65 protein-coding genes, 1 tRNA gene and 1 pseudogene (1 of these 67 running past the window's edge) are annotated in these 53,660 nt (G+C 64.8%); 34 read left to right on the top strand and 33 right to left on the bottom strand.

Annotated elements, in window-relative coordinates; translation table 11 throughout:
* Positions 1-127: 127 nt before the first annotated feature.
* From ABZ293_RS19875 to ABZ293_RS19845, 7 genes are all read right to left on the bottom strand, one after another.
* The gene (locus tag ABZ293_RS19875) at positions 128-670 is read right to left on the bottom strand and encodes an Rv3235 family protein (protein WP_355182524.1); all 543 of its coding nucleotides are present in this window, start codon (positions 668-670) and stop codon (positions 128-130) included.
* Between the two features lie 168 nt (positions 671-838).
* Positions 839-1,624, bottom strand: a complete 786-nt coding sequence (locus ABZ293_RS19870; RefSeq protein ID WP_355182522.1) for a maleylpyruvate isomerase N-terminal domain-containing protein — start codon at positions 1,622-1,624, stop codon at positions 839-841.
* A 64-nt stretch (positions 1,625-1,688) separates the two neighbouring features.
* Positions 1,689-2,885: an ROK family protein gene (locus ABZ293_RS19865; protein WP_355182520.1), complete on the bottom strand. Its 1,197-nt coding sequence runs from the start codon at positions 2,883-2,885 to the stop codon at positions 1,689-1,691.
* 27 nt (positions 2,886-2,912) lie between these two features.
* Entirely contained in the window at positions 2,913-4,175 is a 1,263-nt protein-coding gene (locus tag ABZ293_RS19860) for an ABC transporter permease (RefSeq protein WP_355182518.1), read from the bottom strand.
* A complete protein-coding gene (locus ABZ293_RS19855) occupies positions 4,172-4,942 on the bottom strand; it encodes an ATP-binding cassette domain-containing protein (RefSeq protein WP_355182516.1) in 771 nt (256 codons plus the stop codon). The genes ABZ293_RS19860 and ABZ293_RS19855 overlap by 4 nt, the downstream gene beginning before the upstream one ends.
* Before the next feature lie 135 nt (positions 4,943-5,077).
* Positions 5,078-6,163 (bottom strand): substrate-binding domain-containing protein, encoded by a 1,086-nt coding sequence (locus tag ABZ293_RS19850; RefSeq protein WP_355182514.1) that lies wholly within the window; start codon positions 6,161-6,163, stop codon positions 5,078-5,080.
* Positions 6,164-6,843: 680 nt separating this feature from the next.
* The gene (locus ABZ293_RS19845; protein WP_355182512.1) at positions 6,844-7,302 is read right to left on the bottom strand and encodes a MarR family transcriptional regulator; all 459 of its coding nucleotides are present in this window, start codon (positions 7,300-7,302) and stop codon (positions 6,844-6,846) included.
* Positions 7,303-7,365: 63 nt separating this feature from the next.
* On the opposite strand from ABZ293_RS19845, the gene ABZ293_RS19840 reads away from it, so the two are divergent.
* Both ABZ293_RS19840 and ABZ293_RS19835 read left to right on the top strand, forming a co-directional pair.
* Complete coding sequence (locus ABZ293_RS19840; protein ID WP_355182510.1) at positions 7,366-7,734, top strand: VOC family protein; 369 nt, start codon at positions 7,366-7,368, stop codon at positions 7,732-7,734.
* A 186-nt stretch (positions 7,735-7,920) separates the two neighbouring features.
* Complete coding sequence (locus ABZ293_RS19835; protein ID WP_355182508.1) at positions 7,921-8,172, top strand: hypothetical protein; 252 nt, start codon at positions 7,921-7,923, stop codon at positions 8,170-8,172.
* Positions 8,173-8,271: 99 nt separating this feature from the next.
* On the opposite strand, the gene ABZ293_RS19830 is transcribed toward ABZ293_RS19835, so the two are convergent.
* The gene (locus ABZ293_RS19830; protein ID WP_355182506.1) at positions 8,272-9,102 is read right to left on the bottom strand and encodes a hypothetical protein; all 831 of its coding nucleotides are present in this window, start codon (positions 9,100-9,102) and stop codon (positions 8,272-8,274) included.
* Between the two features lie 567 nt (positions 9,103-9,669).
* Between ABZ293_RS19830 and ABZ293_RS19825 the strand changes: the two genes are divergently transcribed.
* Positions 9,670-10,245, top strand: a complete 576-nt coding sequence (locus tag ABZ293_RS19825) for a DUF3558 domain-containing protein (protein ID WP_355182504.1) — start codon at positions 9,670-9,672, stop codon at positions 10,243-10,245.
* A gap of 35 nt (positions 10,246-10,280) precedes the next feature.
* Positions 10,281-10,751 carry a hypothetical protein gene (locus tag ABZ293_RS19820; RefSeq protein WP_355182503.1) on the top strand — a complete coding sequence of 157 codons (471 nt, stop codon included), beginning with the start codon at positions 10,281-10,283 and terminating at the stop codon, positions 10,749-10,751.
* A 185-nt stretch (positions 10,752-10,936) separates the two neighbouring features.
* Here the strand turns inward: ABZ293_RS19820 and ABZ293_RS19815 are convergent, their stop codons facing one another.
* Both ABZ293_RS19815 and ABZ293_RS19810 read right to left on the bottom strand, forming a co-directional pair.
* A complete protein-coding gene (locus ABZ293_RS19815; protein WP_355182502.1) occupies positions 10,937-11,131 on the bottom strand; it encodes a DUF397 domain-containing protein in 195 nt (64 codons plus the stop codon).
* On the bottom strand, positions 11,128-12,012 hold the full coding sequence (locus ABZ293_RS19810) for a Scr1 family TA system antitoxin-like transcriptional regulator (RefSeq protein WP_355182500.1): 885 nt from the start codon (positions 12,010-12,012) through the stop codon (positions 11,128-11,130). The genes ABZ293_RS19815 and ABZ293_RS19810 overlap by 4 nt, the downstream gene beginning before the upstream one ends.
* 219 nt (positions 12,013-12,231) lie before the next feature.
* On the opposite strand from ABZ293_RS19810, the gene ABZ293_RS19805 reads away from it, so the two are divergent.
* The 7 genes from ABZ293_RS19805 to ABZ293_RS19775 all read left to right on the top strand — a co-directional run bounded on the left by ABZ293_RS19805 (position 12,232) and on the right by ABZ293_RS19775 (position 17,057).
* Entirely contained in the window at positions 12,232-12,615 is a 384-nt protein-coding gene (locus ABZ293_RS19805) for a hypothetical protein (protein ID WP_355182498.1), read from the top strand.
* On the top strand, positions 12,615-12,953 hold the full coding sequence (locus ABZ293_RS19800; protein WP_355182496.1) for a hypothetical protein: 339 nt from the start codon (positions 12,615-12,617) through the stop codon (positions 12,951-12,953). Before ABZ293_RS19805 ends, ABZ293_RS19800 begins: the two co-directional genes overlap by 1 nt.
* Positions 12,954-12,959: 6 nt before the next feature.
* Complete coding sequence (locus ABZ293_RS19795) at positions 12,960-13,295, top strand: hypothetical protein (protein ID WP_355182494.1); 336 nt, start codon at positions 12,960-12,962, stop codon at positions 13,293-13,295.
* 65 nt (positions 13,296-13,360) lie between these two features.
* Positions 13,361-14,053, top strand: a complete 693-nt coding sequence (locus ABZ293_RS19790) for an ESX secretion-associated protein EspG (protein WP_355182492.1) — start codon at positions 13,361-13,363, stop codon at positions 14,051-14,053.
* Positions 14,054-14,777: 724 nt separating this feature from the next.
* Positions 14,778-15,227, top strand: coding sequence for a hypothetical protein (locus ABZ293_RS19785; protein WP_355182491.1), 450 nt, complete (start codon positions 14,778-14,780; stop codon positions 15,225-15,227).
* Positions 15,228-15,281: 54 nt separating this feature from the next.
* Complete coding sequence (locus ABZ293_RS19780) at positions 15,282-15,437, top strand: hypothetical protein (RefSeq protein ID WP_355182489.1); 156 nt, start codon at positions 15,282-15,284, stop codon at positions 15,435-15,437.
* Between the two features lie 834 nt (positions 15,438-16,271).
* Positions 16,272-17,057, top strand: a complete 786-nt coding sequence (locus ABZ293_RS19775; RefSeq protein ID WP_355182487.1) for a hypothetical protein — start codon at positions 16,272-16,274, stop codon at positions 17,055-17,057.
* On the opposite strand, the gene ABZ293_RS19770 is transcribed toward ABZ293_RS19775, so the two are convergent.
* Positions 17,041-17,571 (bottom strand): CGNR zinc finger domain-containing protein, encoded by a 531-nt coding sequence (locus ABZ293_RS19770; protein WP_355182485.1) that lies wholly within the window; start codon positions 17,569-17,571, stop codon positions 17,041-17,043. The two genes, ABZ293_RS19775 and ABZ293_RS19770, sit on opposite strands and share 17 nt — an antisense overlap.
* A gap of 531 nt (positions 17,572-18,102) precedes the next feature.
* Here ABZ293_RS19770 and ABZ293_RS19765 point away from each other — a divergent pair.
* Positions 18,103-18,855: an SDR family oxidoreductase gene (locus ABZ293_RS19765; RefSeq protein WP_355182483.1), complete on the top strand. Its 753-nt coding sequence runs from the start codon at positions 18,103-18,105 to the stop codon at positions 18,853-18,855.
* Positions 18,856-19,093: 238 nt separating this feature from the next.
* Here the strand turns inward: ABZ293_RS19765 and ABZ293_RS19760 are convergent, their stop codons facing one another.
* Complete coding sequence (locus ABZ293_RS19760; RefSeq protein WP_355182481.1) at positions 19,094-20,383, bottom strand: sensor domain-containing diguanylate cyclase; 1,290 nt, start codon at positions 20,381-20,383, stop codon at positions 19,094-19,096.
* 24 nt (positions 20,384-20,407) lie between these two features.
* Positions 20,408-21,217, bottom strand: coding sequence for an SAM-dependent methyltransferase (locus tag ABZ293_RS19755; RefSeq protein ID WP_355182479.1), 810 nt, complete (start codon positions 21,215-21,217; stop codon positions 20,408-20,410).
* A gap of 496 nt (positions 21,218-21,713) precedes the next feature.
* Here ABZ293_RS19755 and ABZ293_RS19750 point away from each other — a divergent pair, with 496 nt between their 5' ends.
* From ABZ293_RS19750 to ABZ293_RS19735, 4 genes and pseudogenes are all read left to right on the top strand, one after another.
* Entirely contained in the window at positions 21,714-22,595 is an 882-nt protein-coding gene (locus ABZ293_RS19750) for a cation diffusion facilitator family transporter (RefSeq protein ID WP_355182698.1), read from the top strand.
* 51 nt (positions 22,596-22,646) lie between these two features.
* Positions 22,647-23,699 carry a MerR family transcriptional regulator gene (locus tag ABZ293_RS19745; protein WP_355182477.1) on the top strand — a complete coding sequence of 351 codons (1,053 nt, stop codon included), beginning with the start codon at positions 22,647-22,649 and terminating at the stop codon, positions 23,697-23,699.
* Positions 23,696-24,208: a hypothetical protein gene (locus ABZ293_RS19740; protein WP_355182475.1), complete on the top strand. Its 513-nt coding sequence runs from the start codon at positions 23,696-23,698 to the stop codon at positions 24,206-24,208. The genes ABZ293_RS19745 and ABZ293_RS19740 overlap by 4 nt, the downstream gene beginning before the upstream one ends.
* 39 nt (positions 24,209-24,247) lie before the next feature.
* Positions 24,248-24,337, top strand: a pseudogene (locus tag ABZ293_RS19735) (hypothetical protein); the annotation flags it as partial.
* Positions 24,338-24,395: 58 nt separating this feature from the next.
* On the opposite strand, the gene ABZ293_RS19730 reads toward ABZ293_RS19735, so the two are convergent.
* Positions 24,396-24,626, bottom strand: a complete 231-nt coding sequence (locus tag ABZ293_RS19730) for a hypothetical protein (protein ID WP_355182473.1) — start codon at positions 24,624-24,626, stop codon at positions 24,396-24,398.
* A gap of 102 nt (positions 24,627-24,728) precedes the next feature.
* Positions 24,729-25,643: a sigma-70 family RNA polymerase sigma factor gene (locus tag ABZ293_RS19725; RefSeq protein ID WP_355182472.1), complete on the bottom strand. Its 915-nt coding sequence runs from the start codon at positions 25,641-25,643 to the stop codon at positions 24,729-24,731.
* A gap of 87 nt (positions 25,644-25,730) precedes the next feature.
* On the opposite strand from ABZ293_RS19725, the gene ABZ293_RS19720 reads away from it, so the two are divergent.
* From ABZ293_RS19720 to ABZ293_RS19710, 3 genes are all read left to right on the top strand, one after another.
* Positions 25,731-27,512 (top strand): MFS transporter, encoded by a 1,782-nt coding sequence (locus ABZ293_RS19720; RefSeq protein WP_355182470.1) that lies wholly within the window; start codon positions 25,731-25,733, stop codon positions 27,510-27,512.
* A gap of 139 nt (positions 27,513-27,651) precedes the next feature.
* Positions 27,652-28,293 carry a TetR/AcrR family transcriptional regulator gene (locus ABZ293_RS19715; RefSeq protein ID WP_355182468.1) on the top strand — a complete coding sequence of 214 codons (642 nt, stop codon included), beginning with the start codon at positions 27,652-27,654 and terminating at the stop codon, positions 28,291-28,293.
* A 163-nt stretch (positions 28,294-28,456) separates the two neighbouring features.
* The gene (locus ABZ293_RS19710) at positions 28,457-29,122 is read left to right on the top strand and encodes a peroxiredoxin-like family protein (RefSeq protein WP_355182466.1); all 666 of its coding nucleotides are present in this window, start codon (positions 28,457-28,459) and stop codon (positions 29,120-29,122) included.
* Between the two features lie 71 nt (positions 29,123-29,193).
* Here ABZ293_RS19710 and infA read toward each other — a convergent pair whose 3' ends face one another.
* The 6 genes from infA to ABZ293_RS19680 form a co-directional block, all read right to left on the bottom strand.
* The gene (gene infA / locus ABZ293_RS19705; RefSeq protein ID WP_355182464.1) at positions 29,194-29,418 is read right to left on the bottom strand and encodes a translation initiation factor IF-1; all 225 of its coding nucleotides are present in this window, start codon (positions 29,416-29,418) and stop codon (positions 29,194-29,196) included.
* Entirely contained in the window at positions 29,415-30,212 is a 798-nt protein-coding gene (locus tag ABZ293_RS19700) for a GNAT family N-acetyltransferase (RefSeq protein ID WP_355182462.1), read from the bottom strand. Before ABZ293_RS19700 ends, infA begins: the two co-directional genes overlap by 4 nt.
* A 205-nt stretch (positions 30,213-30,417) precedes the next feature.
* Complete coding sequence (locus ABZ293_RS19695; RefSeq protein WP_355182460.1) at positions 30,418-30,780, bottom strand: hypothetical protein; 363 nt, start codon at positions 30,778-30,780, stop codon at positions 30,418-30,420.
* Positions 30,781-30,969: 189 nt separating this feature from the next.
* The gene (locus ABZ293_RS19690; RefSeq protein ID WP_355182458.1) at positions 30,970-31,338 is read right to left on the bottom strand and encodes a hypothetical protein; all 369 of its coding nucleotides are present in this window, start codon (positions 31,336-31,338) and stop codon (positions 30,970-30,972) included.
* Positions 31,339-31,346: 8 nt separating this feature from the next.
* Complete coding sequence (locus ABZ293_RS19685; RefSeq protein WP_355182456.1) at positions 31,347-32,336, bottom strand: hypothetical protein; 990 nt, start codon at positions 32,334-32,336, stop codon at positions 31,347-31,349.
* 414 nt (positions 32,337-32,750) lie between these two features.
* Entirely contained in the window at positions 32,751-33,371 is a 621-nt protein-coding gene (locus ABZ293_RS19680; RefSeq protein ID WP_355182454.1) for a helix-turn-helix domain-containing protein, read from the bottom strand.
* Between the two features lie 169 nt (positions 33,372-33,540).
* Here ABZ293_RS19680 and ABZ293_RS19675 point away from each other — a divergent pair, with 169 nt between their 5' ends.
* Both ABZ293_RS19675 and ABZ293_RS19670 read left to right on the top strand, forming a co-directional pair.
* A complete protein-coding gene (locus ABZ293_RS19675; protein WP_355182452.1) occupies positions 33,541-34,248 on the top strand; it encodes an SDR family oxidoreductase in 708 nt (235 codons plus the stop codon).
* Between the two features lie 46 nt (positions 34,249-34,294).
* Positions 34,295-35,464 (top strand): serine hydrolase domain-containing protein, encoded by a 1,170-nt coding sequence (locus tag ABZ293_RS19670; RefSeq protein WP_355182451.1) that lies wholly within the window; start codon positions 34,295-34,297, stop codon positions 35,462-35,464.
* Positions 35,465-35,668: 204 nt separating this feature from the next.
* Here the strand turns inward: ABZ293_RS19670 and ABZ293_RS19665 are convergent.
* Positions 35,669-35,742: transfer RNA gene (locus tag ABZ293_RS19665), tRNA-Met, on the bottom strand.
* A 100-nt stretch (positions 35,743-35,842) separates the two neighbouring features.
* Here ABZ293_RS19665 and ABZ293_RS19660 point away from each other — a divergent pair.
* A complete protein-coding gene (locus ABZ293_RS19660) occupies positions 35,843-36,256 on the top strand; it encodes a VOC family protein (RefSeq protein ID WP_355182449.1) in 414 nt (137 codons plus the stop codon).
* Position 36,257: 1 nt separating this feature from the next.
* Here ABZ293_RS19660 and ABZ293_RS19655 read toward each other — a convergent pair whose 3' ends face one another.
* A complete protein-coding gene (locus ABZ293_RS19655; protein WP_355182447.1) occupies positions 36,258-36,998 on the bottom strand; it encodes a hypothetical protein in 741 nt (246 codons plus the stop codon).
* 34 nt (positions 36,999-37,032) lie between these two features.
* A complete protein-coding gene (locus ABZ293_RS19650; protein WP_355182445.1) occupies positions 37,033-37,521 on the bottom strand; it encodes a MarR family transcriptional regulator in 489 nt (162 codons plus the stop codon).
* An 80-nt stretch (positions 37,522-37,601) separates the two neighbouring features.
* Here ABZ293_RS19650 and ABZ293_RS19645 point away from each other — a divergent pair, with 80 nt between their 5' ends.
* The gene (locus tag ABZ293_RS19645; RefSeq protein WP_355182443.1) at positions 37,602-38,819 is read left to right on the top strand and encodes an FAD-dependent monooxygenase; all 1,218 of its coding nucleotides are present in this window, start codon (positions 37,602-37,604) and stop codon (positions 38,817-38,819) included.
* Here ABZ293_RS19645 and ABZ293_RS19640 read toward each other — a convergent pair.
* Positions 38,809-40,347, bottom strand: coding sequence for an NAD(P)/FAD-dependent oxidoreductase (locus ABZ293_RS19640; RefSeq protein WP_355182696.1), 1,539 nt, complete (start codon positions 40,345-40,347; stop codon positions 38,809-38,811). The genes ABZ293_RS19645 and ABZ293_RS19640 overlap by 11 nt on opposite strands.
* 96 nt (positions 40,348-40,443) lie before the next feature.
* On the opposite strand from ABZ293_RS19640, the gene ABZ293_RS19635 reads away from it, so the two are divergent.
* Complete coding sequence (locus tag ABZ293_RS19635) at positions 40,444-41,481, top strand: AraC family transcriptional regulator (RefSeq protein WP_355182441.1); 1,038 nt, start codon at positions 40,444-40,446, stop codon at positions 41,479-41,481.
* On the opposite strand, the gene bla is transcribed toward ABZ293_RS19635, so the two are convergent.
* Both bla and ABZ293_RS19625 read right to left on the bottom strand, forming a co-directional pair.
* The gene (bla, locus tag ABZ293_RS19630; RefSeq protein WP_355182439.1) at positions 41,465-42,394 is read right to left on the bottom strand and encodes a class A beta-lactamase; all 930 of its coding nucleotides are present in this window, start codon (positions 42,392-42,394) and stop codon (positions 41,465-41,467) included. The genes ABZ293_RS19635 and bla overlap by 17 nt on opposite strands.
* A 160-nt stretch (positions 42,395-42,554) precedes the next feature.
* A complete protein-coding gene (locus tag ABZ293_RS19625) occupies positions 42,555-42,677 on the bottom strand; it encodes a hypothetical protein (protein ID WP_355182437.1) in 123 nt (40 codons plus the stop codon).
* 197 nt (positions 42,678-42,874) lie between these two features.
* Between ABZ293_RS19625 and ABZ293_RS19620 the strand changes: the two genes are divergently transcribed.
* The 8 genes from ABZ293_RS19620 (at position 42,875) to ABZ293_RS19585 (ending at position 49,575) form a co-directional block, all read left to right on the top strand.
* Positions 42,875-43,432: a sigma-70 family RNA polymerase sigma factor gene (locus ABZ293_RS19620; RefSeq protein ID WP_355182435.1), complete on the top strand. Its 558-nt coding sequence runs from the start codon at positions 42,875-42,877 to the stop codon at positions 43,430-43,432.
* On the top strand, positions 43,429-44,115 hold the full coding sequence (locus ABZ293_RS19615; protein ID WP_355182433.1) for a Rieske (2Fe-2S) protein: 687 nt from the start codon (positions 43,429-43,431) through the stop codon (positions 44,113-44,115). The genes ABZ293_RS19620 and ABZ293_RS19615 overlap by 4 nt, the downstream gene beginning before the upstream one ends.
* 76 nt (positions 44,116-44,191) lie before the next feature.
* A complete protein-coding gene (locus ABZ293_RS19610) occupies positions 44,192-44,671 on the top strand; it encodes a cupredoxin family copper-binding protein (RefSeq protein ID WP_355182432.1) in 480 nt (159 codons plus the stop codon).
* On the top strand, positions 44,668-45,618 hold the full coding sequence (locus ABZ293_RS19605) for a metallophosphoesterase (RefSeq protein ID WP_355182430.1): 951 nt from the start codon (positions 44,668-44,670) through the stop codon (positions 45,616-45,618). The genes ABZ293_RS19610 and ABZ293_RS19605 overlap by 4 nt, the downstream gene beginning before the upstream one ends.
* A gap of 160 nt (positions 45,619-45,778) precedes the next feature.
* Positions 45,779-46,483, top strand: coding sequence for a flavodoxin family protein (locus tag ABZ293_RS19600; protein WP_355182428.1), 705 nt, complete (start codon positions 45,779-45,781; stop codon positions 46,481-46,483).
* A gap of 144 nt (positions 46,484-46,627) precedes the next feature.
* The gene (locus tag ABZ293_RS19595; protein ID WP_354955007.1) at positions 46,628-47,149 is read left to right on the top strand and encodes a YdcF family protein; all 522 of its coding nucleotides are present in this window, start codon (positions 46,628-46,630) and stop codon (positions 47,147-47,149) included.
* A gap of 103 nt (positions 47,150-47,252) precedes the next feature.
* Positions 47,253-48,845 carry a GMC family oxidoreductase gene (locus tag ABZ293_RS19590; protein ID WP_355182427.1) on the top strand — a complete coding sequence of 531 codons (1,593 nt, stop codon included), beginning with the start codon at positions 47,253-47,255 and terminating at the stop codon, positions 48,843-48,845.
* A gap of 10 nt (positions 48,846-48,855) precedes the next feature.
* Positions 48,856-49,575 (top strand): VIT family protein, encoded by a 720-nt coding sequence (locus ABZ293_RS19585; RefSeq protein WP_355182425.1) that lies wholly within the window; start codon positions 48,856-48,858, stop codon positions 49,573-49,575.
* A gap of 32 nt (positions 49,576-49,607) precedes the next feature.
* On the opposite strand, the gene ABZ293_RS19580 is transcribed toward ABZ293_RS19585, so the two are convergent.
* The 4 genes from ABZ293_RS19580 to ABZ293_RS19565 form a co-directional block, all read right to left on the bottom strand.
* Positions 49,608-49,757 carry a hypothetical protein gene (locus tag ABZ293_RS19580; RefSeq protein WP_355182706.1) on the bottom strand — a complete coding sequence of 50 codons (150 nt, stop codon included), beginning with the start codon at positions 49,755-49,757 and terminating at the stop codon, positions 49,608-49,610.
* A 19-nt stretch (positions 49,758-49,776) separates the two neighbouring features.
* On the bottom strand, positions 49,777-50,238 hold the full coding sequence (locus tag ABZ293_RS19575) for a hypothetical protein (RefSeq protein WP_355182423.1): 462 nt from the start codon (positions 50,236-50,238) through the stop codon (positions 49,777-49,779).
* Between the two features lie 160 nt (positions 50,239-50,398).
* Positions 50,399-50,770: a cation:proton antiporter gene (locus ABZ293_RS19570; protein ID WP_355182694.1), complete on the bottom strand. Its 372-nt coding sequence runs from the start codon at positions 50,768-50,770 to the stop codon at positions 50,399-50,401.
* Positions 50,771-50,797: 27 nt separating this feature from the next.
* Entirely contained in the window at positions 50,798-51,823 is a 1,026-nt protein-coding gene (locus tag ABZ293_RS19565; protein WP_355182421.1) for a DUF418 domain-containing protein, read from the bottom strand.
* Between the two features lie 117 nt (positions 51,824-51,940).
* Between ABZ293_RS19565 and ABZ293_RS19560 the strand changes: the two genes are divergently transcribed.
* Entirely contained in the window at positions 51,941-52,405 is a 465-nt protein-coding gene (locus ABZ293_RS19560; RefSeq protein WP_355182419.1) for a MarR family transcriptional regulator, read from the top strand.
* Positions 52,402-52,773, top strand: a complete 372-nt coding sequence (locus ABZ293_RS19555) for a DUF5313 family protein (RefSeq protein ID WP_355182417.1) — start codon at positions 52,402-52,404, stop codon at positions 52,771-52,773. The genes ABZ293_RS19560 and ABZ293_RS19555 overlap by 4 nt, the downstream gene beginning before the upstream one ends.
* 4 nt (positions 52,774-52,777) lie before the next feature.
* Here ABZ293_RS19555 and ABZ293_RS19550 read toward each other — a convergent pair whose 3' ends face one another.
* Positions 52,778-53,290 carry a hypothetical protein gene (locus ABZ293_RS19550; RefSeq protein WP_355182415.1) on the bottom strand — a complete coding sequence of 171 codons (513 nt, stop codon included), beginning with the start codon at positions 53,288-53,290 and terminating at the stop codon, positions 52,778-52,780.
* Positions 53,291-53,414: 124 nt separating this feature from the next.
* Positions 53,415-53,660, bottom strand: the 3' end of a protein-coding gene (locus tag ABZ293_RS19545; RefSeq protein WP_355182413.1) for a cytochrome P450. The gene runs 978 nt beyond the window's last position; only the last 246 of its 1,224 coding nucleotides appear in the window; its start codon lies beyond the right edge, outside the window — the gene reads right to left on this strand; its stop codon occupies positions 53,415-53,417.

Here is a 53,660-nt window from a genome sequence, read left to right as displayed (position 1 = left end):
TTGATGACCACGCCGATCGGCGATCGTACAGCGCATCGACCTTCCGGCCTGGACCAGGTCTGGTGCGGACCGAGGTCCGCACCCTGCGACCAGAGAACCTCAGCACGCCCGAAATCTGCTCTCGGATTCACCGCACTCGGAACACGGTCAGTCGCCAGCCGGTCGAGCGGGTGTGGGCGATGCGAGCGGCAATGGCGAAGTGTCGGCGGCCGCGGTCGTAGGCGGCGAAGACCTCGGCGGTCGAGGCGTCGACCATCATCAGACTCGCCCGGTGCAGCACCGCGGCGCCCAGGGTGCGGCCGGGTGCCAGGTCGGCTCGGACCAGGGTTCGCACGGCGGCGACCACCGCGGGCGTGGCCACGCTGGTGAGCTGGGCGACCGGCCGTCGGTGGTCCAGGATCTCGAGCGCCAGCCGCAGCGCCCGTTCGACGAATTGCTGTGCCGCCGAATCGACTTCGACAGCTGGTGGCGGCGTGCAATGCTCGCCGCTGAGCGCGCGCCGCAGCCCCCGCGGGCCGGACCGGCCGGTCTGATCATGCCGCGGGATCGGCGTGCGGCACGGTGCCGCGCGCGGCGGATGTTCGGGTTCAACACGCCCACCCGGCCGGTACGGCAACAGCGGCGGCTCCGTCCTCGGCGCATACGAAAGCCCCGACGGATGTCTCTCCACGTAGCACCCCCAATGAGTTCGAACCACAACCCCCGAGCTCGGACCGCGACAGCATGCCACGGATATCCCCGCAGGTAAACCACCCAAGCGACCGTTCTGGCACCGACAAGCGTCGCTCGAACAAGATCAGGTAGCGAAGGGATCCCGATACCCCGGTGCGAGGCGAGTTCAGACCAAGTCGATCGAGTCGAGGAAGCGTTCGGCGAGTTCCGCGTCACCGGTGACGGCCACACCATGGGATCGCCAGGGCGTTCGAGTTGTCCCCCAGGAAGGGAAATCGATTGCCGCACTGGTGATTTGCGCAGCCATCCTGGTATCGGAACCGGCCACCGCACGCAACCGTCCGTGCCCGATCGGTTCGAGTCGCCAGGTTCCGCCGCCGGGTCCGGTCAGCGTCAACCCGATCGGCCGGTCGAACCAGATCCGATCATTCGCCCCGAAGTTGGCCAATAGAGCCAACATCCACTCCAGTATCGAACTCATACGGTCCGGGTCGGTGGCAGGGATGTCTTTGTCGAGTGCAGGGGCGATGTCGTGGCGCAGGTGCGTGTGGAAGTCGAAGGTCAGCAGCGACGGCAGCAAACGCAGTGGGTGTGCACCGAGTTCGCCGATCGGGAGGCGGATCGATCCGAGCGGCCACGGCTGGGTCGCGCGGGCCGCGGTGGCGATCCGCGAACTCCAGGTCGCCAATTCCCCGACCACCCGATCGATCTCCCAGTCGGCGCGTCGGGCGACGAAATCGTCGTTGAGCCGCTCGATATTTCGCGAGCGCATGACCTTGACCACATCCGGGCCGAAGTTCAGGCGGCACTCCGACCCGAGATGCGCGATCACATCGCGCACCCGCCAGCCCGCGGCTCGGCTCGGCGCCACCCATTCCGCTGGCGTGAGCCGGGCACAGAAGTCCAAAACGGCGTCGCGCTCGCGACGGAACGCGGCGATGTGGTCGGTCATTCCCTGATACTGCCAAGTGATCCGAACCACTGTCACCGATAGGCCGAATCGGCGCGTTGGTCGGTCAGCCGCTGGTGATGCGGACCAGGGTCTGCAAGGGGTCGGTCAGGACATCGGCGAAGGCCAGTTCGGCGGCACCGACGAGGGGAGCGTCATCGGCGAGGGCCGAGGTGCGCAGGCGCACCCGCTCGCGAACGGCGAGCAGCCCGTTCACCGCCAGCCTGCTGCGGACCTGGGCCGCGGAGGCGAGGTAGATCTCGCGCAGCACACCACCGAAGACGACCATGGTGGGGTTGAAGATATTGACCAGATTGGCGACGCCATAGCCGAGCCAATCGCCGATCTGGTGCAACGCATCTCGCGCGGTGGCATCCCCGCGGGCGGCGGCCTCCACGATCGCCTCGATCGCAGCACGACCGGTGAGATCCGTGCGTCCGGCGGCCGCGATCAATGCGAGTTCACCCGCCTCGGCCTCCAGACAGCCGTGCGACCCACAGGTGCAGGCCCGCCCGCCCGGATTGACGATCATATGCCCGACCTCGCCGCCGTAGCCGCCCTCACCGCCGAGCAGCTTGCCGCCCATAATGATTCCGCCGCCGATGCCGACCTCGCCGTGCAGGTAGATCATGTCCGCGACACCGACGCCGACGCCGCGTTCACGCTCGGCAAGCGCGCCGAGATTGGCATTGTTGCCAACGGCCACGCGCAGACCGAGTCGCTCGGACAGCCGCGCGCCGACCGCCACATCGACCCAGCCGATATTCGGCCCGTATCGCACGACGCCGTCCTCCTCGCGCACCATGCCACAGAACGCGACTCCCACACCGACGCAGACGGTCTCGGGTCCGGCCTCGCCGATCATGTTCTCCGCGATGGTGGCCAGCGCGGTGATCACGTCATTCGGATCGAATGTGCCACTGCGACGCGGCGTCTCCCGCCGCGCGAGAATCACCCCGCCCAGCCCGACCCGCGCGACCGCGAGCCGGTCCGCGCCGACATCCAACGCCAACCCGTAGACCCGTTCCGATTCGGGGCGCACCACCAACGATGGCCGCCCCGCCTTGCCCGTCTGCCCAGGCAGTTCCTCGCTCACCAGACCCGCCGCGGCGAGATCGGCCGTCAACGCCAGAATGGTGCTGCGATTGAGCCCCATTCGCTCGGCGAGCACCGCCCGCGATACCGGACCGCTCAGGTGGACATGGCGCAGTAGCACGGCAAGGTTCTGTCGCCGGATCTCGTCCGGGGAAGGTGCAGCTCTCATTTGGGTGAACCTCCTCCCGGTCGTTGATCAACTTCCTGGCAACGCACGCTTGCGCGACAGCGCGTCCACTCCGGCTGCCAACAGCAGCACGAATCCTGTCACAACGAATTTGGTGCCCGCGCTATAGCCCATCAGGCCCATCCCGTTATTGATCACCGCGACCACCGCCGCACCGAGCACCGCGTCCAGCATCCGGCCGCGTCCGCCGAACAGACTGGTGCCGCCGATCACCGCGGCTCCGACAGCGGTCAGCAACACATCGCTGCCGCCGGTATTCGGGTCGACGGAGTTGGCGCGCGAGGCCGCGATCAAGCCGCCCACCGCGGCCATTGTCGAACACAGCACGAATGCGCTGATCTTGATCCGATCGACCGGAATGCCCGCGCGCCGAGCCGCTTCGGTACTGCCGCCGACGGCGTAGATATGTCTACCGAACGAGGTCCGGTTGAGCACGAACGTCCAGAGCAGCAGCAGCGCCACGATCAACGGCACCACGATCGGCATACCTTTGAGCGAGCTGATCGCCGGATTGCGGCTGCGCTCGTCATTGAGGACCAGCACCGCCGCGCCCGCGACAATGGCGACCGCCGCGATCCGCAGCGCGATCACCGGCGCCGTCTCGCCGGTCAGCCCGAGTTTGGTGCGCGCCCGCAGTTTTCGGTATTGGATCGCCGCGAATCCCGCCAGCAGCACCGCGTACATGAGCCAGCCGAGCAGCGGCGGCACATTCTTATTCGCGATCGCGACGATCGTGTCATCGCGAATCGAGATATTGCGCCCATTGTCCATGATCTTGAGCGCGACGCCCTGCAATGCCAGGAACGCCGCCAACGTCACCACGAACGACGGGATTCCGATCTTCACCACGACCGTCCCGATGGTCAGCCCGATCACGACGCCGGTCAGTAGCGAGACGAGAACCGCGGCATACCAGGGCCATCCCTTGTCGGTGAGCAATACCGCGAGCACCGCCGCACAGACACCGCTGGTGAATCCGGCCGACAGATCGATCTCACCGAGCAGCAGCACGAAGATCAACCCCATGGCGATCACCGCGATGGCCGCGCCCTGGGTGAACAGGTTCGCGAAATTGCCCTGCGTCATGAAGACCGGCCGCGCGATCCAGAAGACCACCGTCAGCACCGCCAGCGCGATAATCGACGGCAGCGCACCCATATTGCCGCTGCGCACCCGCCCGACATAGGAGTTGACCAGCTCGGTCACCGGCGAGGACGTGGCCTCGAACTTATCCGTAACCACCGCGGCTGTGCCTATTGTTCGCTCGCTCATGCCTTTACTCCATTTCCGAGACCGAGACTTCCACTGCGGCCAGCGGTGATCAGTTCGACGACCTGTGCGTGCGTCACGTCGGAAGTTCGCACCTGGGCCGCCATTCGGCCGAGATAGAGCGCGGCGACCCGATCGGATACCGCGAAGACGTCATTCATATTGTGCGAGATCAACACCACCGCAAGACCTTTGTCGGCGAGCGTGCGCACCAGCTCGAGCACCTGCTGGGTCTGTGCGACGCCGAGCGCGGCGGTCGGTTCGTCGAGGATTACCACCTTGCTGTTCCACAGCACGGCTTTCGCGATCGCAACCGTCTGCCGCTGCCCGCCCGACAGGCTCGACACCTGCTGGCGCACCGATTTCACGGTGCGAACAGATAGGCCAGCCAGAGTCTTTCCGGCCAACTCCTCCATGCCGTACTCGTCGAGCACGATGCCGTGCTTCTTCTCGCGGCCGAGGAACATGTTCTGCACGATGTCGAGGTTGTCGCACAGCGCGAGGTCCTGATAGACGATCTCGATGCCGAGATCGGCCGCGTCCCGCGGGCTGTGCACATGCACCGGCTTGCCCTCGAACAGGAACTCCCCCGCATCGATGGGATGGGTGCCGCCGATGCATTTGACGAGAGTCGACTTGCCAGCGCCGTTATCGCCGACCAGCGCCGTCACCTCACCCGAGTACGCGGAGAAAGCGACATCGTGCAAGACGTGGACGGGGCCGAAACTCTTTTCGATCCCCCGTAATTCGATGACCGGTGTATCGGGCATAGGTACTGCTCCTGACGTGTGGGGCGGCCCTTCCGCGATCCCCTCATACCAACCGCGGAAGGGCACTCGCCCCGTTGACCATGAAAATGTCGGTCGTTCCCGCGCACCGTCGGGTCCGCGGGAACGACCGGGCTATCAGCGAACCCCGTTATCCGCGCACAGCTTGGCGAATTCGCCGGTGCACAGCTCGGCCTTCGCGACATACCCGTCGGCCACCACGTCGTTCACGTTCTCCTTGTAGATCGCCTTCGGTTCCAGCAGCACCGCGGGCACTTTCGCCTTCGCCTCCGGATCGTCGACGGTGCTGTTCGCCTCGCCCTTCTCCCCCTTGGCCAGTGCGATCGCCAGCTTCGCGCCCGCATCGGCCTCCAGCTTGATGGCCTTGTAGACGGTCATGCACTGATCGCCCGCCAGCACGTTCTGCAGGCCCTGCACGGTGGCGTCCTGGCCGGTCACCGGCACCTGGCCGTTCAGCTTCTGCTTCTTCAGCACCGCGATCGCGGCATTGCCGAGGCCGTCGTTGGCCGCGACCACGCCGCCGAGATTCGGTGTGCCGGTGAGCATCTGCTCGAAGATGGTGCCCGCCGTGGTGTTATCCCACTCCGGCACCGCCTGATCCGGGCCCTTCACGTATTCACCCGCATCGAACTTCGGCTTCAGCACACTGTCGTAGCCGTTCTTGAACAGCGTCGCGTTGTTATCGGTCGGTCCGCCGTTGAGATAGGCGACGACCGGGTTGACCGCCTTCTTGTCGGTGAGGCATTTGGCCAGCCCATCCCCCATCAGCTTGCCGACCTTCACATTGTCGAACGACACATAGAACGGCGCCCCACCGCCGAGAGTCAGTCTGTCGTAATCGATTACGGTCACGCCCTGCGACTTCGCCTTCTGGATCACGGCCTTGCCGGTCCCACTGTCGAGGTTGGTGATCATCAGCACCGTGGCCCCGTTGGTGATCATCTGATCCGCGATGGTCTGGAAGGCGTTCTTATCCCCCTGCGCGTTCTGGATATCCGCCTTGATCCCCGCCGCGTCGAATGCCGCTTGCAGATATTTGCGATCCGCCGTCTCCCACCGCGCGGAGGTCTTGCTGTCCGGCAGGATCACGCCGATCTTGGCGCTCCCGCCACCACCTGCGTCCTTGTTGTTGTCCCCGCAGGCAGTGAGCGAGGTGAGAAGCGCAACCGATACGGCCGCGATGCCGAGGATCCCCTTACGCATGAGGGCGAGCCTTTCGTTGAACCACCACCTGCTAGGTACCAGGTGGTCGAGCCTTGAGCGAATGTTGTTCGATGCAACATATTGCACTGTGACGTGGCGCACAACGGTTTCGCAAAGATATTTGTTGTTTGCGATAACAATCCGGGCACGAGCGATCGGCGAGCTCTCCGGCCGAGCACGCGAGGGCAGGTCCACGCAAGCACCGCGCTACTCCAGAACAGCACCTAAGACACCCCAAAACCCTCGCTGAGCAGCGCAGTTCCGCCCGCCTTTCGCCACCGCTCATGACATCGCGCAGATCAGCAAACTGCCGCATCCGCCGACGGCGCGTTTGCACTACGGTTACCCGCAGGGCATCGCGCAGATCAGCAAACTGCCATATCCGCCGACGGCGCGTTTGCACGACGGTCACCCGCAGGGCATCGCACTCGCCGCTTGCGCGACCGCCGGAACACGGTGCTCCATCGACTGCCCATCCGAACATCTCCCCGCCTCGCCCCCTTGATCACCGACATCGTCCGGATTTCATAGTCGGGCGCCGCACGCCGGCTGGGGACATTGCTGGCTCATCGCAGAAGAGGGTGCAGTCGGGGTCTGCCTGTTTCGAGGTTGCCTGCACGGATTTTCATGCTCGGCCGGACTCCTATCCGGGCGCGGCGAGACGCGCGCCGGGGAACGAGCTATGCACCGTCGTTGCCATCGCGCAGGGAATGGATCATGCTCCGCAGGATCCGGAACGCGTCTGACTGCTCGGTCTCGGTCATGCCGGCCAGCATTCTGACCTCGACGGACCGGACCGCTACGGTCGCCTTCTCGAGGCTCCGTCGGCCGCGAGGCGTGAGCCGCGTGGGCAGCACCTTCCCGACGGGCGCCTCCGCAGGCCTGGTCACGTAACCGTCTCGTTCCAGGGCCTGGAGCAGCACGTTCATCGTCTGCCGTGTCACGAACGCGCCCCGCGCGAGCTCGGAGTTCGACAAGCCCGGTCGTTGCGCCAGCAGCTCGAGGCAGGAGTAGTGCGTCACGCTCATCCCGAGCGGCCGCAGCACCTCCTCCATGGCTGCGCGGAGGACGCTCGACGCCTCTTTCAGCAGGTAGCCCAGTGACGTCTCCAGGTCGACGCCGACACCGTCTTGACTCATGTCAGAATTCTGACATAGATTGACCCGTGTCAGAAGACTGACACGAAGAAAAGGAGCACCATCATGCCCGCCACCGGCCCCGACTTCATCTCACTCCAAGCGCGCGACCTCGCCGCTTCGCAGGCGTTCTACGAGCACTACCTCGGCCTCGTCCGCTCGCCGGCCGGACCTCCACACGCCGTCGTCTTCGAAACGAAGCCGATCGCGTTCGCACTCCGCGACGTCGTTCCCGGCACCGATCTCGCATCCGTCGCTCAGCCCGGCATCGGTGCCGCGATCTGGCTCCACGCCACAGACGTCCAGGCCATTCACGATGCTCTCGTCGCCGACGGTCACACCATCGTCTCCGCACCGATCGACGGCCCCTTCGGTCGGACATTCACCTTCGCCGACCCCGACGGCTACCAGGTCACTCTCCACGACCGCGCCTGATAGGCCGAACGCCACCGGACGATCACCGACCCCCGCAGACCGCGGTTGCGCCAGAGACTCGACCACCAACTACATCGCAGGTCCCTGTTCGAGACACGGCGGCTTCAGGCCGCGACTACACCCCCGTCTGTGAAGAGCCACATTGCTGCCTGGCAGTGTCCGACTGAACGCGACGGAGGAGGGCCCATGTCCAGTGATTCGGGCAGTTCCGCCGCGCTCGAGGTGATTTCGCAGGGGCTCGAGATCCCAGCAGGATTCGTGGCTTCCTGGGCGTACCTGACGCCCGGCGAGCTGCGCTATGGCTATGGCGCTGCTCGCGGTGTCATCTCCCTCGAGCCGAACGCCGACCTGCACAGTGGAGATGGACTTCAAGAGTTGACCGCCGCCGACGACACCTCCGCGGCACGGTGCTCGGCGATGGCGCACAGAAGGTGTTGAATTCGTGCGCCGGTCCCCGCGCCGCTGCTATCGCTGGTTCCGCTCGACTCGTCGCCGATAATCTTGACCGTCATTGCGGCGACGGGTTTGGTCCATGTCTTACCAGCTTTGAATCGCAGCTCGGAGTACTGGCCCTGGGTCGTGGTCGTGCAGTTTCGTCGCGATGGCGAGGCGTAGCAGAGACGCAGCTTGGGTGAATACTGGTTCCGAGGAATTCACGATGTCGAAGCCCGCACGGTCGACTCGGAGCACACCGGGAGGAAGCGCGACGCCGGGTTCTGCCGTCAAACCGCGGAGAACCGAGTCGGCGAGATCTGTGGGCAACCCCCCGGTGAACGGACGCTTCCACAGACGACTCCGGCACTTCGGCTGATCATCACTGTCGAGCATTTCGAACGCTGCCACTCCCACTTCGATCAGTGTGGTCGAGCTGTCCCTAGCTATGAACTCAGCCCCGAGCAGCGCACGTGGCGCGATACCACCGAGGCGGCGCTGCACCTCGACCAAGACACGAACGCCACGATCAATGCCAGGACGATCCCTCGCTGAACTTGTGGAGGTGAGTACATGCGACGCCGAGTACATGGCGTCTTTGTCATCCTCGTCGATGGCAACAATTCCGTGCCCGTCGACATCGATCATCACCCACCACGCGGACGCGGCGGCATCCGGATCCTCGCTCCCCCGGATGGCGGCGACATAGCTCGGCGTCGTCGCGAGCCGGATCCTTCCGCTGCTTGTGTAACCCAAGACCACGCCGACTATGCGTGCGCCAACTTCCGGCCATTCCTCTCGACGAATCGGCCCGTCGGCTACGTAGGAGCCCTCGATCCAGCCTCGTTCACCTGCGTCCGTGGCGATGAGAATCCCATAGTGCGCATAACCGGTCACGACACAATCGATGATCGAGTATCGAGGATGCTGTTCCACGGCGCTGATTATCGTCCGCTCCAAGCTCCGACTACCCGATTACCTATCCAGCATTGCTTGACGAGGCAGACGACCGGCACGCCTCATAGAACGGTGGCCCTGTTCTCGAAAGAATCCAGCTACCAACAGGATTCGTCGAGTATGACCGCCGCGTATGCACCATACCAACGGATTTCGCCGTGACCAGATCACCGGTCTGTGCGCTCTCGTGCATGCCGCCTGGATAGACGCCGACCGTGGTGGGACGAGGCTGTGCCCGCCGATCCCGGGGTTGCTCACTTCGACTGTTGTGGCGTGACGTATCTGCGTCGTACCGGGTGCAGGCGGAACTGGCCTAGGCGCACGGTGTTTCGCAGCCGACGATCAGCCGCGCGATCGCGGCGGTCACACCGTGACTCGAGCAGGTGGCGGCGCACCGAAGGTACGGCCGCCGGGGCCGGGAACTCGCGCGTGCGTCGCTTGTAGGCGGATCAACCGGCCGGTACGGTCGAACCAACTGAACAGGGGGCGGGAGCCGGGCCAGTCCTGATCGATGCCGCCGACACCGTAGGCGACCAGGAGGAATGGATGATCAGCAGGGGGAAGGCACTTCTCAGCGCTGTGTTGGGGGTTGGTGCTGTTGTTCTGCTGTCCGGGTGTGGGTCATCGACTGGCGGAGATGCGAAACCGGTCTCCACCTCCACGAGCGCCGGGCCTTCGCTGGCCGCCGATGTTCCACGCACCTATGACCCCTGCAAAGACGTTCCGCAAGACGTATTGGATTCGGAGAAGCTGCACAACAAGCACACCGTCGACGACAGTGCGAGCGGCGGAGTTCGGTGGGTCGGATGTCAATGGGTGCGGTCAAACGGCTACGGAGTGAGCATCCGCACGACGAATCTCACCATTGACCTTATTCGTAGCCGCAACTTCCCTGAAACTACCGAGTTCACGATCAACGGCCGCCGTGCCATCTCGACACGCCAGTTCGACGGTCCCTACATCAAAGAAGCCTGCACGGTCGATGTCGAAATGAAGGGCGGCAGTCTCGAGTTCAACCTGAATAATCCGCCCTCGAATCGCGACACTGGCAGCATCGACTCGTGCGTGCTCGCCCGGGGATTGGCAGAGAAGGTTGTGCCCAGCCTGCCTGCCACCGCCTGAGCGGTGCTCCACGAACCGAATTGGGAGGGAACCACATGGCAAACGAAGCGCCTCCAGCGACCCCGTTGACGAATCTGATCACCGAGGCCCGTGAGGGCCGGTTGACGATTCGGATGGACCTCGAGAAGTTCGTCTATATCGACCGCGACTGCGAATACTTCAAGGATCAGATCCGAGATATCCAGACAACAATGACCCAGATCGCACAGCAGGATAAGTGGGGCCTGGGTGAGGGTTTCGCCCCGCAGGGCGACCGAGACCTGATCTCCGCCAAGACGATGGTCAAGCGGTGGCGAGAAAAATCCCGAGGCTCGCAAAACAGTGCCTACGAAGTGATGGAGTCGCACTACAAGGTCATCGAAGACTTCCAGACCCTGTTCCGCACCGTCCGTGAACGCATCACCGGCGTCGACACCGAGCAAGCGGCGAAATATCAAGACATGGAAGCGAACCTGCCGCAGCAGCCACCCGCCCAAGCCAAGATCTTCTCCTGGCCAGGACTATAGGATTCCGAGTTCGCACACACCTTCGTCACCGGTCACACATCGACTCTCCACACGACACGCCGGTCCGAAAAACAGAAGCTCTGCGCGAGTCCGGATCTGACCGAGGTTGAGACAGCAGGCGACCCCATCGCGACATTGGGCTCGTCAGGATGGGGTCGCTGTGGTGCTCGGTACTGCCGCAAGGCTCAGGCGTGGCGGTCGAACTCTCCGTCCGCGACGCCCGCAGTGAAGGCATCCCATTCGGCGGGCGTGAAGACCAACGCGCGGCCGGTCGGGTTCTTGCTGTCGCGCATTCCGACCATACCGTGATCGAGGAAGGCGACTTCGACACATTCCCCAGTCTGGGTGCTGTAGCTGCTCTTGAACCACTCGGTGTTCACCGAGGTAACTCCTTCACGATCTTGGACAGGTAAGCGCGGGTCTTGCCCACACTCAGCGTGGACCGCTCTATGTCGGCCCAAGAGTGACGATACCGGGCGACCTGTTCGGGCTTCTCGAAGTACAGGTCGCTCCCGACTCCAGCTTCGATGTACACAACTGGAGGTTCCGGTTCGAGGTCGGCTGTCCCAGCGAATTCGAGGATGATGAACGGGCCTGCCTCAGTGCCGCGATAGATGCCTACATCGAAGGGCACGAGCCGAATGCTGACATTGGACAGCGCGGAAACTTCGATGATGCGGCGCATCTGACCGGCGGCAAGATCGGGCGCACCGAGCGGTCGACGGATCACGCTCTCATCAAGTATCACATCCAACTTCGGCTGGGATTCGGTGAGAACGGCTTGTCGGTCCATCCGGACCTGGACATGGCGTTCAACCTCCTCGGGCGTCAGGTCAGGGCTGGTGCGGAGCAAGGCGCGGGCGTAGTCCTCGGTCTGCAGCAGACCGGGGATTCGGGCGCTCTGGTACATCGCGAGGGAACTGGCAGTTCCCTCGAGGGCGATGTACGTGCTCAGCTTGTCCGTCGAATCAGTGTCACTGAAGGCATGCCACCAACCCCGAGCCGATTCGGCCTCTGCGGCAAGGGTCTTCACGTTCGCCCTGGTCTCAGGTGTCGCTCGGTAGATATCGCAGAGCTTGTCGATGTATATCGGCTTGAGCTTGCACGGCTGCCCCTTGAGCATCTTCGTCACCGTGACGTGATGCAGGTTGACCTGTTCCGCCACGTCTTTGATGTAAAGCCCGGATTCTCGATGCAGCTTGGACAGGATGCGTGCCACCTGACGGCGAGGGACCGATGGGGCGGCAGGCTGTGCGGGCATGCGATGACCTCCTTGGCTTGACCAGCTAAAACTCCCGTTCGCAGGTAGGTTACTCCGTTTTTTCGAAGTGAACTATTTTCCGCATTAAGATTGTGAACTTTCCTCCAAGGGTGTGAGCTGAACATGCGCTTCGAGAGTAGCTACCGAAGGCGCACCAGCCTCGCGGCAAAGCACCGGACGCTCCACCGATCAGCACACCAACCAGGTTCTGGGGGAACCATGACACCCACGCACTCCATCGAGTCCCCGCAGACGATCACTGCGGGCGACAAGCCGAAAGCCATTGGCTTCGTGCGCAATGACGTATCCGGCCTGCATGCCCCTCGCCATGCACTCGATGTGCAGCGGCACGCGAACGCACTCGGCTATCAGTACGTGTACACGATTCGGCCGCCTGCCAATGTCGACGACCCGATCAGGTACGCGCTCGGCATAGCGGCTGGCCTCGAAATACAGGTAATCGTCGTCTTCGACCTCGGTCACGTCGACTGTTGCCCCGCGTTGGTCTGCGATGCCGGATTCGACCTGGAAACCGTTTGCCCGCAAGGCACTTGGGTGCGCTCAGCGCAGCGCGTGCCCGACGTCGAGACGGGGGTGGCGTGATGTACGAAGACGCTCTGCTCAACCCACCGAATATCTGCGACTTCACCGAGGTCGAATTGGCGCACGCGCAGATGCGCCGACACCGGGCATGCCGGATCCAGCGGTGTGCATGGAAGCGGGTCGCGTATTACACGCTCGTGCAGCACGGCCGGATCGCACCACCGCAGTCGAGCCCGCGCGAACGCGCCCGATTGCGCGGCATCGACTTTCCCATCGACGCCATCGACCGCTCCCTCCCCGAGGGCATACCCGAACTCCGCACATTGCACCAAGTGCTCGACGGGCTCGCTCAACTGGTGTTACCGCCGACCTGCCCCGGCAACGGCGTCGAGAAATGAACGGCTATGGGGCCGTGGCAAATAGTGCACAGCGTCCTCGCGGTCGTCGGTGGCGGCGCCTTCGCAATGGTCGGCGTGGCGTGTGTGTGGCCGATCAACCAGCCACGCCGCGACCGGCCCACCGCACGTCGCTGCCGTCTGCGCCCGGTCGAATGGCCGAAGGCGTGGACGTGCGGCCCACCCGAGGAACCGTTCACCCTCGCCGACGCCCACGTCGCGATGCAACTGCATCGCGAGCACGACTGCGACCGCAAGCACGCCGCATTCGATGCGCTGGTCGCGGCCGGACGCATCCACCCCGATTCGGCGCGCCGACACCGACTCTGGGGCAAACCCTGGTGAATGACCATCCGACTCGGCTCGCCAACTGCACTCACATACCAACCCACGATCGATCGGATGACTTGATGGCCGAATGGACTTGGGAGCCAGATGATTTCGCGGCGCTGTGGCTCAACCCCGCGCACGACCGCTTCCCCGATCCGCTTCGCTTCACCAGTCGCTTCGCCTACCGCGACGACTTCGATACCCACCGGGTGACCGTGCGCGAGCGCTACTCCCGCAACGAACTAGCAGAAATCGAACTCGCTCTCGATACCTTGACGACCTCGCTGGTGCGCATCCAAATCTTCGGCGGCACAACGCGACACAAGAGCCCCAACGGCGGCGTCCACATCTACCGCATTGTCGGCGCACATGCCGACCAGCGCGCGATGTCGTTGGCCCAAGCCACCTTCGGCGATGCCAACGGCCCGATCCGCTGCCGAATGTTCCCCACCGATCACCTCCCCGCGCAACTCGTCGGCTGCCTGCCACCCTGCACACCCGGCACCCAATCGCAGCCCGCCCGCCACCCCGACAGCGACACCCCACACGAGCGCTATCAGCGCCTCCTGCGTCAGCCCGCCGACGGCGGCGGATCCGCTCTGCTGTACACCGGCCCCGCCGCCAAACCGAGCAACCCCGTCGCCACCATCCAATGGCACGACATCACCGATGACGGTCGCTACACCGAACTCCACAACCAACCCCACACCATCCACCCCACCACCCCCACCGACCTAGCCGCCCACTTCACCACCTGGATCCTCAGCCTATGAAAAACTACGCAGCTCATCCCCTCTGCCCCCTCCGCGAGCACTGAAATCCCTCACTCCGACCCCTCACTCCCGACCTCCTCCTCGGCAGAGTTCTGGACGGGTGCGTTCGGGTTGGTCAGGCTGCGGTAGGTCCTGTTGTCCTGCACCGACTTCCCGGTTTTCTCGACCCGGAATGGTTTGGCGTTCCGCGGTTTTGCTGGTGCAGTGCTGGGCACGTCGTGTGCCGTACCCCCCTTACCTCCCGCAGCCAGGTGAACAGGCCCACAGCTTCCAGCCCAGTCAACTGGCCATGGTCGCGTTCTCCAGAACCACCCACCACCCCGCATCCGAACTGGACAAATGATCACGTGGAACCTATGGCGGCATCGCCCGAGAAGCCACCGCCACCAGTGCCACCTGATCTTGATCACCATGCACTGATCCAGTGCAAATGTCGAGAAGACCCCTGCACCAGCGCATTCTCGAGTAACTACCGCGGCATGGCTGAGGATGGTCGGCGGTGCCGGACCCGTGGCAGAGTTCTGGACCGGTGATGACAATGCGCTGGTGCGGGTGGACGTTGAGAGCGGCTTGCGCCAGCGCATTCTGGATCGCCCGCGCCAGGGAATCGCCGCGGGGCCTACAGTCCTTCCGTCCGTGGTGATGGCTGAAACGAATATCTGGGTGGGTCCGACACTAGGATCGGTTCGCCTATCTGCAGTATCGACAACATCGAGGAGTTTGTATGCGGCGCATCGTGAGACGAGTTGTTGGGGTGTTTTCGGTGGTGGGGCTGGCGTCGATGCTATTTGCGGGGACCGCGCAGGCAGATGGGGATACGGTGTATTTCTCGTCCGGGTCCACCAACTGCTCGATCGCTGGGGATGGCACTGTTGGGTGTGATTTCGCGAGTCAAGCGCTGGTTCAGTACAGCTTTCTGCCAATCCTCTTGCCCGCGCGGGACATTGTGATCGATCAGCAGTGGTTGCCTGCGCATCCGATGTTCGTTGTCGGAACGCATACCTTGCCGGGTGGTAATCCAGATCTTGCGGACGTCAAGACCGGGGCCGGTACGTGGGGCTCGTATATCGAGTACGCCGGGGCGCGGTGTGAGCAGGGATTTCACGGCAGTTTCAGCTGCAAGTCCAAGGGGCGGACCTGGGGGATCTACGGCGGGGTAATTTCCGCGAGTTGAGGACGCTGCCGGACGCCCCGCTGTCACGATCAGCGGGGCGATCCGCAGCCGATCATGGCGGGTCGGGACCAGGGCGGCGGACGGAAAGCGTTGGACCACTTCGATTTTGCCGATGATGTCGATGTTGAACTCGGCGAGATCCTCGGCGGGGATCCAGTATTCGAGGATCTCGCGGCCGCCCGCCTGTTGAATGTCGCACCGTCGAGGTAGGCGGTTTCGACGGTCAAGCGGGTGACGTAGCCGGAGCCCGACGCGCGTTCCAGTCGCGGGCGATCTTGATGGCATAGTCCTCGAAGAGGACGGGGTAGAAGATCGCCTGGTCGAGCAGACGGAGTGGCCACTCGCGCCAGTCGGAGGCGGCGACCAGCGCCAATCCTTCGGGTCCTGTTGAGCGCTACAGGATTGTGGTCGCACCCATGGTTCCCTCCCCGTTCAGGTCTCGATTCATCCGGCCGCATGTCAAACAAAGCCAGTGCCGCGTCCAGATAGCACCTGCCGTATCGAGCCCCTGGGGTGCGGATTCCGTCGACCGTAGTCGATCGATGGTCGCCAAGGCGTATTCGACCGCCGTATGACTGCGCTCGGCGAGCAGCGGGAGGGGTAGTGCAGCGATCTATCTGGACGGGGGAATAGCTGGGGCGGACTTGTTATCCAGCGCAATATCCTCGAAGCAGGCGGCAGTGAGGAGTGCTGGTGGATAGGTGTCCGATTGGTACGGCGGGGCGATCGCGCTGGCGTGAACATGCGGAGTGGCGTGGGGCGGTGCGCAGGGCTGAACTTACTGGTGGGCAACAGGTTTGGGTCGTCAGTGGATATGACGAGGTGTCTGCGCTACTGGCCGATGCGCGACTGAGTGTGGACAAGCGGCATTCCAGGGGTGGGTATTCGGGATTCCCGCTACCGCCCGCATTGGATCGAAACCTGTTGAATATGGATGGGGCCGAGCACTCGAGGATACGGCGGCTCGCAGCGCCCGCGTTCTCGCGCAGGTCAGCCGAATTGCTTCGGAAAGCGGTCAGCGGAATCAGTGCGGGCACGTTTCGGATGCTGGACGAAAGCGCCAGCGGCACAGTCGATCTGCTCGAAAGAATCTGCGTCCCGGTGCCCGCAATAGTGATCGGCGAACTGCTCGGCGTGCCCGCTGATCGATACGCCGAGTTGCGCGATGCCGCCACGGCGATGGTGACATTCGACGCCTCGTCGAAAGAGTCGGCAACACGACTGGTGGGAGCCGTCACCTGGCTTGCAGAGACATTCACAAACGTGGTGCGGTCCAAGCACAGCGCACCGGGCGATGATCTGATCAGCGGGTGGGTGCGGGCGCGCGACGACGCCGACATACTGTCCGAGGATGAGCTGGTCTCACTGGCCTTTCTGATGATGCTTGCGGGGCTGGATAATGCTGTTCACCTGTGCGGCAACATATTTGCGGCACTGCTCACATCGAAGGATCCGCTCGGCGATTGGTCGACCCGCCGCCGCGAGGTAACGGAAGCCGCGAACCCCCTGCCGTTCGCGATCCGGCGATTCGCGGTCGAGAACATGACGATCGGCGACCACACGATCCCCGAGGGCGACACCGTTCTGCTCTCACTCTTCGGCGCGGATTCGGACCCGGCGCGCGACGGCCGACCGAGCCTGATGTTCGGCCGCGGACCGCACTACTGCCTCGGCGCTCAGGTCACCGATCTAATTGTCGACGCGACGATTCCGGAACTGTTCGTTCGATATCCACACGTTCGACTCGCGGTTCCGGAGTCCGAACTCGAGTACCGATCATCCTGGCGCGCACACGGATTGGTGACCTTGCCGGTCACGCTCGCGCGCTGATCCCACGCCCGGCTCCATCGGACCGGCGGACTCGGTGCTCGGCGACATGTACCCGGTTCGAACAACGCGTCGAGCAGAAGCGACGGCGGCCATTGCGTGAGGTATCCACGAAGACCAGATCGCAGCCCGATCGCGCACAGCGTCCGATGCGGCCGGGATCCTCGCAGAACAGCTCCGCGAGCCCGGCGGCGGTGTATGCCTTGACGCGCTCATCAATGGGCGCATCCGCGCGGGCGTAGTGCAGATGCGGCGCACGGCCGTCATGGGTGGAGATATAGGGCTGGCTGGTCGTCTCGGCCAGCAAAGCATTGAGCTGGTCGACGCCCGGTTCGGTGAAGACCTCGGCGAGCCGGGCGATCCAGCGGCGCAGCTCGGCGGTCTGCCGGGCATCGAGGGTGCCGAGCGGTTTGTATCCGGATTCGGCGAGCAACTGCAGCAGGTCTTGCCGCGGGTCCGCGTTCACCAGGCGCGCGGCGAGTTCGGCCGCCGCACCTCCGTAAGGGTTGAAATGCACTAACTCATTACATCAGGCTGGACGCATGATCACCACCTGCCCGTCTTGCTCCTGGTCCGACCCGACTCTCGTGTCCTCGCACGGCTCCACCAGCTACTTGCGCTGCATATGCGGACAGTGGCTGGTCCGCGAGCACGGGGCGGTGGTGGCGCTCGCCGGGACCAGCACCCTGGCGAACCGCATTTCGTAGAGGCCAGGTCTCTCAAATCGTCGGTCCCGACACGGGCGTGGATGACAGCGCAAGCCAATAGGACGCCACCCTGCACGTGCGGGCGTCGACACCCGGCCGGTGCCAACCGAACGCACCCCCTCGAGACGCAGGACCGTAGACAATGGTCGCAACCGGGAGAAGCAATGACCGAGGAGTGATCGGACTCGAACAGCGCCGTGCGGCAACTGGCGCTACCTGTTTCAGCGCTGTCAACCGAACGAGAGGATTGATATGGACACCATAGATATCCGAACCGAGGACGGGGTTCGCTACGCCACCCTCGACACGCCGCCGCTCAACATGATCGGGCCGGAGGAATCATGACCAGCGCGAGCACGTCGGTACACACCCGCACCCCCGAACTGCTCGGGCAAACCGTCGTAGTGATCGGCGGCAGTGCGGGCATCGGACTCGAAACAGCTCGACGTGCCCGCACCGAGGGCGCCGAGGTCATCCTTACCGGCCGCAATCGCGACCGACTCGAGCACGCCGCGACCGAAGTCGACGCGAAGGACAGCGCTGCCTTCGACGTCAACGACTCGGCCGCCCTGAAAAGCTTCTTTCAGGACCTGCCCGCACCGATCGATCACGTGATGGTCACCGCGGGCGGCCCGCAGTACGGACCGCTGCTCGAAATGGACACGGCCCAGGTGCGCGACATATTGAGCGACCACGTAGTGGTGGCGCTCGAGGTCGCCCGCAATGCCGCGGGCAAGATGCGGCCAGGCGGCACACTGCTGCTCATGGGCGGCACCGGCGCCCGCCACGTCCGTCGAGGCCTGGGCATCGTGTCCGCGGCCACCGCCGCACTGCCCCCATTCACGGCAGCCTTGGCCCTCGAGCTCGCGCCGGTGCGAGTCAACCTCATCGCCGCCGGCTTCGTCGACACCCCCTTGTCGGCAGCGCTGCTCGGAGATCGACTCGATCAGCGCCGCGACGAACTGAGGGCCACGCTCCCCATCGGGCGCGTGGTGGGCCCCGCCGATGTCGCCGCCCTCGCCGTGCACATCATGACCAACACGGCGCTCACCGGCGCGACCTACGACATCGACGGCGGCCAGCAGTTCACCTAAAGCCTTGCTGGTTGACGAAGGTCAGAGTTCGAACCCATCCGCGTCACCGGCCGATCTTCGCCGGTCGAGACCCAAATATTCGAGCAATATCGAGAACATCGCACCTTCCATCGGCAGCTAGCGCCCCGTCAAGATATATCGCTCCGCCACCCACTTCGGCTGCTCATCGAGCGCAGTCATCAGGCGGTTGAATACGGCCTGTGCGACCACCATTCGACTACGTTCGACAGACCCGGCGCTAGCGCGATTCGTGCCGTGGGCGGCGTCCTCCTGCGGCTTTGTTGCGGTACATCGCGGTGTCGACGGCATGCATCATCTCGTCGATATCGGTGGGTCGTTCTTCGGCGAAAACCGTTCCGATGCTGGCACCTACGATCACCGGGCGCCCGGCCACCTGTATCGGGGTCGTGAGCGCATCGAGCAGCAGACCGGAGATGGTGGCCAATTGTTCTGCGCCCGTGCATTTTTCGACGAGGACAATGAATTCGTCGCCGCCGATCCGCGCAACCAACCCACCGGCGGGTTCGACGGATCCACGCAGTCGCTGGGCGACGTCGCGGAGTACCCGGTCCCCTACCGTATGTCCCCACATATCGTTGACCTGCTTGAAACCGTCGAGGTCCAGATAGCAAACACCCACCGGCGGAACGGCACTCGCCAGTCGGCTGAAGAACAGCACGCGATTGGGCAGGCCGGTCAGGCTGTCGTGATTGGCGTCGTGCCACAGCCGATCGGCGAGCTGTTTGCGTTCGGTGACATCGACGGCGACGCCGATCAGGAAGCGAACCCGCCCACCGGTGTCACGGACCGCGGACATGGACAGGTCGATACTGGTGATGGTGCCGTCGCGGCGCAGATGGTCGGTTTCGACGCGGAAGCGGTCGGTCCGACCGCTGAGTAGGTGCTCCAAATTGGCATATGCGTCACCGATATTCGCGGGTCCGAGCAGTTCGGCGACCGATCGCCCCGGCATCATCGCGGCGGGTAGGCCGAGCATATCGGCCATGGCCGCATTCACCTCCAGCACTCGGCCGGTGACGTCCACCGTCCCGATACCAACCGACGCTCCCGCGAAGACCGCTTCGAACCTGGCCTCCGACAACTGCCTTCGCACCTCGGCCTCCTGCGCGGCCGAAAGTGCCGCTGCGAGTGTGGTTTCCTGCTCCCCTAATGCCGCGTTCCGCAGCGCGGAGGTGAAGCCCGCGGCGAACTCGGCAGCGACAACTATCGCACGCTCGCGCACTGCCTCGTACTCGGATTCGGTTCCGGCGGGGCAGATTTCCCGCACCATCTCCCGGCAGATGACCAGCACCGACCGGCTGACGGCCATCGAGTCACGGTAATTCGCCGCGACTAGGACCGCCGCGGCGTGATGGGCGACCTCGACCGCCCGCGTCCCGCGCACCGCCGCGACGAGCACATCGGCCAGATCCGCCAGCAGGCTTTCGATTTGGGTTCGGGTGAGGGTCGGAGCCACGGCGCCATCGAGCGCATCCGCCCATCGCACCGCCAGTTCACGTATCCCCACTCGAACCCCCTGCCACCGCTCCGGTCAGACCTTCAGGCCGACGCCAGCCAGGCCGAGCGAGCGGCCCGGCGTCTCGTGCTGGTCGCGATCGGATTCCGGGCGCCAGGCGGGTAGCTCGACGACGCCGGGTTCGATCAGCTCCCATCCCTGGAACATCGCGGTGATGGCCTCCTTCGAGCGGAAGTGGATGCCGACGCGGGTCACATTGGTCGCATTGTGGCCCAGCCTGTCCGCATCCTCGGGGCGCATTTCCGAGGTCAGATGCGAGATCGCGAGATAGCTTCCGGCGGGCACGACCGCATGCAGCGCGGAAACCTGCTCGACCGGCCGGTCCTCGTCGGAGAGCAGGTGCAGTACCGCGACCAACAGGACCCCGACCGGCTGCTCGAAATCGATGAGGCCGGTCTCGCGGACGCGTGCGAGCAGTTCCTCGGACTCGCGCAGATCCGCTTCGATGGCGGCGGCCTTGTCGTTGCCCTGCAGGATCGCGCGGGCGTGGGCGACGGCGATCGGATCGATATCGGCATACAGTACGCGGATATCCGGATCCAGCGCCTGCGCGACCTCGTGCACATTGCCCGCAGTCGGAATGCCCGACCCGATATCGAGGAATTGGCGCACCCCCTGATCGACCAGGAATCGGACGGTGCGGCGCAGGAAAGCCCGGTTGCTCAGCGCGAGGCGCGGCAGGTCGGGCACCAGCCGCTTACCCGCCTCGGCGGCCTTGCGATCGATATCGAAGTTGTGCGAGCCGCCCAACAGGGCGTCATACATTCGTGCCGGGCTCGCCTGCTGCATATCCACGCCCTCGGGTGCCCACCCAGGCCTGTCCATCGAAACCCCTCTGCGTAACTCGATCTCCCTGCGTTCGGCTCCGCGATGCGCAGTGGCGGCGGTGTCCGAGATCCGCTCGCTGACGCACGCTCACCGATCGGACCGACCCGGCAGTCCAGGCCGACCCACACCGCCTGGATACCGTGGTTATTGATCACGCCAGAGGTGCAGTCCGCATAGTAGTCGGGCCGGTCGGTTCGCATGATCACGAATTCGACACTGTTGATGACGGCGCTCGCGGGTGATCCATATTCATACATGCGCATGAGTGCAAGATAGGCTAGTCTGTCGGACGGTAGCGATTGTGCAGCGGAAGGGGCATTCGACTATGGGCGAACAGTGCGTGTCGCCGAAGCGTTCAACAGCGGTGGTCAGCGAGCCTGAGCACCGGGAGCATGAACACTCCCATGACTCCGGCCATGCGCACTCCGGTCATGCGGACAGCCACGGACACGGCCATGACCACGGCGTCTCGGCCGATTCGAATCCGCGCTGGCTGGCCATCGCGCTCGGCTTGATCGTCGCGTTCATGGTGGCCGAGGTGATCGTCGGCTTGGTAGCGCAGTCGCTCGCGCTGATCTCCGATGCCGCGCACATGCTCACCGACGCCGCATCGATTGTGCTCGCGATGATCGCGATCCGATTGGCTCGACGTCCGGCGCAAGGGCGGTACACCTATGGGTTCAAGCGGGTCGAGATCCTTTCGGCGCAGGCCAATGGGATTACCTTGCTGCTGCTCGCGGCGTGGTTCGTGTACGAGGGCATCAATCGGCTGATCCATCCGCCGGATGTCGAAGGGCCGTTGGTGTTGATCACCGCGTTGGTCGGGATCGTCGTCAATATCGCCGCCGCGTGGAGCATCAGCCGCGCCAACCGGACCAGCCTGAATGTCGAGGGCGCGTTCCAGCACATCCTCAATGACCTCTATGCCTTCATCGGGACCGCCATCGCGGGCGCGGTGGTGTGGCTGGCCGGATTCGCCCGTGCCGATGCGATCGCGGCGCTGGTCGTCGCGGCATTGATGGTCAAGGCGGGCTGGTCACTGGTTCGGGAATCGGGGCGGATCTTCCTGGAGGCCGCGCCCGCGCACCTGAATCCGGACGCCATCGGTGCGCGGATCGTCGCGATTGCGCAGGTGACGGAGGTGCACGACCTGCACGTCTGGCAGATCACCTCCGGACAGCCGTCGCTGTCGGCGCACATCCTCGTCGACGATAAGGCCGACTGCCATGCGGTTCGTTCCACCATCGAGACGGTGCTGCACGACGAATTCGCGTTGGAGCACACGACCTTGCAGGTGGACCATTCGTCGGATCTCGAGGTCTCCGCCGATGACGCGCACTGCGCCGAGTCGCACGGGCCGGTGCACCGGTCCTGATCGCCGGCCACCGTTTGACCTTCGGGTTACCTGAGACTCCATGATGAACCGGTGGCGGGCGATGAGTTGATCACGATCGGCGCGCTGGCGCGGGCCTGCGGGCTTACGGCCAGTGCGCTGCGGTTCTACGACGATTGCGGGTTGCTGGTCCCGGTTCGGGTGGATGGGGCGACCGGATATCGGTATTACCGCGAGGCGCAGGTCGATCGAGGGGTGATGATTCGGCGGCTGCGCGGGATCGGGGTGCCGCTGGAGGCTGTCGCGGAGATTTTGGCCGGAGACGGTGTGCGGGCCGAGCGGTTGCTCGATGCGCATGTGGCCGAGCTTGCCGAGCGGGCGCGGGAGGCCGCAGTCGTTACCCGGATGATCAAGGAGGAGATCCGGGCGGGTGCGGTGTTGTCCGCGGCGGTGCTGGCCGCAGCCATCGAGCAGGTGCGGTCGGCGGCGGCTCTCGATCGCGAAATACCGGTGCTGGCCGGGGTTTTGGTGGAGTCGAGTGCTGATTCGGTCACGTTGACGGCTACCGATCGGTATCGGCTGTCGACTCGGGCGATGGTGCCGGTGCGGCCGAGTGGTGCGGCCTGGTCGGCGGTTGTCGATGCCACCGATTTGGACGGAATCGGCTCCTGGTTGCGGGGATTGGATGAGGTGACCGTGCGGTCGGCGGACGGTGTCCTGGTTCTAACGGGCGGTGGCACCGAGCGCCGGTGCGGAGTCGTTGATGAGGCGTATCCGGATTATCGGGCGATGTTGGCGGGGTTGGCTCCGGTTCGGACTCGGGTCGTCGTTGAGCGTGATGTTCTGCTCGCCGTGCTCGAGGATGGCGGTGCCGCGCCGATTGTCTTCTTCGCCGACGAGTCGGGGCTTTTCGTGAGCCGCAATGGGCCCGAGCGCATAGCGGCAACCGTTACCGGACCTGGCACCGAACTTGCCTTCTCCCCCACGACATTACGGCCCGCATTGGTGAGCGCGATCGGTCCGGAAATCATGCTCGATATCGCCGCGGCCGATGCGCCGGTTGTCGTCCGGTCCGCGAACGACGGTGATCTGACCGCTCTCGTAATGCCCACTGCCATGACGAATTCGAAGGAATACAGCGCATGAATACCACCGGTACAACACAATCGGCGCAGGAGACGATGGCGGCCATTACGCGGGCGGTTGAGCTCGGGCGGTCGGGTTCGCCGGAGGCGGCGCGCAATGCACTGCTCGAGATATGGGCGACAATCGGTCCACAGGGCGATCCGCTGCATCGATGCACACTGGCGCATTACCTCGCCGATCTGTACGACGATGCGGCACAGTCGCTTTGCTGGGATATACGCGCGCTGGACGCCGCGGACAGCCTGACCGATGAGCGGCTGCGACGGCACGATGAGAATCTCGACGTGCGAGGTTTCTACCCGTCGCTGCATTTGAATCTGGCCGACAATTATCGTCGGCTCGGTTCGTTCGATGCGGGTCAGCAGGAGATCGATGCGGCACGAGACTGCCTGGATACGCTCGGCAACGACGGTTACGGGGTCATGATCCGCACTGCGGTAGATGAAGTGGCCGAGGCGATTCGGAATCGGACGACCGCTCGACGCGCGTCTGCTCCGAACGGGCGGTGACCACGACTCGCCCCGCCCACCCTCGTCGCGACCGGACCGCCGGGAGCTGGCAAGACAACGCTGGCACACGCCTTGGCCACGAGAGTGGGGTGGCATTTGTCAACGGCCATGGGTGCCCCGGTGTGCTGAGGCAGCCCCGGTTCAGCAAGACACCGGGGCCTTCTCGCTATACCTCAGCAGCAAATCCTCAGAAGCAGTAGGGGAATTTGCACCTCGACGGATCATTCGGACCGAAGATCGCGGCAATCAGTCCATTGATGACGGCGTCCGCCGCTCCCGATCCGGTGCTGATCGCCACCTCCTGCGCGGTAGCGGGCTGGTCGGCGACGAAATCAGAAGCCGCGACATCGGCAGAAGCCGTCGCAGGCGCACTGATCAGGATGCCAGCTGTGACCGTAAGAAGGACCTTCCGAATCATATTGCTACCTCTCGCTTTTCGGCTAATTACACATCGCAGCGTATCGAGGACATCGCGGGACGCAATCCCCGACTTGTGAGGTCGCGATGAAGTCCCGACCCGCTAGGCTTCGGGCCTCGGCGGCTGCGTTGTATCGGGCACGGTGAGCGAGATGGTGGCGAGGCGTTGGGGGTCGGCGATTATGTCGATGGTGGTGATGTGGTTGTCGGTGATGGTGAAGGCGAGTAGGCAGTCCAGGATTCCATTGGGGGCGACGACCAGTCCGACATGGCCGTCGATGAGGGCGGGGCGGGTGTAGGGGGCGCGGGAGGAGAACATCAGGGCGCTGGTGGTGACGCGGCGCGCACCATGCATACGTACCGGTTGTCCGCTGGGTACGGCGACGCCATCGGCATGCAGTTCGACATTCGGGTCGAGTACGGCGATGAGCGCGTCGAAATCACCGGCGCGGGCCGCCATCAGGAAGGCGTCGACGACGGCGCGCTCATCGGCGACGCTGCGGTCGGCATCGGCAATGGATGTGCCACGGACGCGGCGGCGGGCGCGGGCGGCCAGTTGCGCGGCCGCGGCCGGGGTGCGGCCGAGGATGGGGGCGAGTTCGGCAAAAGGCAGATCGAACAGGTCGTGCAATACGAAGGTCAGCCGCTCGGCGGGGGTCAGGGTGTCGAGCACGACCAGCAGTGCGAGCCCGACCGAGTCGGCCATTACCGCCTCTTGTTCCGGATCGATGGTGTCCGCGGGCACGGCGGGCAGATCGGCCGGTAGCGCGCCGACCGGATCTTCGCGGCGTGCCTTGCGGGCGCGCAATATGTCCAGGCAGATGTGGGCGACCACGGCGGTCAACCAATTGCGCAGGTTGCGCACGCCCATGGTGTCGGCGCGGTCCAGCCGCAGCCATGCCTGCTGGACCGCGTCATCGGCCTCGCTCGCCGACCCGAGCATCCGGTAGGCGACGGCGGTGAGGTGGGCGCGGTGGTCTTCGAAACGCTGCGCGAGCCACTGGGTTTCATCGGTCATCGGCGATATCTCCTTCCCGTCCCGATCCGCCTGTTATGTCGACCGGTCGTGGTCCGTCATATCTATGACGGCCGAAACCGGTGTGACATGACACGCCAGCGGAAACGGATCCACCTCGCATGGGCCGAACAGGAGGGCGAACTGATGCGCAAAATATCCGACATCGAGCCGGACTTCCCGACACAGGTATCGGTCGAACCGACGCCGGATCGGCGGCGCTGGCTCGCATTGGTGGTACTGCTGGTGGCCGGGTTCATGGATCTGCTCGATGTGACGATCGTGAACGTCGCGCTGCCGACGATACAGCGGGATCTGGACGCGCCGTACGCGGATCTGGAGTGGGTGGTGTCGGGCTATCTGCTCGGATTCGCGGCGCTGCTGATCACCGGGGGCCGACTCGGCGATCTGTTCGGCCGCAAAACCATCCTGCTGGTCGGACTGACGCTTTTCACGGTGGCCTCGCTGGCCTGCGGGATCGCCGCGGGCCCGACCTGGCTGATCGCCGCGCGGGTGGTCCAGGGCGCGACGGCCGGGCTGATGATCCCGCAGATTCTGGCCATCATGCAGGTGTCGTTCCCCATCGCCGAGCGCGGCAAGGTGCTCGGCATCTGGGGTGGCGTACTGGGCTCGGCGTCGGTGGCCGGGTTGATCGTGGGCGGAATCCTGGTGCAGGCCGATCTGTTCGGCTGGGCGTGGCGGCCGATCTTCCTGGTCAATGTGCCGGTCGGGATGCTCGCCATTCCGGCGGCGATGATGCTGGTGCGGCAGTCTCGCTCGGCCACCGCGGACCGACTCGACCCGATCGGCACCGTTCTCGCGATCGGCGCCGTGTTGCTGCTGGTGTATCCGCTGACCGAGGGACGCGCCCTGGGCTGGCCGGTCTGGTCATTCGGGCTGATGGCCGCATCCGCGCTGGTCCTCGCGGTATTCGTGATCTTCGAGCGGCATCGGATCGCGACGGTCGGATCACCGCTGGTGGTGTTGGATCTGTTCCGGGCCCGCACCTTCGCCGCTGGCATGGTGGTGTGGCTACTGTTCTGGATCGCGCTCGGCGGCTACTTCCTGGTGTGGACGCTGTATCTGCAAGCCGGGCTGGGCTGGACCCCGCTGCGGGCCGGGCTGAGCGCGTCGCCGTTCGCGGTGGCCGCTGCCGCCGGAGCCGCAACCAGCGTGCAGGTGTTCGTGCCGCGCTACGGGCGGATGGTCATGTTCGCGGGCGCGCTGATCAATGCCGCCGGATTCGGCATGTACCTGTATCTGGCCGCGCACTATGGTTCCGGAATTACCTCGGCGCAGATGTTCGCGCCACTCGCGATCAGCGGATTCGGATTCGGACTCTATGTCGCCCCTGCCGTAGACCTGATCCTGTCGGGAGTATCGGCCCACGATGCCGGATCCGCGTCCGGGCAGCTGTCGACGATCCAACAGGTCGGCATGGCCCTCGGCGTCGCGCTGGCCGGGGTCTGCTTCTTCACCCAACTCGACCAGACCTCCGCCCAGGGCACAACCGCCGCCATACCCGCCCTACAACAGCAACTCACCGACCTCGACATCCCTGCCTCCGCCCAAGAGCAGATCCTCACCCAATTCCGCGCCTGCGTCCACGATCGCTCCGCGGCTACCGACCCCACCGCCATACCCGCCAGCTGCCAGCCCTCAGCCGGACAACCGTCCGCCGAACCGCTCCAACAGGCGCTCACGCGAGCCGGACTACAAGCCAACGCGCACAACATGTCTCACAGCTTCGCCCAAACCCTGTGGTGGGCCATCGGCATATTGGTCGCCGTTGCCGCAGGAGTGTTCGCGCTCCCGAAGCGCCTGTCCGCAGTTGACGATCTTGTGAATGTTCGAAGTCGCGTTCAGGGCTGACTCGGCTCTGATCGAAGGGGATTCGCCCGCAGATCTTTCATAACGATCTCCCTCGACAGAGGAGTTTGGCTTGATTGAGCCAATCAATGTTTTGCCAAAAATGGAATGTCAATTCCAGAAATTGCGCTAGCCTGGGGTTATGAGCAGCACAAAGCCGCGGCGCCTGACACCGAAGGGCGAGCAGACGCGGCAACGGATCGTGGTGGCAGCAGCGCAGTTGATGTTCGAGCGCGGTGTCGCAGCGACGACCGTCGAGGACGTACGCGATGCCGCCGGGGTGAGCAACTCGCAGGTCTACCACTACTTCACCGACAAAAACGCGCTGATCCGCGCGGTGATCGCCTATCAGAGCGACATCGTCGTCGGTGGGCAGGAACCCATGTTCGCCCGCCTGGACACCGTCGACGGCTTCCGGGCCTGGCGCGATTTCCTCGTCGCGCACCAACGGCGGATGCACTGCCGTGGCGGCTGCCCCCTGGGGTCCCTGGGCAGTGAGCTCGCCGAGATCAATCCCATTGCCCGCGCCGATGCCGCCGCCGCGTTCCATCGCTGGGAATCCGGGGTTCGGTCCGGACTGCGATCCATGGCCGAGGCCGGTCGTCTCGACCCCGCCGCCGACCCGGACAAACTCGCCATCACCACCCTGGCCGCCCTGCAGGGGGCGCTGCTGCTGACCCAGCTGCAGCGCGATACCGCGCCGCTGGAAACGGCCCTGGACACGATGATCGACCACATCGCATCCCGCACCCGACCGGCCCCGGACAACGCCCCCGTCTCCTGACCACATTGCCGCCCGGCCACCCAGTGGGAACGCCCATAAATTGGAATTGATATTCCATTTTCTATGCAGTAGTACTGGAGTAGCAAATCCATTTTCACCAGGCACCGGGCCGATCGGATCGGGTGCTTGCCTCCTCGCTTCCACTGCCTGGAAAGGGACGGATGTGACCAGCACAAACCCCACCATCGCTGAGCGCGTCGAGCTCATGCACCAGTCCACGGCCGACCAGATCCCCGGGCCCGCCTTGACCGCCTTCAGCGCAGAGCAGGCCGACCTGGCCAGTCACGGGCTCCCCGAGAGTGTCGCGCAGGCGGGTACTGCGATGCCGGACGCCGACCTCCTCGACGTACACGGCAACCCCACCAGCCTGTACGCGGCCCTTGCTGGGAGGCCCGCGGTCCTCGTCATCTACCGCGGCGCCTGGTGTCCCTACTGCAACCTGGCTCTCCGGGCCTACCAAGAGCAGCTGGTGCCGGCACTGACCGGCCGCGGCATCGGTTTGATCGCGCTGAGCCCGCAGAAACCCGACGGATCGCTGACCATGGCGGAGAAGAACGATCTGACCTTCACCGTGCTGTCCGATCCCGGAAACCGGATCGCCCGAGGACTCGGCGTCCTCACCGCACCCACCGACCAGGTTCGCGAAGCCCAGCGAAGCCTGGGCCTGGACCTGGCCACGCTCAACGCCGACAACGGATACGGCCTGCCGATGCCGACCGTGCTGATCATCGACGCCGACAAAACAATCCGCTGGATCGACGTCCACCCCAACTACGCCACCCGCTCCGAAACCACCGACATCCTCATCGCACTCGACCTTCTCGACTGAGCTTGCTCAGACCCGGGTGAGTGGCAAGTGTCGCCGGGACGACACCTGCCACCCACGTGGGTTGGGACCGGTTACGTCCGGTATCGGAAGAGGATCCGGCCGCGGGCCAGGTCGTACGGGCTGAGCTCCACCAAGACCCGGTCGAAGGGCATGATCTTGATGTAGTTCTTCCGTATCTTCCCGCTGATGTGCGCGAGCACCTTGTGCCCGTTGGCGAGCTCCACCGTGAAGGTTGCGTTGCGCAGGCACTCCAGCACGGTGCCCTCGATCTCGATGCCCTTGCTCGTCTTGGTCATCGGAGCACCAGTTCCAGGTTGCTGCCGACGCGCCGGGCGCCGATGCCGTCGAACAAAGCCGTTGCTGCGGTGTTGGATTCGTTCACCTCGGTGTACGCCGGGCCGCGCCGGTCCCGGTGCAACGTGCCCAGCGCGTGCGCCAGCAGCGCCCGCGCCACGCCGGTGCGTTGCTCCCCGGCCCGGACCGCGATCAAGCCGATGCGCGGCTGCCGGGTCGCCTGTACCACGCGAATCAGCCCGACATAGCGGCCCGATCGCACCGCGACCGCGCATTTGGACGGGTCGACGATGGTGTCGCCGTCCGGGCGGGGCAGCACTTCGGCGGGCATGTTCTGCCAGCCGACGGTCGCCTCGACCTCATCACGGATCGCCCGGTCCAATGCCCGCAGCGGACCCTCCGCCGCGGCCCCCGCGGCCACAATCGTGACCCCCGGCGGCGGTGCGGTGGCGTCGAGTCCGGTGACCGCCGGGTCGGTGGGCACCGAATACTCCCACTCGCGGCGGCCCGACGTGAAGCCCGCCCGCTGCCAGCCCGCGGTCAGGTCGGTTTCGACCTCGTCCACCACGGTGTACAGCGGCCGCGGCAGCTCGGCCCGCAGGGCCGTGGCGAGCTGGTCGAATACGCTGGCGTGCCAGGCGTCGACGCTGACGAAGAGCCGCCCGTCCGGCCGCCGGGCAACGTCACCGCTGCCGACCACCCGGCCGTCCACCGCTGCGTGCCACTGGGTGTCTGCGACCCGCGTGATAATGGCGGCGGGCTCACCTGTTTCGAACGTGAAATGTTGTGAATGCATGGTTGTCGCCTCTCGGGATTGCCGTTGCTCAGGCGCTCCCGGCGACAACTACGACGTTCGCCCAACCGTGACGGCGAGGGGGAGCACCCATTTCGATGCAGCGTTCATGGGTCTCACCTCCTCGCACGATGTCACGGTCCCGACAGAGTACCGACCACACCGGCCCACGGGCCACTTCTTTTTCGGCGACCGATCGGCAAGTGGGCTACCGCGTGCCCAGCTTCGACGCAGCGACGATCAGCGCGATGTTCACCGTGAACAGCACTGCAATGAGAAGCCATTGACGGACGGCGGACCATTTCTGCCGCAACGCGACGACGAAGAGCACCAGTCCGCAGATTCCGCAGATGACGCAGACGGCCACCATGACGGGATATTTAGACATCACGCCGTAAACCAGCAGGATGAAGGAGAACAGAGCCGCGCCTTGGAGCAATTTATCGCGCAGGATGGCCGACGACACCGCGAGCGCGCCCCAGCCCACTTTCCGCGCGAATTCACCGCGCGAGACCGAAGTTCGCTCGTCAGTCTCGTATAACGGGTTGTTCTGTTCGGGTTCTTTTGCCATACCTGACTCCCTCCGCTACTCGGGTCACCGGCGAGCGCCCCGTCCACATAAATTGCTGCACTACCCACTCCGACTCCGCGCCGAGCGCAGTCATATGGCGGTCGAATACGGTCCTGCGCGACCACCATTCGGCTACGTTCGACAGACCCCGGCCCCAGGGCATACGGCAGGAGCTAGCTGGACGCGGCACTAGCTCGTGGACGGCCGTGCGCAGTCGGGGTCGCCTGCCACGGCAGCCCGGATCGCGTCGCGGTTCTCCGTGATCATCTTGTCCAAGTGGCTGGACACCAGGCCCGAGTTCGACGATTTTCCGCTGAAGAGGTTCGGCCAGGTGTCCACGCCGCTCGAAACGAGGCTCGCGGCGGATTGCATATCGGCGCCCAACTCACCGGACTGAGCCTTGGACTGAAGTTCTGCCAGCACCTCGGCCGGTACCTGGTTGTCGGCCTTGAAATGCGCGAGTTGCCGGTCGGCTTCCTCGATTGCTGTTTTGACTTTCTCCAGGGCGGTGGCGATCCGAGCCGTGAAATCAAGAGGGTTGCTGTTTACTGCGGCCATGACAATCCTCAGACCAACTGTGCTTTGGGCAGGGCTTCGCGCGTGAACACGGAGTGCGTCGCGACGATGAAGTCCTTGATGGTCCGGAGCAGTTGAATGAAGACGTTCAGAGCCGAATACGCTTTCCAGACGGTCTTGATGCCGTCCCTCACCGTCTTGATCGTCTTCCACTGGCCCCAAACCGGAATGGCCGCGCTCCCCAGAGCGGCACTGAGCAGCTGGATTACGGTCATGACAACATCGACGATCACCTGCGCGAGCGCGACCGCCTGGGTGACGGAATCCTTGAGATACTGGGCCATCTGACTCGAAGCCGACTTTTGATTCGTCAGCGCCGTGTTCCATCGGGTGAAGTAATCCGCTTCGGCAGCGGATGCCTGGCCCGTCCACGTCTTGTTGATGTTGGTTTCACCGTGTTCGAGATTCTTCCGCACCGCCTCGAGGCACTCTCCGACGTGCTGCCATGCGGACGCCTGCGTAGCTGCCTTGCCAACATCGCCCGCGATGAGGTCGGTGAGTTCCTTCCGGATGTCGGGACCGCCGACCCACGAGATCAGTTCGCAGATCTTGTCGTAGAGGATGCCGAGCGAAATCTCGGGCAGGTGCTGGTTGTCACTCGTGGGCGCAACCAGACTGGCCGACCCGGTCGCGAGGTCATTGAAATCATTGACCGCGATGCCATCGTCATTGATGCTGATACCTTCATCAAGAGCGGCGAGCGACTTCGCGAAGTCCTGGTCGCGGGAGTGATACTCGTTGGCCGCATAGATGAGCGTCAGCCGCGTCTTGTCCATGGCTTCGCCATTGGCCGATAGGATATCTTGGATCTTCGGGAGGATATTTCCATATTCCCCCGTGATTGTCTCCAAAATTTTGCCGAACTCAGAATCGTTGATTTTTTTCTTGACATAATCATTGGCCGTGTTGAAATCGGTGCCCGCACGCCCTACCTGCTCAGCCCAACCCCTCAGGTCGGCAACGTCGACCGAGAACGTCATTCCTTACCCCTCCAATCAGAATTGACATCGCGTCTCCCCGATCACATTTCGACGAGGCGCCACGTCAACGGACTCTAATTGACCGCAGACACACTGTCCACCGCGGCAATACGGTGGGCCTCGCTGGCCGGTGCGGCGGCAGTGAGCCGAAGTTTCGGCGCGCATTTCGAAGAGCCGTTGATGGCGGTCAAGTGCTGCCGCACAACCTCGGCCCAGTCAGCGGCGAGCAGGGTGCCTGCGTCGCAGTAGGCCGAAAAATGGCCCAGGCCAGAGACTCTGAAAATATCTCTGGCCTGGGCCGTTTGTAGACGATCGAGATGCCCTTCTGTCGCCGCGAGCCCTATCCACATGGCGCTCCGAGTACCAGAACAGCGCTTGTGCTGCCAGAACCGTTGGCGTGGTGTCGGCGTGTTTTCAGTGGGGCGGTCGGTCGCGCAATTCGCCGAAGCATTCGTCGAATAGGTCCATGATCTCGCCCTCGCCGTGGTTGTCGACCCACGTCATCGATGCGGCATCCAGGCACGCGAACGCCGTCGCGATCACCGCGCGGGCCCGCATGTCCGCGTGTGAGGCGGCAGTGTCCAAGCGCGCCTTGATTAGTGGCAGCAGGTCCTCCTGGAAGCGCAGGCGCTTTTCCAGCCAGCCCGCGCGTAGGGATGCCGTGTTGTGCAGGAGCCGGAAGCGCTCCAGGGCCTTCTCTCGTGTCCCGTGCAGGCCCTGTACCGCGGCAATGCCTGCGCGAAGGGCCTCCCAGGCACTGGCTTCGGCGGGTTGTGCGGTGATCGTGGTCGTCAGGACCTGGCCGAAGCTGTCCTGGTTGCCGCCGAGAAGGTCTTCTTTGGCGGGGAAGTAGCGGAACAGGGTGCGCTGGGAAACGCCCGCCTCGCGAGCGATCTGGGCGATGGTCGTCTCGTCGTAGCCCTGCTCGGTGAACAGGCGCAAGGCCGTTTCAAGGATCTCCCGGGAGGCCAGCTGCCGGGTTCGATCCCACAACGTGGGCGGGCCACCTGTAGCCGTCTCAGCTTCCTGCTTCATGTCACCATCTTAGCTTGCCGCTGCCAGTATGGCATACATATGACACTTGACAGTTGCTGCCAACAGTGGCGTACGCTGACGATTGTGATCGTCGTGACGGGACCCGTGCTCCACGGCCCGCAGGTACCCGACGACCAGCCCTGTTTCTCGGACGCAAAAGGAACGCAATATGTCCGCACCCGCAGCTTTGATCACCGGTGGAACCAGCGGCATCGGCAAGGCCACCGCTGAATTGCTTCACTCCCGTGGCTACCGCGTCATGGTCACCGGCCTCGACAATCACGTCGACGCCGGACTGCACGATGACGTCGTGGTCGTGCGGGCCGACGCACGATCCCTGCCCGATATCGACCAGGCGATCGACCGGGTACGTCGGGAATTCGGTTCGCTCGACCTGCTGTTCCTCAACGCCGGCATCTCCCGTCCCGGCTCGATCGAGACAATCGACGAAGACGCCTTCGACGCCCTCTTCGACGTCAACGTCAAGGGCAACTTCTTCACACTGCAGAAGGCGCTCCCACTCCTCAACGAGGCGGCCTCGGTCGTGTTCACCGTGGGCGCCGGTGAAGGGCTCGGATCGGCAATGACGGCCGCCAAGGGCGCTCTGATCCCCCTCATGCGGTCCCTCGCGCTCGAACTCGCCGCGCGCCGCATCCGCGTCAATGCCGTCAGCCCGGGCCTGATCAACACCCCCGCTTACAGCAAGATCGGCGTCCCCCAGGAAGTGGTCGAATCCTGGGGTCGGGATGTCCCGCTCGGCCGCGTCGGTGTTCCCGCCGATATCGCCGAGGTCGTGGCCTTCCTCGCCTCGGACGCCGCCGACTACATCACCGGCGACAATCTCACCGTCTCCGGCGGTATCGGCGTGCACGCCTGATGGCTGCTCGCACGCTCTGAACGAACAAATCAGGAAGTTGAAGATCATGCTGGATGATGTGGCCGAACTGGGGTTCGACGCGGAACGCCTGGAGCGGGTCGGCGATACGCTTCGCGCTCAGATCGATTCGGGTTATGTTCACGGCGCGGCAATGCGCGTCAGTCGGCGCGGGCGAATAGTCGTCGACTTTTCGGGCGGTTTCGCGGACAAGGCGGCAAACCGAAACCTCGAGCCGGATTCCGTCTTCGTGACGATGTCGGTCGCGAAGCCGTTCACAGCGGTGCTGGTCCTCGGCCTCGTCGAGCGAGGTCTGCTGCGCTTGCACAGTCCCGTCGCCGAGGTACTTCCCGAATTCGGGAAGTACGGCAAGGAGACGATCACGCTGTTTCATCTGCTGACACATACGGGCGGCATGATGTCAGGGGCTCCCAATGTCGCTCCCGAGATCCTCGGTGACATCGAGAAATTGGTTGCTTTCATCGGCGATATGCCTGCCGAATGTCTGCCGGGCGAAAGGGTCAGCTATTCCATGCTGGTCGCCCACTCGGTCATCGCGGCGATGTGTCTGCGAGTGGCGGGCGGCGGGCGAAGCTATGCGCAAATGCTGCGCGAGGATGTGTTCGAACCGCTCGGAATGGCGGACACCAGTCTCGGTATGCGTGAGGACCTGGCCGCGCGAGTATGTCCGGTCAGAGGCGCGCAGACGGTGTCGTACGACGCCTTCTCTTCCGCGGTTGTCGAATCGCTGGTGGAAGACGTCATCCTCGTTCCCGGTGCGGAATTCCCGTCCGCAGGCTGCCTGACGACCATCGATGATCTCCATCGTTTCGCCGAGATGCTCAGACGCGGTGGGGAGATCGACGGTGTGCGCCTGCTGTCGCCAGCCATGCTCGCGTTGGCTGCGCGCAACTGGATCGGCGACAAACCGAATCTGGTCTGGGATCCCATCCTCAGTGCGAGAGGTTGGAGCCGATTTCCCGATCACATCGGCCTGGGCTTCAGGGTTCGCGGCACCGGTCTCGGTCCCGGACCGTTCGGCGCCCTGAACTCACCGGGAACATTCGGCCATATGGGGGCCGGCTCGACCGGCGTTTGGATCGACCCCGAATATGAGCTGTCGTATGCCCTACTGACCACCGGTTTACTCGAGGAGAGCCACCACCTCGAACGCACGGCCTTGCTGTCGGACCTAGTGGTGAGCGCACTGGCCGACTGAGCCGACCCTCGGCACGACCGGCATCTTTTTGCTGGGCGGTTGGTGATCGAAGCCGATTTCGCCGCCAGCTACATACTGGGACGCCGCGAAACCCCTGCGACGGCACCGCATCCATGAAACTGAGTCAGCCAATGATGCCGAATGTGATGCCAAACCAACGCGAAAACGGCCCGAAACCTGATGATTTCGGGCCGTTTCCCCTAGTAGCGGGGACAGGATTTGAACCTGCGACCTCTGGGTTATGAGCCCAGCGAGCTACCGAGCTGCTCCACCCCGCGTCGGCACAGGCAACGCTACCCCATGGTGGTGGTTGTTACCTAAACGCCTGGTGAGAAGGGATAACCGGCGGGTAGGCGGGGCGGGTGCGAGCATGGGGGCATGCCTATTGCGACGAGTGCCATTGCCCATGTCCGGCTGACGGTTTGCGATATCGATCGGTCGCGGGCCTTCTACGAGAAGGTGTTCGGGTGGCCGGTTGCGCTCGAGGTGCCCGCCGATGCCGATGCGGCGACACGGGAGCGGCTCGGGTTTCTGTTCGGTGGGGTGATCTATCGGATGGAGCACGGGATGATCGGGCTGCGGCCGGTCGGCACCGATAGCTTCGACGAAAACCGGGTCGGGCTCGATCATCTCGCGTTTCCGCTCGGATCCTTGGCCGAATTGGAAGCCGCCGCAGCGCATCTCGATGCGTGTGGGGTCGCGCGCGAGGTCATCAAGGATATCGGGTTCAGCTATATCCTCGAGTTCCGCGACCCTGACAATATCGCGCTGGAGCTGACCGTCCGCAAGTAGGCTAGGTGGCGTTCACGACCTTCTGTACCGCGGCGACGAAGAACTGCTCAAAGGCCGCCTGATCGAGCGAATCTTGGAGTGCGGCAACGCGTACCGCGACCGTCATGCCCCGCACCTCCGCATAACCCATATACGCGGCCGTGGTCATCGGCCCGCCCGCGCCCGCCGTCGCGGTACTGCTCGAACGGTAGGCAATGGCGTTGGCGCCCTTCAGTTCCTGGGGCAGGGATCGGCTCTCGACGTGCTCGGTGGCGGTGACCGGCTGACCATTGACGGTCGAGGTCATCTGGACCTCACCGCACCGCCTATTGCCATCGGTGATCCGCTGCAGATTTCCGGTTCGGCCCGAGACGAACTCGACGAACATCGTGCTCGACTTACCGGTCGCCGCGACGATCGATGACTGCCCGAGCAACTCCTTGGTCGCCGCACCCAGATCCTGCTGCGTCGACCCACATTCCGCCGGGGTGAAGGTGGCATTCTGCTGGATGGCGGAGATATCACCGACGGCCGACTGGAGCTTGTCCTGCGGCATATCCATTTTCGTTGTGCCCGAGGGGAATTCCGCCGCAGTCAGCACGAGCTGTTCGCGAGATGTCGTGGGCGCCGGTGAGTTCCAGCGATCCGCCGCATCATCCTTGCCGCTGCATCCGGCTACCAGCATCGTGCCCGCCACCACTGCCACTACCAACCCTGCGTTCCGCCGTGTGATCATGGTGGTGATCATGTCAGTGTCGGCCATGGGCAATCCTTAACACCCACTTGCAGAAGGCAATTCAGCGATCACGCAGATCCGCGATCCGAGTGCGGTGGCGGTCCTGCAATTCGCGCGACCGACGCAGATAGTCCAGGACAGTGCGCAATTCGGCCGCACTGTAGCGCGCCACCTCCCCCGCTCCCTCCTGGGCGATCGGGCCGTAGATCCGCATGACTTCGGTCAAGGCCCTGTCGGTGATCCGGATGACGACCTTGCGCCGGTCACCCGGTTCGGGATGGCGCACGACGTAGTCGAGTTTCGCGAGACGGTCCAGCATGGTGGTGACGCTGCCGCTGGTCAGACCCAATTCGGCAGCGAGGGCGCCGGGGGTGGATTCGCCATGGAAGAGGGTTTCCAGACACCGCAGGTCGGTGCGGTTGACGCCGAGATGGGTCGCGGCGGCCCGGTCCACGTCATCGACCGCGGCCTGTAGCGCCTGCGCTTCGCGGCCGACCTGTACACGCAGTTCCGCCAGCTCACCCGACTCTTCGGATTTTTCTCTTGACATTCAAGCCTCTTGATCGTCAAACTACTAATGTCTTGATAATCAAGATACCGCAGAGTCAAGAGAGAGTCGGGAGACACACCATGAAGAAGGCACTGATCATCGGCGGCGGGATCGCCGGACCGGTCACCGCGATGGCATTGCAGCAGGCGGGCTTGGAGCCCATCGTGTGCGAGGCCTACGAGGAGGCCGCGGCCGGGCAGATCGGCGCATATCTGACGGTCGCGGTGAACGGACTGTCGGCGCTGGCATTGCTGGACGCGCATCACGTGGTGACCGAGATCGGGCATCCGACCGCCACACTGTCCTTCGCGACCAGCGCGGGTAAGCACATCACCGATATGCCGATCGGTGGCACACTGCCCGACGGAACCGTCACCCACAGCATCAAGCGCCGCGATATGTATCGGGCACTGAATGCCGAGGCGACGCGGCGCGGGGTGCGATTCGAGTACGGCAAGCGGCTGGTCGATGCGATCTCGACCGCCGATGGCGTCCGCGCGACCTTCGCCGACGGCACCACGATCGAGGCCGACGTACTCATCGGCGCCGATGGAATCCGCTCCCGCACCAGGGAAATCATCGATCCGACCGCGCCGAAGGCACATTTCCTCGGCATCTACGGTCTCGGCGGGTTCGTCACCGATCCGGCCCTGCACCGGGAGCTCGGATTGCGCCCGGGCGTGTACAGCATGATCTTCGGGAAGAAGGCGTTCTTCGGATACTTCGTCGCGCCGGACGGCGAGATCTGGTGGTTCGCCAATATGCCTCGGACACAGGAGCTTTCGGCGCAGGATTCGGCCAGCGCGGCGCAGTGGCGGGCACAACTGGTCGAATTGCTCTCGGCGGATCGCGGTCCCGCGGCCCGGATCGTCGCCGCCACCACCGATGACACCTTCGTCTCCGCCTTCAACCAGTACGACATGCCGACGGTCGCCAAATGGCACAACGACAAGATGGTCATAGTCGGCGATGCCGCGCATGCGGTGGCCTCATCGTCCGGCCAGGGTGTGTCGATGGCGGTGGAAGACGCGGTGACGCTGGCGATCTGCCTGCGCGATATTCCGGACACCGCGGCAGCCTTGGCCGCCTTCGAGGACCGCCGCCGCGAACGCGTCGAGCGGGTGGTCGCTCACGGCGCGGAAACCAGTAGCGACAAGGCATCCAATGGGCTCGGCCGCCTGCTGGTCCGCCTGCTCACACCCTATTTCCTGAAGAAGGCCGCCAAGGTCGGTGTCGCCCCGCTGAGCTGGATGTTCGACCACCGGATCGACTGGACGGCCCCGGCCGTCACCCGGTGACGGACAGATCGCGTTGGCGCACGGCCGAATACGGCGTCGGTGCCAAGGTCTTGTGCAGGTTGGTGCGCAGCGTGGTGGCCGAGTCGAGCAGATAGTTCTGCCGCACCTTCCACGGATGCCGATCACCCTGCCGGGGAAAGTCACCGATCGAACGCTGAATATAGCCGGAGGCCAGATCCAGCAGCGGGCGCTCGTCGAGTCTGCCATCCGGCTTCGGCACCACGGCCGCGTAGCCGTTGCGGTCCAGGTGGTTGATGACCTTGCAGACCAGCCGCGAGGTGAGGTCGGCGCGCAGTGTCCAGGAGGCATTGGTGTAGCCGATGCAGACCGCGAAATTGGGTACGCCGGTGAGCATCGCGCCCTGCCAGACGAATTGCTCGGCGAGCGGCACCGGCTGCCCGTCGACCTGCGGCGCGATACCGCCGAAGGCCAGCAGTTGCAGTCCGGTCGCGGTGACCACGATATCGGCCTCCAGGATTCGGCCGGACTTCAACCGGATTCCTTCGGGCACAAAGGTTTCGATGTGATCGGTGACGACCTCGGCCGTGCCCTTCTTCATCGCCTTGAAGAAGTCGGCATCGGGCACCGCGCACAGCCGTTGATCCCACGGGTCGTAGTCCGGGGTGAAGTGTTCGGCAACGGCGTTGCGATCCTTGAGAATTCGCGTCGTCAGACCGGTGAGCAGTTTGCGGGCGGCCTCGGGACGACGGCGGCAGTACTGGTAGAAGCCGATGTTGAACAGGATGTTCTTGGTGCGGATCACGCGATGCGCCAACTTGGGCGGCAGCAGCTCGCGGATCTTGTCGGCCTGCCTGTCCCGGCCGGGGACGGCGCTGATCCAGGTCGGCGAGCGCTGCAGCATGGTCACCAGCTCGGCCTGCCCGGCCATGGCGGGCACCAGCGTGACGGCCGTCGCACCACTGCCGATGACCACGACTCGTTTGCCGGTGTAGTCGAGATCCTCGGGCCAGAACTGCGGATGCACAACCTGTCCGGAGAAGGAGTCGATGCCGGGAAAATCCGGGGAGTGGCCCTGGTCGTAGTTGTAATAACCGGCGCAGGTATAGAGGAAGTTGCAGGTCAGCGTGCGGTGCACGGTGACACTCGCGGCGTCGCGCTGCTCGAGGGTGAGCGTCCAGCGCGCCGATTCGGTGGACCAGTCGGCGGCAACGACCTTGGTGCCGTAGCGGATGTGCCGGTCGATGCCGAACTCCGCGGCGGTTTCCTCGACGTAGCGCAGGATCGATGGACCGTCCGCGATCGACTTCGCATCCCGCCACGGCTTGAACGGATAGCCCAGGGTGAACATATCCGAATCCGAACGAATTCCGGGGTAGCGGAACAGATCCCACGTCCCGCCCAGTGCCGCGCGCGCCTCCAGCACCGCGTAGGTCTTGCCCGGACATGCGGTCTGCAGCCGGTATGCGGCGCCGATCCCCGACAGTCCGGCGCCGACGATCACGACATCGAGGTGGTCCGGAAGTACGGCGGTCTCGGTCCCGCCCGCCACCGGGCCACCACCCGTCATCGAATCGCTGCGCGATGCTCGCCTCATCACTCCAGTCTGCGAGGGCACGGTACCGGATTCTTGACTTTGCGCGACAAGTATTTGATTCTGAGCGACATGTCGGTGATTCGGTCCGCGGGGCTGCGCGGATTCCGCGCGACGGTGGCCGAGCTCGGCGGCAATGCCGAGGAGTTCGCCACCGCCGTCGGGCTGCCGATCGCCGCCCTCGATGCCGATGATCTGCTGGTACCTGATCAGGCGGTCGCGGCGGCGCTGGAGTTGGCCGCACAGCGACTCGACTGTCCCGATCTCGGCCTGCGCATCTCGCGGCGGCAGGATCTCGATATGCTCGGCCCGCTGGCCCTGGCCATCCGGAATTCACCGACCCTCGCCGATGTCCTGGAATGCTGTTCGCGCTATCTGTTCCTGCACGCGCGCTCGCTGCATCTGGCCCTCGAACCCGACCCGTACGGCGATCGCAGCGTGATCGCCCTGCGATACGGGATCCAACCCGGCCTGCCGACACCGGTCCAGGGCACCGATCTCGGGCTGGCCTTCGTGCACCGCACCTTCCAGCGACTGGTGGACGAGCGCTACGGGCTACGTTCGGTCGAACTGCCACATCGGCCCGCCGCGCCGGTCCGGGTCTATGAGGAGTTCTTCGGCGCGCCCGTGCGCGTCGAGCGTCCGGCGGCGGCATTGCGTATCCCGAACCGCTTGGCGTCACTGTCGCTGAGTGGCGGCGATGAGAACCTGCACCGCTTGGCCATGGCATTCCTGGCCGAACAGTCCGGCGGCGCGGATGCCGCCATCACACCGAAGGTCCGAGCCGCCGTCCAACAGCTGCTGGGTACCACAGCACCGGAAATCGCCGCCGTCGCAAGGCTTTTGACGACTCATCCGCGCACCCTGCAACGTCGCCTCGCCGCGGAGGGCAGCTCCTTCGCCGCCATCGTGGATACCGTCCGCCGCGATGAGGCCCGCCGCTACCTCACCACCACCGATATGCCGATGAGTCAGGTCGCCTCGCTGATCGGGCTGTCCGAACAGGCCACCTTCACCCGCTGCTGCCGAAGATGGTGGGGCACAACGCCTACCGCCGTTCGGCGCGAAGCGGCGCAGCAGCGGCCGACCGGGCTCACCACACCGATGTGACAACCTCCTTGGTCGCCTCCGCGATCAATGCGTTGTCCGCCTGGGCATCTGGACTGCTATGGGTGGTCAGCACGGCGAGCACGATCGGCGCCGCACTGCCGGTGGGCCAGGTGACGGCCACATCATTGGCCGATCCATAGTCGCCGGTGCCGGTCTTGTCACCGGTCTTCCATTCGGCGGGCAGGCCAGCGCGAATGCGGCTGCCGCCGGTGGTGTTGGCCAGCAGCCAGGCCGTCAGCCGCTCCCGCTCGGGCGCGGCGAGTACGTCGCCGACGGTGAGCGCCCGATAGTCGGCCGCGATCGCCGCCGGGGTGGTGGTGTCGCGTTCGTCGCCGGGGATGGCGGTATTGAGCTGCGGCTCCCAGCGATCCAGTCGGGAAGTCTGGTCGCCGATGGAGCGCAGGAACTGGGTCAGGGCCTGCGGGCCGCCGAGCAGTTTCAGCAGTTCATTGGCCGCGGCGTTATCGCTGCGAGTGATCGCCGCATCGCACAATTCCGATACCGACATACCGCTCTCGATCCGGGTACCGGTGACCGGCGAACCGGCCGCGGCCGCGGCATCGGCCTGCGTGAAATGGATGATCTGGTCGAAATACCCGGTGGCGAGCGGATGTTCGCGCAGCAGTGCGGCGCATACGAACGTCTTGAAGGTCGACATCATGGCGAACCGCTCGTCCTGGCGGTAGCCGACGGTCTTGCCCGAACCGGTATCGACGGCGAATACGCCGAGCCGGGCCGCATGCTGCTGCTCGATGCCGCTCAGCTGGGCCGCGGCGGCCATTGTGGTCGGTGCTGCCGGGGTCGAATCCGTCGACTCGCCCCCGCACGCGCCGATCAGGGGCAGCAGCGCCATCGCCAACAGGACGGACCTCGCGCGGACCGAGGCCGGTCCGCCTCTACCGATCTTTGTCATGCCGACACGACAACACAGGGCCGGTACGGCTGTCCAAGACCAATGCGCCCGAATGTCGATATCGCCATCGATATCGTCGCAGCTCGGACCCCTATCGCAGCCCGTTATTCGGCGCGCTGCGGCCGAAAAATCATGGCGAATGGCTCAGCTGCCAGGACACTCAGCGGTCATCGGCATTCACCCGCAGCACCGCCTTACCGCGTATGCCGCGCTGGCCAGCGAAGGCGTCGGCGGTCTCCAGCCCAGCGTCAGGCCGATCCGCGGCGCGCCGGGAGCGCCGCACCCGGGGCCTTGCGGCAAGACCTCGGTAGTGCTGCGATCCACGGCGCGCCGGGACCGATGCGGCAGACGGCCGCGGCGCTGGTCGCACCGGAATCCGGCACGTCGGTCACGGTATCGGCGGTTGGGGTGTAACGCGCACCGGTATCTGACTGTGGACGAGGTGACTGGTCCGCACCTAGATTCGGAAGGCACGGATTCATGCAGGGACGGGCGTCGTCCGCGAGAACCGCGGACCCGAGGACCGGGCTGGAGCTGCGGGTGGTGTCCAAGGACACGTACGCCGATTGGCATGCCGTCTACCAGGACAATGTCGGGTGGATGTACGGGTTGATGTTCGCCAAGGTCGGCAATCGCGCGGATGCGGAGGATCTCACCGGTGAGGTCTTCCTCGCGGCATTGCGGCCGCTGCGGGTTTCGGCGAGCATTCCCGAGGTGCGGGCCTACCTGCGTGCCACCGCTCGGTCCGTGCTCGCGCAGTACTGGCGCAATCGTCTCGGCTGTGAGATCACCTCCATCGATGACGATGTGCCGCAGGTCGAAGCCGCCGATCCCGATGTGACCGACGCGCCGGAGCGGGCCCGCGCAATGCTCGAGCAATTGCCCGAGCGATATCGCAGAATTCTGGAGCTCCGGTTTCTGCAGGGGTATTCGGTCCGGGAGACTGCGGCCGAATTGGGGATCAGTGTTGTCAACGCGCGCGTATTGCAGCATCGGGCGCTGCGGATGGCGGCCCAGGTGGAAAGGAAACCGCGATGAGCGCCCGCGAACTGCGCCGGTATATCGACGGGCTATTGCACGGCCGCAGGCCGAAGGCCTTTCGGCCGGATGCGGATGAGGCCGAACAGCTGCGGGTTGCGCTCGAACTGCTGGCCGCCCGGCGCGAGGATGACACGCCGCGTCCGGAATTCGTCGATGATCTGCGACGCCGATTGGCCGCCGAGCTGGATCCGCCCACCGATGACAAGGCCTCGGTACGCGCGATCGGCTCCCGCCGCCAAGTGATCGCCGGGACGTCGATCGCGGCGGCCGCCGCCGCTGCCGGTGTGGTCGTCGATCGCGCGCTCACCCGCGGCACCGAAAACCCACCCACCGCGTCGACGCTCAACCCCGTACACGGCACCTGGCTCGCTATCGCGTCGAGTTCCGATATCACCGAGGGGATGACCCGCCCCTTCGACGTCGGCACGGTGACCGGATTCATCCGTCGAGTAGACGGCGCGATCATCGCGGTGTCGGGCGTGTGCACACATCAGGGCTGCCGTCTCTGGTTCGACAATGCCGACGACCGGCTGCGCTGCCCCTGCCATTCGACCTCGTTCACGGTGACGGGCAAGGTGCTGACCCATCAGCTGCCGATCGCACCGCCACCGCTGCCGCACCTACAGGTTCGGGAAAATGCGGGTGTCGTAGAGGTTTTCGCACCCGCGAAGCCCGCGTGATGTAACACCGGCTCCTATCTGTCAGTGAGAGGTTCGCGATAGCGCGGATCACCGACAGACCTGGAGGCCCGGTCAAATGACACCCGCCCGCTCCGGTGCACTGCTCGCCGTGGCCGTGCTCACCGGAATACCGAGTTTGCTGTTCGCCACGGCCTGTGCCAGTCCGGCACCCGCCCATGACACCGCACCGACCATCGACTTCCACCAAACCGGCGGCCCCACACCGGGTCTGCCCGGCCATGGGACCACCGGCTCCGCCCCGACGGCCGCCGCAACCACAACAATGTCGACCGCGGTTGCGGCAACCCCGAATACCGTCGATATCCAGAACTTCGTGTTCTCGCCCGCGAAACTCACTGTCCCCGTTGGTACCACGGTGACCTGGATCAACAAAGACGAAGAGCCGCATACGGTCGCGGCGAACAATGCCGGCTTCCGCTCCCCCGGGATGGGTCACGACGCGACATTCACCTTCGTCTTCACCACACCGGGAACCTTCGACTACATCTGCACGATTCACCCATTCATGCACGGCACCGTGGAGGTGACGAAATGACGCCGAGCAACGACTACGATCCCCGCGACCCACATGCCATGACCCGCCGCCAATTGCTGCGCCACTCCGCCTGGTTCGGCGCGGCGGTCGGATTGTCCGTTGTCGGCGGCGAAGTCATCTCGCAGGTGGCGGGCACCGCGGCCCGTGCCGAGAGCACACCGCGACCGGAACTGCGTTTCGCCCAACTCAGCGATAGCCATCTCGGCTTCCAGGGGCCGGCAAATACCAATGTCATCGGCACCTTCAACGAGGCCATCGGTCAGATCAACGCCCTCGGCTATACACCGGATTTCGTGATCCACACCGGCGATCTCACCCACTTGGCCACCCCGGAGCAATTCGATCAGGTGAAACAGATGCTGACCCAGACGAATACCCCGCATGTCTTCACCGTGCCCGGCGAACACGATTCGATCGACGATGCCGGGCAGAAATACCGCGCCGCATTCGGCGCCGGAACTCGTGGCGACGGCTGGTACAGCTTCGATATCGCGGGCGTGCACCTGATCGCGTTGGTCAATACGCTCAATTTGAACCTGCTGGGCCATCTCGGCCAGGATCAGCTGGAGTTCATTCGCAAGGATGTCGCACCGCTGTCCAGTGACACCCCGATCATCGTCTTCAGCCATATCCCGCTGTTCGCCATGTATCCGGACTGGGGTTGGGGCACCGACGACGCCACCCAGGCGTTGAGCTACCTGCGCCGCTTCGCATCGGTGACCTGTCTCAACGGCCATGTGCACCAACTGTTCACGAAGACCGAGGGCAACATCACCTTCCACAGCGGGACGACCACCGCCTATCCGCTCCCCCATCCCGGCGACGGGCCCGCGCCCAAGCCGGTCACCATCCCGGCGGGGAAGCTGCACGACGCGCTCGGCATTCGTGAAGTGAGCTTCGTGCGCGGCCAACAGCAGCTCGCCATCCGGGAGGAGCCCCTGAAATGAGCCGCGAGCGGCGTGGTCGCCCGGCGAGCTCGGTTGCCGGTGCGCCCGGTCCCACCCCGAATCTGAAGTAGCCTCAAGTCTGAATGACCAGGTCTGACGAGTCGGTGACATGCCGGGCGAGCTCCTTGTCGCGGCATCGGGACCGGCCGACACTTCGGACATGACTACCTTCGACGACCTTCGGGCGCTGTTCATCAACTGCACGCTCAAGCGCTCCCCCGAGCCGAGCAATACGCAGGGTCTCATCGATGTCAGTGCCCACATCATGGCTAAGAACGGGGTGCAGGTTTCGCATATCCGCGCCGTCGATCACGACATCGCGACCGGGGTCTGGCCCGATATGACCGAACACGGGTGGGCCACCGACGAATGGCCGGTGCTGCAGCGGCAGGTGATGGATGCCGACATTCTGGTGCTGGCCGGGCCGATCTGGCTCGGCGACAACAGTTCGGTCACCAAGCGCGTCATCGAACGGCTGTACGGCAATTCGTCGATCCTGAACGAGCGCGGCCAGTACGCCTACTACGGCCGGGTCGGCGGCTGTCTGATCACCGGCAATGAGGACGGCGTCAAACACTGCGCGATGAATATCCTCTACAGCCTCCAACATCTCGGCTACACGATTCCGCCCCAGGCCGACGCCGGGTGGATCGGCGAGGCCGGACCCGGCCCGTCATATCTGGATCCGGGTTCCGGTGGGCCGGAGAACGACTTCACCAATCGCAATACCACCTTCATGACCTGGAATCTGCTGCATCTGGCCCGGATGCTGAAGGACAACAACGGCATTCCCGCACACGGCAATCAGCGCTCCGAATGGGACGCGGGCTGCCGGTTCGACTTCGAGAATCCCGACTACCGCTAGGGTTCAGCCTTGTGTGCAACCTGCGGCATCGGGGTCATCCTGTGCCACACCGGGATTCGGTGAAGCCGGCCCGTACTGCGCCGACGCCGGCGCGGCGTGGATTTCGGTATCGTCGGATTCGTGCCCGGCCTACGACGAGCTGGTTTGCTTATCGGTGCACTGCTCGCCCTGGTCGCCGTCCTCGGCGTGGCCGGTCTGCCGGTGTATGTCCATCCGCAGACCGATCCGCTGCGCCGGGCCGATGCGATCGTGGTGTTGGGTGGCACCGCCTATGAGCGTTTCGATGTGGGCCTCGATCTCGCCGAACGCGGATATGCGCCGCAGCTGCTGATTTCGCGGTCCACCGGCGAAGACGATTCGGTGATGGACCGATACTGCGCGCCCCGCTTCGAATTCACCGTCAGCTGTTTCGTGCCGAATCCGTGGACCACCGATGGTGAGGCGCGCGAGATCGGGCGGCGGGCAAGGCTTTACGGCTGGCGCCACATCATTGTGGTGACCTATACCCCGCATGTGTCGCGGGCCAGGTACATCGTGAGCAAGTGCTTCGACGGCGAATTGACCATGGTGGCCAGTCCCAGTGATAGCGGCGTGAAATTCTGGACCTGGATGTACATCCGCCAGTCAGCGGGCTATGTGCGCGCGTTCTTCAGCCGAGGCTGTTGATCCGGGAACGATCGGATGTCCGGTCTCCTACAGTGAACGAGACGCTCGCGCGGGGAGTAACGGGCGTGACGTCGGGGTGTATACGGTTGTGGGAGGACCGCCGTTGCGAATCGATGATCTGCGAGCGGTCGGCGATGATGCCCTCACCGCCGATATCTGTGTAATCGGATCCGGACCTGCCGGGCTGACCATTGCGGCCGAGCTGGCCGGATCAGCACTGCGCGTGCTGGTGTTGGAGAGCGGCGGCCTGACCGCGACCGAAGAGGTGGATGCGCTCGCCGATATCGAGAATGTGGGCGCGCGCCGGGCGCAATCGGATCGAGCAGCGGGCGACCGAATTCTCGGTGGCGCCTCCCACACCTGGAGCGGACGCTGCGGTCTGCTCGACGACCTCGATTTCAGCCGCCGCCCATGGGTTTCCGGATCCGGCTGGCCGATCGGCACGGCCGACGTCGAACCGTTTCTGACGCGGGCGGCCGAGCATATCGGGATCGGCTATGGCAGCGGTTTCACCGATGACGCATTCTGGGATCTGGCCGGTCGAACCCAACCCGAGCATCGCCTCGACCCGACCCGATTGCGCCCGTATTTCTGGCAGATCAGCCGGGATCCGGTGGATCCATTCGACTGCAAGCGTTTCGGCGCCCATGTGAAAAACCTTGTCGCACCGAATATCCGGGTGCTCATTAATGCCACCGTCACCCATATCGACACCGACCCCGAAGGCGCACGGGTGGTTTCGCTCCAGGTCGCCGGGGCCGAGCCGCAGCGGCGAACGGTGCACGCGCGCACCTTCGTGCTGGCCACCGGCGGAATCGGGAATCCGCGTCTGCTGCTGGCATCGCGACGGATCGCGCCCGAGGGCATCGGCAACCGCCACGACATGGTGGGGCGCTATCTGATGGATCACCGCTGCGGCGCGGTCGGCGTGCTGGATCCGGCGGTGGCGGACAGTGCACTGGAGCGCTTCGGCAAATACGTGGTCAAGACGCCGCACGGCAGGCACACCTTCCTGCACGGCGTCGCATTGTCACCAAAGGTCCAGGAGGCCGAGGGGCTGCTCAATTGCGCGCTGTGGCTGCAGGAGGTCCCGGCCGAGGACGATCCGTGGGAGTCGGTCAAGCAATTGCTGCGCGGGCGCGGCGATCGGCATGACGCGCGGGTCGCGGTGAGTCACGCCGGATTGCTGCTGGCCGGCGCGCGACGCAGGCTGATCCGGCACACCGGACTGCCGCACAAACTCGATCGAATCGAATTGCGCTGCATGGTCGAACAGCTGCCCAACCCGGACAGCCGGATCACCCTGACCGATCGCACCGATCGTCTCGGTGTGCCGCTGCCACGGGTGGACTGGCGGGTGAATCCGCAGGAAGACAGCACCGTGCGGCGGGCGGCGGAGCTGGCGGTTGCGGAGTTCACGCGGCTGGGTCTACCTACCCCGGCACTGTTCGACGGTGCGCGCGTGGACAGCACGCTGCCGCTGATGCTCACCGACTGGGCGCATCCGACCGGGACCACGCGGATGTCGGCGGATCCGCGCGCTGGCGTGGTCGACCCCGACTGCCGGGTGCATGGTGTGGCAAATCTGTTCGTCGCGGGCAGCTCGGTCTTCCCGACCACCGGCCATGCGAATCCGACGCTGACCATCGTGGCGCTGGCGGTCCGGCTAGCTGATACTTTGCGGGCTTTGGCATAGTCTGCGGCGTATGGAGACCAGAGGTGCACCGCACCCGCACGAGCCGCACGGTGAGGGCTTTACGTCCCGGTTGAACTGGTTGCGCGCGGGTGTGCTCGGCGCGAACGACGGCATCGTATCGACCGCCGGTCTGGTTGTCGGTGTCGCCGCGGCGACGACCAGCAGCTCGGCCATCTTCACCGCGGGTATCGCCGGACTGACCGCTGGTGCGATCTCGATGGCCGTCGGCGAATATGTTTCGGTCAGCACCCAGCGCGATTCCGAGCGCGCGTTACTCGCCAAGGAACGCAAGGAACTCACCGACGAACCGGATTACGAATTGGCCGAACTGGCCGATATCTATCGGGCGAAGGGGTTGTCACCGGAGACGGCGCACAAGGTGGCCGAGGAATTGACCGCGCACGACGCATTCCGCGCCCACGCCGAGGCCGAACTCGGCCTGGATCCGCACGCGCTGACCAACCCGTGGCAGGCGGCCGGATCCTCGGCGATCGCATTCACCCTCGGTGCACTGCTGCCGCTGCTTGCGATCATTCTGCCGCCCACCACGGCGCGCATTCCGGTGACGTTCGCATCCGTGCTGGTCGCGCTGGCGATCACCGGGTCGGTCAGCGCCCGCCTCGGCGGCAGCAACCGCACGCGGGCGGTGCTGCGGGTGGTAATCGGTGGTGCGCTGGCCATGGCGGTCACCTATGGCATCGGTCAATTGGCGGGCATTGCCGGGGCATGAATTATGAACTCGCCCCGGCCCGTTCACCTCGGTCAGTAGTAGTGCTGCCGACCGCCGATCGGGTGGTGACCCACCGACCCGACGAGTGCGAGTACCGCGCCGACGATCAGCAATATGATGCCGGCGGTGGTCAGCAGTGGAATGCTGAGCAGATATCCGACAATGAGGAGTATTAAGCCCAAGATAATCATGGCTTTTCCCTTACTTGGTCGTTTTGACCGTTGTGCGGCCGGATGTTTCGACCGCGTCCGCGCGGCTGGGCTGGCGTATGAACCGATTCCAGCTCCAGACCGTCTTACCGCCTGGTGGCGGGGTGGATTTGCGGGCAGGCGGCGGTGATCCGGCCGCTGGAGTTGCCGGACGCTGCGCCGCCTTTTCCTTGGTCGCCAGTTCCCTACGCGATTGTCGCAGGTCACGACGGACGGCACTGCTACGGCGAGAACTGCGCCAGACACCTGCGAGCAGCAGGCTCAGGCCGAGCATCCCGATCGCCCCGATCGCCATCCCGTAGAGGAACAGCGCCCCCGCCGAGGCGGTGAAGTGATAGTCGAACACCCCGAAATCGCTGGATGACGTACGAACTTCACCCGTATTGGCCGCCACTCCCGCAACGCCGATAACTACGGCGCCGATGAGAACGACGAGCCCGATGATAATGATCATGACAATCCCGCTGTACTGGTTGATGTTACTTTCTGGCTATGCCCGGTAATTCGAGAACCAAACACCGCACCCGGCGCGGCGTTTGAAACCGGCCGATCCGGCTAGCCGCGAAACCGAAGATTTGCGCTCCGATCCGCGGATGTCGGCGCCAAGTAGACGTCTAACGGCGCCCGAGGTCCAAGCGGCGGGTTACCCGGTCCACCAGGTCCGCGTCACGCCACAGCCACCAGTGCAGGGTGGTCAGCAGCCATATCACAACCACCACGGCGACAACGGCACTCGCGACGCCCAGCAGTCGCGGCCAGCCGTCGCCCGTATCGTCCGGCACGACACCGAGTTCCAGGCCGATCAGCCCGAAAGCGAAACCACTCGACAACATTTCGGTGATCTCCCAGAACGCGTCACCGACCAGGCGGTAATCGCGATCGCCGAAATCGGTGCCCGCATCGGTCACATACAGCGCGCACACCAGCACGGCCAGCACCCCCGACCCCGAAAACGCCTCGGCCACACCGTAGGCGGCGAATGGCAGCAGCCGAGCGTCACCACTGAGATTTTCCTAGCGACCGGGCTCGTATGCCACGGTGAGTTTTTGGCGTTCCTGACGGGTCAGGCGGTTGGGCACCAGCTGCCACCAGGTCACGCATCGCCACACCCATTCGACCGGGCCGTAGCGGAACCAGCGCAGCCAGTGGTAACTCCACAGCGCCTGCACCGCGATGATCGCGGCGGCCAGGCCGAGCACTGTGTCGTAGCGGTTGGAGTCGGATAGGCGCAGCCACGGCTCGGCGGTCAGGATCAGGGGGGTTGCCGCGAGATAGTTGGTCAGCGCCATCCGGCCCATCGGCTCCAGCACCTCCGCGAACACCTCGCCCGTCTCGGTGCGCAGCAAGAGCAGGACTCCGGTGAAATACGCGAGTGCGCCCAGGAGTCCGGCCACCGGCGCCACACTGCCGGTCCACAGCTCGGCATACGGTATGCGGTACTCCCACATCCCCGCGGCCACCGCGGCGGGCGCGGCCAGCGCGAATACCACCACGACCTGCCAGCCGCGGTTGCGCAGGTCATCCGCGAGACCGAAGCGCTCGGCGGCCGCGCCGAGCAGGAACAGGCCGGGTACCAGGCCGAGCCCACCGCCGAGTGCGACCGGCACCCCGATCGCGCCGACCAGCCCGGCGAGCAGCAGCACCCAGCGCGGAAGAACCGCCGCAGGCAGCAGAATCACCAATCCGACGATCGCGTACGGCAGTAACGCCTCACCCGGCTGGAACACCTGGTGGATCAGGCCGAGGACACCGAGAGCGATCAGCCTGCGCGCCAGGACCAGTCGCGGGCGATCGGTGCACTGGGCGGCGCGGTCGAGGAACAGCGAAAAGCTCAGCCCGAACAGGAACGAGAAGATCGGAAAGAACCGTCCCTCGAACAGCACGCACAGCAGGTGCCGCATCGGATCGACGACTCCGGGCTCGACCGTGGCCCGCATGTCGGTGAGCTGCCGGATATCGACGACCAGAATCCCGCACAGCGCGACGCCGCGCACCGCATCCAGCTCGTGAATGCGCGAATGCGCGCAGTCGGCATCCATATCCCCACGGTAACGATGCCCGCCTCGTGGATCCCGCACATCCGATGGGGTGTCGGCCACAATAGTTCATGCACTAACTATTCATGCGCTAAGGTAGATGGAGACCTAGGAGGAGCCATGGAGATGGATGATCCGCTGCAGCTGGATCGGCAGGTGTGCTTCGCACTGGCCGTCGCCAATCGGGCGGTGCTCGGCGTGTATCGACCGCTGCTGGAACCGCTCGGGCTCACACATCCGCAATATCTGGTGATGTTGGCGCTGTGGGGTGAGGCGCCGATGTCGGTGAAGGCGATCGCCGAGGCGATCCAGCTGGACTCGCCGACCCTGTCACCGCTGCTCAAGCGGTTGGAGTCGGCCGGATTGATCACCCGCGGCCGCGATAGCCGCGACGAGCGGAACCTCGTCGTCGATCTGACCCCCGCCGGAGTGGAGCTGCGCGAGCAGGCCCTGAAGATTCCACCCGCGGTGGTGGAACGACTCGGGGTGACCTTGGCGGATCTGGAGGAACTGCACGAGGTATTGACCCGGGTCAATGCGGCCGCAAGACGGTCGGTCGCCGTCGCGACAGGAGTACACGCATGAGCAATCGACCCAATCCCATCCAGTGGCTCGGCTACGCCTTCGGGCGGCGCCTACCCGATTCGCTGCGCGAGTGGGTACGCAATGACCTCACCGGCCGATACGCGACCCCGCGCCATATCGTGCGCGGTTTGGTGCCGTTCACTCCGCTGTTCGCCGTATTCCTATTGTTTCCGGGCGAATTGTGGTTGCGCGGGTCGATGGTGCTGCTGGCATTGCTGCTCGCGCTGTTCTACACCGCGGCCTTCATGCCGATGAATCGGGCACACCGACTGGCCAAGCACGGGCTGCCAGCGGATCTGGAGAATCCGGAGCGGGCACGGCAACGAGCGCTCGAACGAGCGAGATATGCGGCGCAGCATCCACACTGAGAACTCAGCGCCGACGCCCGTTCGTCGCGCCGAATACGGCGAGCCGAACCCGGTTGGTAGCACCGGTTTTCGTCATCAGATGTCCGATCAGCAGTGGCGCACCCGCCATCACCAATGCCCGGTAGCCGGTCGCGGCGACCGCCCCGGCCGGATGCAGCAGATACGCCCCGCCCAACGCTCCCGCCGCGGCCCACGGCTGCCACCCGCCACGGCGTGCGGCGAGTTCGATGAGCGCGATGGCGGCCCCCACCTTCGGCACCAGCGGACCCGTACCGCCGATCTCGAAGCCCAGCACCAATAGCCCGGTCACCAGCAGTGATGTGATGAACGGCCATCGAATACCGCCCGCCGTCGCGCACACCGCGAGCAGGCCGATGATCCAGTCCACCGGACCCGGCGCATCCGAAAGCAGCAGCAGACAGCCCATCGCCGAGGTCAACAGCACCCCCAGCCGAACCGGTAGGGCACGCGCGTCGAGCAGCCAGTCCACGCCCCTGGTCACACCCGAATCCACCACGCAGACCATGATGCCCGGCTGGTGCGGACTGCAACTCCTGCCGTCGGAGGAGGTCGGTCCTCCCGAAGGCCGTATCCCAGGTCAACTGGTGATCGCTCAGCCCACGCCCGGCGGGCCGCTGGAGCTATTCGGCGCTAAGGGCGAGGCGGAGGTGGCGACGCACGAAGATGCTGGGAACCCATTGGGCCGCAGCGGGATCGGGTGCGAGTCGGAATGCGGCCGTCCGAGTCAGCAGGGTTTGCAGGGCCACGCGGGCCTCCAGCCGGGCCAGGGCCGCGCCGACGCAGAAGTGGATGCCCTTACCGAAGGCCAGGTGATTGCGCTGGGCCGGGCGGTCCAGGTGCAGTTCGTCGGGGGCGGCGAAGACGGC

It is taken from the genome of Nocardia sp. NPDC005998, from assembly GCF_040614395.1.
Classification (GTDB): Bacteria; Actinomycetota; Actinomycetes; order Mycobacteriales; family Mycobacteriaceae; genus Nocardia.
Note: the sequence above shows the minus strand (reverse complement) of the source record. Positions and strands in the feature narration are given on the sequence as shown.

Excerpts from the sequence above, each read along its gene's own strand:
- ABZ293_RS19870 (WP_355182522.1), bottom strand. The coding sequence starts at position 1,624 with ATGACCGACCACATCGCCGCGTTCCGTCGCGAGCGCGACGCCGTTTTG.
- ABZ293_RS19865 (WP_355182520.1), bottom strand. The coding sequence starts at position 2,885 with ATGAGAGCTGCACCTTCCCCGGACGAGATCCGGCGACAGAACCTTGCC.
- ABZ293_RS19860 (WP_355182518.1), bottom strand. The coding sequence starts at position 4,175 with ATGAGCGAGCGAACAATAGGCACAGCCGCGGTGGTTACGGATAAGTTC.
- ABZ293_RS19855 (WP_355182516.1), bottom strand. The coding sequence starts at position 4,942 with ATGCCCGATACACCGGTCATCGAATTACGGGGGATCGAAAAGAGTTTC.
- ABZ293_RS19850 (WP_355182514.1), bottom strand. The coding sequence starts at position 6,163 with ATGCGTAAGGGGATCCTCGGCATCGCGGCCGTATCGGTTGCGCTTCTC.
- ABZ293_RS19845 (WP_355182512.1), bottom strand. The coding sequence starts at position 7,302 with ATGAGTCAAGACGGTGTCGGCGTCGACCTGGAGACGTCACTGGGCTAC.
- ABZ293_RS19840 (WP_355182510.1), top strand. The coding sequence starts at position 7,366 with ATGCCCGCCACCGGCCCCGACTTCATCTCACTCCAAGCGCGCGACCTC.
- ABZ293_RS19835 (WP_355182508.1), top strand. The coding sequence starts at position 7,921 with ATGTCCAGTGATTCGGGCAGTTCCGCCGCGCTCGAGGTGATTTCGCAG.
- ABZ293_RS19825 (WP_355182504.1), top strand. The coding sequence starts at position 9,670 with ATGATCAGCAGGGGGAAGGCACTTCTCAGCGCTGTGTTGGGGGTTGGT.
- ABZ293_RS19820 (WP_355182503.1), top strand. The coding sequence starts at position 10,281 with ATGGCAAACGAAGCGCCTCCAGCGACCCCGTTGACGAATCTGATCACC.
- ABZ293_RS19810 (WP_355182500.1), bottom strand. The coding sequence starts at position 12,012 with ATGCCCGCACAGCCTGCCGCCCCATCGGTCCCTCGCCGTCAGGTGGCA.
- ABZ293_RS19805 (WP_355182498.1), top strand. The coding sequence starts at position 12,232 with ATGACACCCACGCACTCCATCGAGTCCCCGCAGACGATCACTGCGGGC.
- ABZ293_RS19800 (WP_355182496.1), top strand. The coding sequence starts at position 12,615 with ATGTACGAAGACGCTCTGCTCAACCCACCGAATATCTGCGACTTCACC.
- ABZ293_RS19795 (WP_355182494.1), top strand. The coding sequence starts at position 12,960 with ATGGGGCCGTGGCAAATAGTGCACAGCGTCCTCGCGGTCGTCGGTGGC.
- ABZ293_RS19790 (WP_355182492.1), top strand. The coding sequence starts at position 13,361 with ATGGCCGAATGGACTTGGGAGCCAGATGATTTCGCGGCGCTGTGGCTC.
- ABZ293_RS19785 (WP_355182491.1), top strand. The coding sequence starts at position 14,778 with ATGCGGCGCATCGTGAGACGAGTTGTTGGGGTGTTTTCGGTGGTGGGG.
- ABZ293_RS19780 (WP_355182489.1), top strand. The coding sequence starts at position 15,282 with ATGGCGGGTCGGGACCAGGGCGGCGGACGGAAAGCGTTGGACCACTTC.
- ABZ293_RS19775 (WP_355182487.1), top strand. The coding sequence starts at position 16,272 with ATGCTGGACGAAAGCGCCAGCGGCACAGTCGATCTGCTCGAAAGAATC.
- ABZ293_RS19765 (WP_355182483.1), top strand. The coding sequence starts at position 18,103 with ATGACCAGCGCGAGCACGTCGGTACACACCCGCACCCCCGAACTGCTC.
- ABZ293_RS19755 (WP_355182479.1), bottom strand. The coding sequence starts at position 21,217 with ATGGACAGGCCTGGGTGGGCACCCGAGGGCGTGGATATGCAGCAGGCG.
- ABZ293_RS19740 (WP_355182475.1), top strand. The coding sequence starts at position 23,696 with ATGAATACCACCGGTACAACACAATCGGCGCAGGAGACGATGGCGGCC.
- ABZ293_RS19730 (WP_355182473.1), bottom strand. The coding sequence starts at position 24,626 with ATGATTCGGAAGGTCCTTCTTACGGTCACAGCTGGCATCCTGATCAGT.
- ABZ293_RS19725 (WP_355182472.1), bottom strand. The coding sequence starts at position 25,643 with ATGACCGATGAAACCCAGTGGCTCGCGCAGCGTTTCGAAGACCACCGC.
- ABZ293_RS19720 (WP_355182470.1), top strand. The coding sequence starts at position 25,731 with ATGACACGCCAGCGGAAACGGATCCACCTCGCATGGGCCGAACAGGAG.
- ABZ293_RS19715 (WP_355182468.1), top strand. The coding sequence starts at position 27,652 with ATGAGCAGCACAAAGCCGCGGCGCCTGACACCGAAGGGCGAGCAGACG.
- infA (WP_355182464.1), bottom strand. The coding sequence starts at position 29,418 with ATGACCAAGACGAGCAAGGGCATCGAGATCGAGGGCACCGTGCTGGAG.
- ABZ293_RS19700 (WP_355182462.1), bottom strand. The coding sequence starts at position 30,212 with ATGCATTCACAACATTTCACGTTCGAAACAGGTGAGCCCGCCGCCATT.
- ABZ293_RS19695 (WP_355182460.1), bottom strand. The coding sequence starts at position 30,780 with ATGGCAAAAGAACCCGAACAGAACAACCCGTTATACGAGACTGACGAG.
- ABZ293_RS19690 (WP_355182458.1), bottom strand. The coding sequence starts at position 31,338 with ATGGCCGCAGTAAACAGCAACCCTCTTGATTTCACGGCTCGGATCGCC.
- ABZ293_RS19685 (WP_355182456.1), bottom strand. The coding sequence starts at position 32,336 with ATGACGTTCTCGGTCGACGTTGCCGACCTGAGGGGTTGGGCTGAGCAG.
- ABZ293_RS19680 (WP_355182454.1), bottom strand. The coding sequence starts at position 33,371 with ATGAAGCAGGAAGCTGAGACGGCTACAGGTGGCCCGCCCACGTTGTGG.
- ABZ293_RS19675 (WP_355182452.1), top strand. The coding sequence starts at position 33,541 with ATGTCCGCACCCGCAGCTTTGATCACCGGTGGAACCAGCGGCATCGGC.
- ABZ293_RS19670 (WP_355182451.1), top strand. The coding sequence starts at position 34,295 with ATGCTGGATGATGTGGCCGAACTGGGGTTCGACGCGGAACGCCTGGAG.
- ABZ293_RS19660 (WP_355182449.1), top strand. The coding sequence starts at position 35,843 with ATGCCTATTGCGACGAGTGCCATTGCCCATGTCCGGCTGACGGTTTGC.
- ABZ293_RS19655 (WP_355182447.1), bottom strand. The coding sequence starts at position 36,998 with ATGGCCGACACTGACATGATCACCACCATGATCACACGGCGGAACGCA.
- ABZ293_RS19650 (WP_355182445.1), bottom strand. The coding sequence starts at position 37,521 with ATGTCAAGAGAAAAATCCGAAGAGTCGGGTGAGCTGGCGGAACTGCGT.
- ABZ293_RS19645 (WP_355182443.1), top strand. The coding sequence starts at position 37,602 with ATGAAGAAGGCACTGATCATCGGCGGCGGGATCGCCGGACCGGTCACC.
- ABZ293_RS19640 (WP_355182696.1), bottom strand. The coding sequence starts at position 40,347 with ATGACGGGTGGTGGCCCGGTGGCGGGCGGGACCGAGACCGCCGTACTT.
- ABZ293_RS19635 (WP_355182441.1), top strand. The coding sequence starts at position 40,444 with ATGTCGGTGATTCGGTCCGCGGGGCTGCGCGGATTCCGCGCGACGGTG.
- bla (WP_355182439.1), bottom strand. The coding sequence starts at position 42,394 with ATGACAAAGATCGGTAGAGGCGGACCGGCCTCGGTCCGCGCGAGGTCC.
- ABZ293_RS19620 (WP_355182435.1), top strand. The coding sequence starts at position 42,875 with ATGCAGGGACGGGCGTCGTCCGCGAGAACCGCGGACCCGAGGACCGGG.
- ABZ293_RS19615 (WP_355182433.1), top strand. The coding sequence starts at position 43,429 with ATGAGCGCCCGCGAACTGCGCCGGTATATCGACGGGCTATTGCACGGC.
- ABZ293_RS19610 (WP_355182432.1), top strand. The coding sequence starts at position 44,192 with ATGACACCCGCCCGCTCCGGTGCACTGCTCGCCGTGGCCGTGCTCACC.
- ABZ293_RS19605 (WP_355182430.1), top strand. The coding sequence starts at position 44,668 with ATGACGCCGAGCAACGACTACGATCCCCGCGACCCACATGCCATGACC.
- ABZ293_RS19600 (WP_355182428.1), top strand. The coding sequence starts at position 45,779 with ATGACTACCTTCGACGACCTTCGGGCGCTGTTCATCAACTGCACGCTC.
- ABZ293_RS19585 (WP_355182425.1), top strand. The coding sequence starts at position 48,856 with ATGGAGACCAGAGGTGCACCGCACCCGCACGAGCCGCACGGTGAGGGC.
- ABZ293_RS19575 (WP_355182423.1), bottom strand. The coding sequence starts at position 50,238 with ATGATCATTATCATCGGGCTCGTCGTTCTCATCGGCGCCGTAGTTATC.
- ABZ293_RS19565 (WP_355182421.1), bottom strand. The coding sequence starts at position 51,823 with ATGGATGCCGACTGCGCGCATTCGCGCATTCACGAGCTGGATGCGGTG.
- ABZ293_RS19560 (WP_355182419.1), top strand. The coding sequence starts at position 51,941 with ATGGAGATGGATGATCCGCTGCAGCTGGATCGGCAGGTGTGCTTCGCA.
- ABZ293_RS19555 (WP_355182417.1), top strand. The coding sequence starts at position 52,402 with ATGAGCAATCGACCCAATCCCATCCAGTGGCTCGGCTACGCCTTCGGG.